The organism is Nonomuraea sp. LP-02 (assembly GCF_036289125.1).
GTDB lineage: Bacteria > Actinomycetota > Actinomycetes > Streptosporangiales > Streptosporangiaceae > Nonomuraea > Nonomuraea bangladeshensis.
This window is the reverse complement of record NZ_JAXCLK010000001.1, coordinates 3095479-3153149: the sequence shown is the minus strand read 5'-3', so window position 1 is coordinate 3153149 and position 57671 is coordinate 3095479. Positions and strand designations below refer to the sequence as shown.

At 72.6% G+C, this 57671-nt stretch carries 52 protein-coding genes, 1 pseudogene and 1 riboswitch (2 of these 54 only partly in view); of the genes and pseudogenes, 46 read left to right on the top strand and 7 right to left on the bottom strand.

Going from position 1 to position 57671, the window contains the following annotated elements; genetic code table 11:
- The 10 genes from SMD20_RS14650 to SMD20_RS14605 all read left to right on the top strand — a co-directional run.
- A protein-coding gene (locus tag SMD20_RS14650; protein WP_329580552.1) for a hypothetical protein crosses the window boundary here: on the top strand, positions 1 to 67 show its final stretch. The gene continues 1262 nt to the left of window position 1, outside the view; 67 of the gene's 1329 nt are visible here — the last part of the coding sequence; its start codon lies beyond the left edge, outside the window; its stop codon occupies positions 65 to 67.
- A gap of 28 nt (positions 68 to 95) precedes the next feature.
- Positions 96 to 644, top strand: a complete 549-nt coding sequence (gene def / locus SMD20_RS14645; RefSeq protein WP_329580550.1) for a peptide deformylase — start codon at positions 96 to 98, stop codon at positions 642 to 644.
- Positions 645 to 649: 5 nt separating this feature from the next.
- On the top strand, positions 650 to 1576 hold the full coding sequence (gene fmt / locus SMD20_RS14640) for a methionyl-tRNA formyltransferase (RefSeq protein ID WP_329580547.1): 927 nt from the start codon (positions 650 to 652) through the stop codon (positions 1574 to 1576).
- Positions 1573 to 3105, top strand: coding sequence for an RsmB/NOP family class I SAM-dependent RNA methyltransferase (locus SMD20_RS14635; protein WP_442942481.1), 1533 nt, complete (start codon positions 1573 to 1575; stop codon positions 3103 to 3105). Before fmt ends, SMD20_RS14635 begins: the two co-directional genes overlap by 4 nt.
- Before the next feature lie 45 nt (positions 3106 to 3150).
- Positions 3151 to 3813, top strand: coding sequence for a ribulose-phosphate 3-epimerase (gene rpe, locus SMD20_RS14630; RefSeq protein WP_329580545.1), 663 nt, complete (start codon positions 3151 to 3153; stop codon positions 3811 to 3813).
- Between the two features lie 118 nt (positions 3814 to 3931).
- The gene (locus SMD20_RS14625) at positions 3932 to 4741 is read left to right on the top strand and encodes an oxygenase MpaB family protein (protein WP_329580541.1); all 810 of its coding nucleotides are present in this window, start codon (positions 3932 to 3934) and stop codon (positions 4739 to 4741) included.
- Positions 4742 to 4806: 65 nt separating this feature from the next.
- Positions 4807 to 4937, top strand: a riboswitch (FMN riboswitch).
- 105 nt (positions 4938 to 5042) lie between these two features.
- Positions 5043 to 6146, top strand: a complete 1104-nt coding sequence (gene ribD / locus SMD20_RS14620; RefSeq protein ID WP_329580538.1) for a bifunctional diaminohydroxyphosphoribosylaminopyrimidine deaminase/5-amino-6-(5-phosphoribosylamino)uracil reductase RibD — start codon at positions 5043 to 5045, stop codon at positions 6144 to 6146.
- Between the two features lie 3 nt (positions 6147 to 6149).
- The gene (locus SMD20_RS14615; protein WP_329580536.1) at positions 6150 to 6740 is read left to right on the top strand and encodes a riboflavin synthase; all 591 of its coding nucleotides are present in this window, start codon (positions 6150 to 6152) and stop codon (positions 6738 to 6740) included.
- The gene (locus SMD20_RS14610) at positions 6737 to 7405 is read left to right on the top strand and encodes a nicotinamide mononucleotide transporter family protein (protein WP_329580534.1); all 669 of its coding nucleotides are present in this window, start codon (positions 6737 to 6739) and stop codon (positions 7403 to 7405) included. The genes SMD20_RS14615 and SMD20_RS14610 overlap by 4 nt, the downstream gene beginning before the upstream one ends.
- Positions 7402 to 8622: a bifunctional 3,4-dihydroxy-2-butanone-4-phosphate synthase/GTP cyclohydrolase II gene (locus tag SMD20_RS14605; RefSeq protein WP_329580531.1), complete on the top strand. Its 1221-nt coding sequence runs from the start codon at positions 7402 to 7404 to the stop codon at positions 8620 to 8622. The genes SMD20_RS14610 and SMD20_RS14605 overlap by 4 nt, the downstream gene beginning before the upstream one ends.
- A 34-nt stretch (positions 8623 to 8656) precedes the next feature.
- On the opposite strand, the pseudogene SMD20_RS14600 reads toward SMD20_RS14605, so the two are convergent.
- A pseudogene (locus tag SMD20_RS14600) lies at positions 8657 to 9853 on the bottom strand (RNA-guided endonuclease InsQ/TnpB family protein); the annotation flags it as partial.
- 152 nt (positions 9854 to 10005) lie between these two features.
- Here SMD20_RS14600 and ribH point away from each other — a divergent pair.
- The 6 genes from ribH to SMD20_RS14570 all read left to right on the top strand — a co-directional run bounded on the left by ribH (position 10006) and on the right by SMD20_RS14570 (position 14703).
- Positions 10006 to 10473, top strand: coding sequence for a 6,7-dimethyl-8-ribityllumazine synthase (ribH, locus tag SMD20_RS14595; RefSeq protein ID WP_329580527.1), 468 nt, complete (start codon positions 10006 to 10008; stop codon positions 10471 to 10473).
- A 97-nt stretch (positions 10474 to 10570) separates the two neighbouring features.
- Complete coding sequence (locus SMD20_RS14590; protein WP_329580526.1) at positions 10571 to 11029, top strand: PH domain-containing protein; 459 nt, start codon at positions 10571 to 10573, stop codon at positions 11027 to 11029.
- Between the two features lie 79 nt (positions 11030 to 11108).
- Positions 11109 to 11975 carry an AAA family ATPase gene (locus tag SMD20_RS14585; RefSeq protein WP_329592553.1) on the top strand — a complete coding sequence of 289 codons (867 nt, stop codon included), beginning with the start codon at positions 11109 to 11111 and terminating at the stop codon, positions 11973 to 11975.
- Positions 11968 to 13065, top strand: coding sequence for a vWA domain-containing protein (locus SMD20_RS14580; protein ID WP_329580523.1), 1098 nt, complete (start codon positions 11968 to 11970; stop codon positions 13063 to 13065). The genes SMD20_RS14585 and SMD20_RS14580 overlap by 8 nt, the downstream gene beginning before the upstream one ends.
- A complete protein-coding gene (locus SMD20_RS14575) occupies positions 13058 to 14149 on the top strand; it encodes an XdhC/CoxI family protein (RefSeq protein WP_329580521.1) in 1092 nt (363 codons plus the stop codon). Before SMD20_RS14580 ends, SMD20_RS14575 begins: the two co-directional genes overlap by 8 nt.
- Positions 14149 to 14703: a nucleotidyltransferase family protein gene (locus SMD20_RS14570; protein WP_329592551.1), complete on the top strand. Its 555-nt coding sequence runs from the start codon at positions 14149 to 14151 to the stop codon at positions 14701 to 14703. The genes SMD20_RS14575 and SMD20_RS14570 overlap by 1 nt, the downstream gene beginning before the upstream one ends.
- Here SMD20_RS14570 and SMD20_RS14565 read toward each other — a convergent pair.
- Positions 14700 to 15587: an endonuclease/exonuclease/phosphatase family protein gene (locus SMD20_RS14565; protein WP_329580517.1), complete on the bottom strand. Its 888-nt coding sequence runs from the start codon at positions 15585 to 15587 to the stop codon at positions 14700 to 14702. The two genes, SMD20_RS14570 and SMD20_RS14565, sit on opposite strands and share 4 nt — an antisense overlap.
- A 92-nt stretch (positions 15588 to 15679) precedes the next feature.
- Between SMD20_RS14565 and SMD20_RS14560 the strand changes: the two genes are divergently transcribed.
- The 9 genes from SMD20_RS14560 (at position 15680) to SMD20_RS14520 (ending at position 24971) form a co-directional block, all read left to right on the top strand.
- Complete coding sequence (locus SMD20_RS14560; RefSeq protein WP_329580514.1) at positions 15680 to 16720, top strand: LLM class F420-dependent oxidoreductase; 1041 nt, start codon at positions 15680 to 15682, stop codon at positions 16718 to 16720.
- Positions 16721 to 16926: 206 nt separating this feature from the next.
- A complete protein-coding gene (locus SMD20_RS14555) occupies positions 16927 to 18210 on the top strand; it encodes a dicarboxylate/amino acid:cation symporter (protein ID WP_329580511.1) in 1284 nt (427 codons plus the stop codon).
- Positions 18211 to 18317: 107 nt separating this feature from the next.
- Positions 18318 to 19907, top strand: coding sequence for a serine/threonine-protein kinase (locus tag SMD20_RS14550; RefSeq protein ID WP_329580508.1), 1590 nt, complete (start codon positions 18318 to 18320; stop codon positions 19905 to 19907).
- A 44-nt stretch (positions 19908 to 19951) separates the two neighbouring features.
- The gene (locus tag SMD20_RS14545; RefSeq protein WP_329580505.1) at positions 19952 to 20989 is read left to right on the top strand and encodes a M24 family metallopeptidase; all 1038 of its coding nucleotides are present in this window, start codon (positions 19952 to 19954) and stop codon (positions 20987 to 20989) included.
- A 26-nt stretch (positions 20990 to 21015) separates the two neighbouring features.
- On the top strand, positions 21016 to 21576 hold the full coding sequence (gene efp, locus SMD20_RS14540) for an elongation factor P (RefSeq protein WP_329580503.1): 561 nt from the start codon (positions 21016 to 21018) through the stop codon (positions 21574 to 21576).
- 1 nt (position 21577) lies between these two features.
- The gene (gene nusB / locus SMD20_RS14535; RefSeq protein WP_329580500.1) at positions 21578 to 21988 is read left to right on the top strand and encodes a transcription antitermination factor NusB; all 411 of its coding nucleotides are present in this window, start codon (positions 21578 to 21580) and stop codon (positions 21986 to 21988) included.
- A gap of 298 nt (positions 21989 to 22286) precedes the next feature.
- Entirely contained in the window at positions 22287 to 23039 is a 753-nt protein-coding gene (locus SMD20_RS14530; RefSeq protein WP_329580497.1) for a methyltransferase domain-containing protein, read from the top strand.
- 54 nt (positions 23040 to 23093) lie between these two features.
- Entirely contained in the window at positions 23094 to 24335 is a 1242-nt protein-coding gene (locus SMD20_RS14525; RefSeq protein WP_329580493.1) for a DNA polymerase IV, read from the top strand.
- Between the two features lie 228 nt (positions 24336 to 24563).
- Positions 24564 to 24971 (top strand): DUF3040 domain-containing protein, encoded by a 408-nt coding sequence (locus SMD20_RS14520; RefSeq protein ID WP_329580490.1) that lies wholly within the window; start codon positions 24564 to 24566, stop codon positions 24969 to 24971.
- An 80-nt stretch (positions 24972 to 25051) separates the two neighbouring features.
- Here the strand turns inward: SMD20_RS14520 and SMD20_RS14515 are convergent, their stop codons facing one another.
- The 3 genes from SMD20_RS14515 to SMD20_RS14505 are packed head-to-tail and all read right to left on the bottom strand — an operon-like array spanning position 25052 to position 29874.
- Complete coding sequence (locus tag SMD20_RS14515) at positions 25052 to 27511, bottom strand: transglutaminase family protein (RefSeq protein WP_329580488.1); 2460 nt, start codon at positions 27509 to 27511, stop codon at positions 25052 to 25054.
- Positions 27512 to 27521: 10 nt separating this feature from the next.
- Positions 27522 to 28784 carry a DUF58 domain-containing protein gene (locus tag SMD20_RS14510; RefSeq protein WP_329580486.1) on the bottom strand — a complete coding sequence of 421 codons (1263 nt, stop codon included), beginning with the start codon at positions 28782 to 28784 and terminating at the stop codon, positions 27522 to 27524.
- A 52-nt stretch (positions 28785 to 28836) separates the two neighbouring features.
- Positions 28837 to 29874, bottom strand: coding sequence for an AAA family ATPase (locus tag SMD20_RS14505; protein ID WP_442942480.1), 1038 nt, complete (start codon positions 29872 to 29874; stop codon positions 28837 to 28839).
- Between the two features lie 419 nt (positions 29875 to 30293).
- On the opposite strand from SMD20_RS14505, the gene mraZ reads away from it, so the two are divergent.
- The 18 genes from mraZ (at position 30294) to SMD20_RS14415 (ending at position 51985) form a co-directional block, all read left to right on the top strand.
- Positions 30294 to 30725, top strand: coding sequence for a division/cell wall cluster transcriptional repressor MraZ (mraZ, locus tag SMD20_RS14500; protein WP_329580481.1), 432 nt, complete (start codon positions 30294 to 30296; stop codon positions 30723 to 30725).
- A gap of 219 nt (positions 30726 to 30944) precedes the next feature.
- Positions 30945 to 31910: a 16S rRNA (cytosine(1402)-N(4))-methyltransferase RsmH gene (gene rsmH, locus SMD20_RS14495; RefSeq protein ID WP_329580478.1), complete on the top strand. Its 966-nt coding sequence runs from the start codon at positions 30945 to 30947 to the stop codon at positions 31908 to 31910.
- Positions 31900 to 32511, top strand: coding sequence for a hypothetical protein (locus SMD20_RS14490; RefSeq protein ID WP_329580475.1), 612 nt, complete (start codon positions 31900 to 31902; stop codon positions 32509 to 32511). Before rsmH ends, SMD20_RS14490 begins: the two co-directional genes overlap by 11 nt.
- Entirely contained in the window at positions 32508 to 35315 is a 2808-nt protein-coding gene (locus SMD20_RS14485; RefSeq protein ID WP_329580472.1) for a penicillin-binding transpeptidase domain-containing protein, read from the top strand. Before SMD20_RS14490 ends, SMD20_RS14485 begins: the two co-directional genes overlap by 4 nt.
- Positions 35316 to 35355: 40 nt before the next feature.
- Positions 35356 to 36894 (top strand): UDP-N-acetylmuramoyl-L-alanyl-D-glutamate--2,6-diaminopimelate ligase, encoded by a 1539-nt coding sequence (locus SMD20_RS14480; protein ID WP_329580469.1) that lies wholly within the window; start codon positions 35356 to 35358, stop codon positions 36892 to 36894.
- Entirely contained in the window at positions 36894 to 38318 is a 1425-nt protein-coding gene (locus SMD20_RS14475) for a UDP-N-acetylmuramoyl-tripeptide--D-alanyl-D-alanine ligase (protein WP_329580466.1), read from the top strand. The genes SMD20_RS14480 and SMD20_RS14475 overlap by 1 nt, the downstream gene beginning before the upstream one ends.
- Positions 38315 to 39373 (top strand): phospho-N-acetylmuramoyl-pentapeptide-transferase, encoded by a 1059-nt coding sequence (mraY, locus tag SMD20_RS14470; RefSeq protein ID WP_329580462.1) that lies wholly within the window; start codon positions 38315 to 38317, stop codon positions 39371 to 39373. Before SMD20_RS14475 ends, mraY begins: the two co-directional genes overlap by 4 nt.
- Entirely contained in the window at positions 39370 to 40746 is a 1377-nt protein-coding gene (murD, locus tag SMD20_RS14465) for a UDP-N-acetylmuramoyl-L-alanine--D-glutamate ligase (protein ID WP_329580459.1), read from the top strand. The genes mraY and murD overlap by 4 nt, the downstream gene beginning before the upstream one ends.
- Positions 40743 to 42044 carry a putative lipid II flippase FtsW gene (gene ftsW, locus SMD20_RS14460; protein ID WP_329580456.1) on the top strand — a complete coding sequence of 434 codons (1302 nt, stop codon included), beginning with the start codon at positions 40743 to 40745 and terminating at the stop codon, positions 42042 to 42044. The genes murD and ftsW overlap by 4 nt, the downstream gene beginning before the upstream one ends.
- Positions 42045 to 42056: 12 nt before the next feature.
- Positions 42057 to 43133, top strand: coding sequence for an undecaprenyldiphospho-muramoylpentapeptide beta-N-acetylglucosaminyltransferase (murG, locus tag SMD20_RS14455; protein WP_329580453.1), 1077 nt, complete (start codon positions 42057 to 42059; stop codon positions 43131 to 43133).
- Positions 43130 to 44530: a UDP-N-acetylmuramate--L-alanine ligase gene (gene murC, locus SMD20_RS14450; protein ID WP_329580450.1), complete on the top strand. Its 1401-nt coding sequence runs from the start codon at positions 43130 to 43132 to the stop codon at positions 44528 to 44530. The genes murG and murC overlap by 4 nt, the downstream gene beginning before the upstream one ends.
- An 80-nt stretch (positions 44531 to 44610) precedes the next feature.
- On the top strand, positions 44611 to 45276 hold the full coding sequence (locus SMD20_RS14445; protein WP_329580447.1) for a cell division protein FtsQ/DivIB: 666 nt from the start codon (positions 44611 to 44613) through the stop codon (positions 45274 to 45276).
- 334 nt (positions 45277 to 45610) lie between these two features.
- Positions 45611 to 47053, top strand: coding sequence for a cell division protein FtsZ (ftsZ, locus tag SMD20_RS14440; RefSeq protein WP_329580444.1), 1443 nt, complete (start codon positions 45611 to 45613; stop codon positions 47051 to 47053).
- A 144-nt stretch (positions 47054 to 47197) separates the two neighbouring features.
- Entirely contained in the window at positions 47198 to 47890 is a 693-nt protein-coding gene (locus SMD20_RS14435) for a YggS family pyridoxal phosphate-dependent enzyme (protein ID WP_329580441.1), read from the top strand.
- 141 nt (positions 47891 to 48031) lie between these two features.
- Complete coding sequence (locus tag SMD20_RS14430) at positions 48032 to 48532, top strand: cell division protein SepF (protein WP_091076051.1); 501 nt, start codon at positions 48032 to 48034, stop codon at positions 48530 to 48532.
- Positions 48533 to 48612: 80 nt separating this feature from the next.
- A complete protein-coding gene (locus SMD20_RS14425) occupies positions 48613 to 48900 on the top strand; it encodes a YggT family protein (RefSeq protein WP_020545512.1) in 288 nt (95 codons plus the stop codon).
- Positions 48901 to 49007: 107 nt separating this feature from the next.
- Positions 49008 to 49883: a DivIVA domain-containing protein gene (locus SMD20_RS14420; RefSeq protein ID WP_329580428.1), complete on the top strand. Its 876-nt coding sequence runs from the start codon at positions 49008 to 49010 to the stop codon at positions 49881 to 49883.
- Between the two features lie 41 nt (positions 49884 to 49924).
- Positions 49925 to 51985 carry a hypothetical protein gene (locus tag SMD20_RS14415; RefSeq protein ID WP_329580425.1) on the top strand — a complete coding sequence of 687 codons (2061 nt, stop codon included), beginning with the start codon at positions 49925 to 49927 and terminating at the stop codon, positions 51983 to 51985.
- 81 nt (positions 51986 to 52066) lie between these two features.
- Here the strand turns inward: SMD20_RS14415 and ileS are convergent, their stop codons facing one another.
- On the bottom strand, positions 52067 to 55213 hold the full coding sequence (gene ileS, locus SMD20_RS14410) for an isoleucine--tRNA ligase (RefSeq protein WP_329580422.1): 3147 nt from the start codon (positions 55211 to 55213) through the stop codon (positions 52067 to 52069).
- A gap of 462 nt (positions 55214 to 55675) precedes the next feature.
- Here ileS and SMD20_RS14405 point away from each other — a divergent pair, with 462 nt between their 5' ends.
- The 3 genes from SMD20_RS14405 to SMD20_RS14395 are packed head-to-tail and all read left to right on the top strand — an operon-like array spanning position 55676 to position 57571.
- Positions 55676 to 56065, top strand: coding sequence for a TraR/DksA family transcriptional regulator (locus SMD20_RS14405; protein ID WP_329580419.1), 390 nt, complete (start codon positions 55676 to 55678; stop codon positions 56063 to 56065).
- Positions 56038 to 56649: a signal peptidase II gene (gene lspA / locus SMD20_RS14400; RefSeq protein ID WP_329592549.1), complete on the top strand. Its 612-nt coding sequence runs from the start codon at positions 56038 to 56040 to the stop codon at positions 56647 to 56649. Before SMD20_RS14405 ends, lspA begins: the two co-directional genes overlap by 28 nt.
- Entirely contained in the window at positions 56642 to 57571 is a 930-nt protein-coding gene (locus SMD20_RS14395) for an RluA family pseudouridine synthase (RefSeq protein WP_329580416.1), read from the top strand. Before lspA ends, SMD20_RS14395 begins: the two co-directional genes overlap by 8 nt.
- Positions 57572 to 57581: 10 nt before the next feature.
- Here the strand turns inward: SMD20_RS14395 and SMD20_RS14390 are convergent, their stop codons facing one another.
- Positions 57582 to 57671: the 3' portion of a serine/threonine-protein kinase gene (locus tag SMD20_RS14390; protein ID WP_329580414.1), read on the bottom strand. The gene runs 1389 nt beyond the window's last position; the window shows 90 of its 1479 coding nt (coding positions 1390–1479); the start codon falls outside the window, past its right edge; it ends in the stop codon at positions 57582 to 57584.

Genomic DNA, 57671 nt, shown 5'->3' with positions numbered 1-57671 from the left:
GGTGGCCAAGGCCGCCCGTAAAGCCGCGATGAAGGCCCGCTCGCTCCAGCACACTAAACTGGGCTGATCCCTCGCGACGAAACGGAGTGACCCCTTTGGCGATCCAGTCGATCCGGCTGTTCGGAGACCCGGTGCTGCGCACCCCGGCGGCCCCGGTCGTCGATTTCGACAAGGAGCTCCGCAAGCTGGTCAAAGACCTCACCGACACGATGATGGACGCGCCGGGCGCGGGCCTCGCGGCCCCGCAGATCGGCGTCGGCCTGCGGGTGTTCACCTACTACGTCGACGACCAGCTCGGCCACCTGATCAACCCCGACCTCGACCTGTCGTCCGAGCTGGACGAGGAGGGCGAGGAGGGCTGCCTGTCCTTCCCCGGGCTGTCGTTCCCGACGCCGCGCGCCGTGCGCGCCGTGGCCAAGGGCTTCAACATGCACGGCGAGCCGGTCACGCTGGAGGGCACCGACCTCATGGCACGATGCTTCCAGCACGAGACCGACCACCTCGACGGCATCCTGTTCATCGACCGCATGGACCCCAAGCAGCGCAAGCTCGCCATGAAGGCGGTCCGCGAGGCCGAGTGGAGCGGGCTCTCCGCGCCCGTCGTCAAGTTCTCGCCGCACGCGACCGGCGGAAAGGCACTCTGACAAGCATGCGTCTGGTCTTCGCGGGCACGCCCGAGACGGCTCTGCCGTCGCTGCGCACCCTGATCGACTCGCCCCGGCACGAGGTGGTGGCCGTCGTCACCCGGCCCGACGCCCAGTCCGGGCGCGGGCGCAAGGTTCACCCCTCGCCGGTGGCCGAGCTCGCCGAGGAGGCGGGCATCGAGGTGCTGCGCCCGCAGAAGGCCGGCGATCCCGCGTTCCTCGACCGGCTGCGGGAGATCGGTCCCGACTGCTGCCCCGTGGTGGCCTACGGCGCGCTGCTGCCCCAGTCCGCGCTCGACGTGCCCCGCCACGGCTGGATCAACCTGCACTTCTCGATCCTGCCCGCCTGGCGCGGCGCCGCGCCCGTCCAGCACGCGGTCCTGCACGGCGACGAGATCACCGGCGCGACCACGTTCCAGATCGTCAAGGAGCTCGACGCGGGGCCCGTCTACGGCGTCGTCACCGAGGAGGTCCGCCGCGACGACACCAGCGGGGCGCTGCTGGAGCGGCTCGCGGTGTCCGGGGCGGGGCTGCTGGCCGCCACGCTCGACGGGGTCGAGGACGGCACGCTGGAGGCCCGGCCGCAGCCGGCCGACGGCGTCACCATCGCCCCCAAGCTCAACGTCGCCGACGCCCGGGTCGCCTGGGACAAGCCGGCCATGCACGTCGATCGCCTGATCCGGGCCTGCACGCCCGGCCCCGGCGCGTGGAGCGAGTTCAGGGGCGCGCGGATCAAGCTCGGCCCGGTGCGGCCGGTCCCCGGGGAGCGGCTGGCTCCCGGCGAGGTCGCCGCGGGCAAGTCCCGCGTGCTCGTCGGCACCGCCACCGACGCGGTCGAGCTGGGCGAGGTGCAGCCCCAGGGCAAGCGGGTCATGGGGGCCGTGGAGTGGGCTCGGGGAGTCCGCCCGGAGGGCAAAGAGATCTTCGCGTGACCGGCCAGCACAACGACGGGGGCCGCGACCGGCCCCGTGGCGGCGCGCAGAACCGCGCCGGCGGCAAGGCCCGCGACGGGCAGACCCGGGGTGGGCAGGGGCGTCCGCAGGGCGGGCGTGGGGGGCGGCGGGTGCCTCGGGATGAGGCCAGGATCGCCGCCTTCGACGTCATCAGGGCCGTGGACGAGCGCGACTCCTACGCCAACCTGCTCCTGCCGCGCATCCTGCGCGAGCGCGGCATCAGGGGCCGCGACGCCGCCCTCGCCACCGAGCTGGCCTACGGGACGCTGCGCGGGCTCGGCACGTACGACGCGATCATCGAGATGTGCAGCGACCGCGCGCCCGACCCCGACGTGCGCGACGCCCTGCGGCTCGGCGCCCATCAGCTCCTGCGCATGCGGGTCCCGCCGCACGCCGCCGTCGGCACCACGGTCGACCTCGTACGCCTGCGCGTCGGCCCCGGCGCCGCCAAGTTCGCCAACGCCGTGCTGCGCAAGATCGCGTCCAGGACGATCGAGGAATGGGTGCCCATCGTCGCGCCCGACGCCGGCACCGACCCGGTCGGCCACCTCGCCGTCGCCCACGCGCATCCGCGCTGGATCGTCTCCGCCTTCCGCGACGCGCTCGGCGGCGACGCCGAGCTGACCGACCTGCTCGCCGCCGACAACGCCCGTCCCCTGGTGACCCTGGTCGCCCGGCCGGGGCGCAGCTCGGTCAAGGAGCTGGAGGAGTCCGGGGCCATGCCGGGCCGCTACTCGCCGTACGCGGCCTATCTGCGCGAGGGCGATCCCGGGCAGATCGAGGCCGTGGCGGGCACCCGCGCGGCCGTCCAGGACGAGGCGAGCCAGCTCGTCGCGCTCGCCCTCACCCGGGTCCCGCTCGAAGACGGCGACCCGCAGGCGGGCGGTCCGGGCGGCGGCGGGGAGCGGTGGCTCGACATGTGCGCGGGGCCCGGAGGCAAGGCCGGGCTGCTCGACGCCATAGCCACCCATGGCGACACCGCCGCCGGCGACGGGCCGGCCGGGTTTCCCGGCGGGGCGCGGTTGCTGGCGGCCGACGTCCAGTTCCATCGCGCGCGGCTGGTGTGGCAGACCACCCGGCACGCGGACGTGGTCACCGCCGACGGCACCGAGCCCGCCTGGCGTCCCGAAGTGTTCGACCGGGTCATGCTGGACGCGCCCTGCACCGGGCTCGGCGCGCTGCGGCGGCGGCCGGAGGCGCGGTGGCGTCGCGACCCGTCGGCCATCGCCGAGCTGGGCCGGCTGCAGCGCCGCCTGCTCGGCACCGCGCTCGACGCGGTCCGGCCCGGCGGGGTCGTCGCGTACGTCACCTGCTCGCCGCACCTGGCCGAGACCAGGGTCGTGGTGGGCGACGTGCTCGCCCGCCGCGGCGACGCCGAGCAGCTCGACGCCCGCGCCTACCTGCCCGAGGTCGACGGCCTCGGCGACGGCCCGCACGCGCAGTTCTGGCCGCACCGCCACGGCACCGACGCCATGTTCCTGGCCCTCATCCGCAAGCGCCGTCCATGATGCGGCGCGGCACGTCTCCCGCCGTTCACTAGACTGGGCGAAATCATGGCCGTACAGATCTCGCCCAGCATCCTCGCCGCCGACTTCGCCAGGCTCGCCGACGAGGCCGCCGCCGTGCCCAACGCCGACTGGCTGCACGTCGACGTCATGGACTACCACTTCGTGCCCAACCTGACCCTCGGGCTGCCCGTCGTCGAGGCGCTGCGCAAGGCGACCGCGACGCCGCTCGACTGCCATCTCATGATCGCCGACCCCGACCGCTGGGCGCCCCAATACGCCGAGGCGGGCGCGGGCAGCGTCACCATCCACGCCGAGGCCGCCAAGGCGCCCGTCCGCACGCTGCGCGAGATCCGCGCGCAGGGGGCGCGGGCGGGGCTCGCGCTCAACCCGGCCACGGCGGTCGAGCCGTACGAAGACCTGCTGCCCGAGCTCGACATGCTGCTGCTGATGACCGTGGAGCCGGGCTTCGGCGGGCAGAAGTTCCTCGACATGGTGCTGCCGAAGGTCCGCCGGGCGCGTGAGCTGGTGCGGCGGCACGGCGGCCGGATCTGGGTGCAGGTCGACGGCGGCGTCGACGCCGAGACGATCGGGCGTTGCGCGGAGGCGGGGGCGGACGTGTTCGTGGCGGGCAGCGCCGTCTACGGCGCCTCCGACCCGGGCGCGGCCATCGACGGGCTGCGCGCGGCCGCCACCCGCGCCCAGGGCTGAGCACCCGCGCCCAAGGCTGAGCCGGCGCATTGCCGGTTTCCATGCCCGGCCGGGATTGACACCTGCCGGGGCCATCATCGACACATAGATGTCACCCAACCTGGGTAATTATCCACTTATGAGTGACCATGGCATCTTCGGCCCCGGCTCGGTCACCTGGCGGGTGATGGGCGAGCCCATCCTGCTCGTCGGCGGTTTCCGCGCCCTGCTCATGCAGGGCCTGCACCCGCGGGCGATGCGCGGCGTGCTGCAGAACTCCGCGCTCATGGACCCGGCCGAGTCCTGGGCGCGCTTCCAGCGGACGACGGAGTTCGTCCGGGTCCGCACGTACGGCACCACGGAGGAGGTCGAGCGGGCGGGCCGCCGGGTACGCAAGATCCACGCCAAGCTCACCGCCCACGACCCCGACACCGGAGAGACGTACCGCCTCGACGACCCGGACGCCCTGCGCTGGGTGCACGTCGGCGAGGTCGACTCCTACCTGTCGGTCGCCCGGCGGGCCGGCGTACGGCTGAGCGACGCCGAGGCCGACACGTTCGTGGCCGAGTGGCGGCGGGCCGCCGAGGTCGTCGGGCTCAAGGCCGAGGACGTGCCGGGCTCGGTCGCCGAGCTGGAGGACTACATCCGGGCCGAGCGGCCGGGGCTGCGTTTCGTCCCGGAGGCGGCCCATCCGCTGCGCCTGTCGCTCAACGCGCCGCTGCCGCTCCTGCTGACCCCGCTCAAGCCCGCCCTGCCGGCGCTCACGCTGCTGGCCTTCGCCACGCTGCCGCGCTGGGCCCGGCGGCTGTACGGCCTGCCCGCCACGCCCGTCGGCGACCTGTGGGCGACCGCGACCCTGCGTACCCTGCACACCGGGCTCGGGCTGGTGCCCCCGCAGGTCAGGTACGCGCCGGTGGCCCGCCGGGCGCGCCGGATGACGGCCGCCTGAATCCCCGCGCAGGGGGCGGTCGCGCTCGGCGTTTCGGACATGGCACACTGATGGGAGAACAGAGCTAGCGTGCTCCGGGGTCGGTGAAACTCCGAACCGGCGGTTACAGTCCGCGACCCGGCCGATGCCATCGGCCGGTTGACCCGGTGAAATTCCGGGACCGACGGTTAAAGTCCGGATGGGAGGCAGCGCGCGAGGTGTCCGGCATACCGCCGGGCGCCTGCTGTGGTGCATGTCGTGCACCATCGAGTCCCCCGGGGCCCGCCGTGGCTTGAAGCTACTGGCGAGTAGGAGACCCCGGGTGGAGCTACCCGAGCAGGACGCCGCCCACATGGCGCGCGCCGTCGCGCTGGCCGCGCGCGGTCACGGCACCACCAGCCCCAACCCGGTCGTGGGCTGCGTCGTGCTGGACGCGGGCGGCGCGGTCGCCGGAGAGGGCTTCCACGCGTACGCGGGCGGGCCGCACGCCGAGATCGGCGCGCTGGCCCAGGCGGGGGAGCGGGCACGGGGCGGCACGGCGTACGTGACGCTGGAGCCCTGCGACCACACCGGGCGGACGGGGCCGTGCAGCCGGGCGCTGCTCGACGCCGGGATCGCGCGGGTCGTGGTCGCGGTGGCCGACCCCAACCCCAAGGCGGCGGGCGGCGCGGCGCGGCTGCGGGCCGCCGGGGTCGAGGTGACCACGGGCGTGCTGGCGGCCGAGGCCGGGCGGGTCAACGAGGAGTGGCTCACCTACGCGCGGCTCGGCCGCTCCCACGTGACCTGGAAGTTCGCCGCCACGCTCGACGGCCGCTCGGCCGCCGAGGACGGCACCAGCCAGTGGATCACCTCACCGGAGGCGCGGGCCGACGTGCACCGGATGCGGGCCGCCGCCGACGCGATCGTCGCGGGCATCGGCACCGTGCTCGCCGACGACCCCCGCCTCACCGCTCGCCCCGACGGCCCGTCCGCCGGGCGCAGGCCGCCGCTCCGGGTCGTGGTCGACACCGATGCCCGTACGCCTCCCGGAGCGCGCGTGCTCGACGACCTGGCCCCCACCCTCCTCGCGGTGGCCGACGACGCCGACACCGGCCGCCTCAAGGCCGACATCCTGCGCCTGCCCCGCCACGGGAGCGGCCTCGACCTGCGCGCCCTGCTGGCCGAGCTGGCCGCCCGCGAGGTCGTCGGCGTCTTCCTGGAGGGCGGGCCCGCGCTCGCCGGATCGTTCCTGCGCGAGGGGCTGACCGACCGGGTGGTGGCGTACGTGGCCCCGGCGCTGCTCGGCTCCGGCCGCGCCGCGCTCGGCCCGGCCGGGGTGGGCACGATCGACGCCATCCACCGCCTGACTTTTGACGAGATTTCCCCCATCGGGCCAGATGTTCGCCTGATCGCCCGGCCCGTCGCGCAACCCAGCAGGGAGCAGTGATCGATGTTCACCGGAATCATTGAGGAAAAGGGCGAGGTCGTCGCCATCGAACACGCCGGCGGTGGCGCCCGGCTGTCCGTACGCGGCCCGCTGGTCACCTCCGACGCCCGCCACGGCGACTCCATCGCCGTCAACGGCGTGTGCCTGACGGTGGTCGAGGCCGCGGACGGCGTCTTCACCGTGGACGTGATGCGGGAGTCCCTCGACCGCACCTCCCTCGGCGCGCTGGCCGCCGGGTCCGCGGTCAACCTGGAGCGGGCCGTACGCGCCGACCAGCGCCTCGGCGGCCACATCGTGCAGGGCCACGTGGACGGCACCGCCGTGCTGCTGTCCCGCGCCCCCGGTGAGAGCTGGGACGACCTGCGCTTCTCCCTCCCGGAGCCGCTGAGCCGCTACGTCGCGGAGAAGGGCTCCATCGCGATCGACGGAATCAGCCTGACGGTCACCACGGTTGACGACGACGGCTTCGGCGTGAGCCTCATCCCGACCACGCTGCGGCTCACCACCATGGGCGAACGCCAGGTGGGAGATCTGGTGAACATCGAGGTCGACGTGATCGCGAAGTATGTGGAAAGGCTGGTGGTCAGGCAGTGAACTGGGCGGACGCCGGATTCACGGTATTCGGCACACACGTGCTCTGGACGGACCTGATCGGCAACATCGCCGCGCTGTCCACGGTGCTGCTGGCCATGCGCAAGTCGATGTGGACCTGGCCGGTGCAGTTCGCCGGCTCGGTGCTGCTGTTCATCGCCTCGATCAACGCGCACATCACCGGCAACGCGCTGAAGCAGGCCATGTTCGGGATCCTGGCGCTGTACGGCTGGTGGGCGTGGCGGCGCGGCACCCAGGGCGGCAAGCAGCTCCCGATCCGGCCGGCCGTCCTGTGGGAGCGGTTGCTGCTGGTCGGCGCGCTGCTGGCGGGGACCGCGCTGGTCGGGCTGCTGTTCTGGGTGACGAAGCTGTCGTGGGGCGCGCAGGTGCCGCTGCCGAAGGGCGCGTTCCTGGTGGCCGCCGACGCCTACATCTTCGTCGGCAGCGCGATCGCCACCTGGGCACAGGGGCGGGCGCTGGTCGACTTCTGGATCGTGTGGGTGGCCGTCGACCTCGTCGGGGTGCCGCTCGCCTTCAGCTCCGGGCTGGTCGTCTCCGGATGGGTGTACGGGGTGTTCTTCGTGCTGGTCGTCGTCGGGTTCGTCAAATGGCTGCGCGAGTACCGCGCGGGTACGGGCGCCGCGCCGCAGGTGGCGGTGGCCCAGTGAGCGAGAGGATCGAGCTCGACCTGATCGAACGCGCCATCGAGGACATCCGCAACGGCAAACCGGTCGTGGTCGTGGACGACGAGAACCGCGAGAACGAGGGCGACCTCATCTTCGCGGCGGCCAAGGCGACGCCCGAGCTGTGCACGTTCATGATCCGGCACACCAGCGGCATGATCTGCGTGGCCATGGAGGGCAGGGAGCTCGACCGGCTCGGGCTGCCGCTCATGGTGTTCCACAACAAGGAGCGCATGCGCACGGCGTACACGATCACCGTGGACGCCCGCGACGGCGTCACCACCGGCATCTCCGCGGCCGACCGGGCGCGGACCATCCGCACGCTCGCCGACTCCGCGACCGAGCCCAACGAGCTGGTCCGTCCCGGGCACGTCTTCCCGCTGCGCTACCACGAGGGCGGCGTGCTGGCCCGGCGCGGCCACACCGAGGCCGCGGTGGACCTGGCGAGGCTCGCCGGCCTGTCGGGGGCCGGGGCGCTGGCCGAGATCGTCAACGACGACGGCAGCATGGCCCGCCTGCCCGAGCTGCGGCGCTTCGCCGACCGGCACGGCCTCGCGCTGGTCTCCATCGAGCAGCTCGTGGACCACCGGCGGCGGGTCGAGAGCATGGTCACCCGGGTCGCCGAGACGCGCCTGCCGAACGTGTACGGCATGTGGCGCGGCTACGGCTACGCCAGCGCCCTCGACGGCGGCGAGCACATGGCGCTGGTCTACGGCGAGCTGGGCGACGGCGAGAACGTCCTGGTACGCGCCCACTCCGAGTGCCTGACCGGCGACGTGTTCGGCTCGCTGCGCTGCGACTGCGGCGTGCAGCTCGACAACGCGATGTCGGCCATCGCCCAGGAGGGCCGCGGCGTCGTCGTCTACCTGCGCGGGCACGAGGGCAGGGGGATCGGGCTGCTGGCCAAGCTCAAGGCGTACAGCCTGCAGGACAACGGCTCCGACACCGTGGACGCCAACCTGGAGCTCGGGCTGCCGGTGGACGCGCGGGAGTTCTCCAACGCCGGGCAGATCCTCGCCGACCTCGGCGTGAAGTCGGTGCGGCTGCTCACCAACAACCCGGCCAAGCTCAAGGGCATGGACGGCTACGGCATCAAGGTCCTCGGCCGCGAGCCCATGCCCGTGGCCGTGAACCCCTACAACGAGCGGTATCTGAAGGCCAAGCGCGATCGCCTCGGCCACGACATCTCGGAGGCTTCTTGACATTCTCCCCCTCGTTAACGAGGGGGATTCCGACCGTCGCCGGTCGGTCTTCCTGCTTCACCGCCGGTCGCCCACCCGAGAGGGACTCTCGTTGAGGTCTTACACCAGCTCCACAGGCGTTTCAGCTCTCCGCCGGCCCGGCGGCGAGCAGCATGTTCTGGGCCGCGTTCACCTCCCGATCATGGACCGCGCCGCACGCACACGCCCACACTCGGACGCTCAACGGCATTTCTTCCCGCAGCGTCCCGCAGACCGAGCACAACTTGGAGGAGGGAAAGAAGCGGTGCGCCACCGCCAACGTGCGGCGGTACCAGTCCGTCTTGTACTCCAGCATGCTGCGCAGCTCCCGCCAGCCGGCGTCGGAGATGGCGCGGGCCAGGGCATGGTTCTTCAGCAGGTTGCGGACGGCGAGGTCTTCCACGGCGATCACTTGATTTTCGCGTACCAGCCGTGTGGTGACCTTGTGCAGGTAGTCCCGGCGCCGGTCGGCGATCCGGGCATGTATTTTCGCCACCTTCAGCCGGGCCTTGGCCCGGTTGTTCGATCCCTTCTGTTTGCGGGCCAGCGCCCGCTGCGCTTTGGCCAGCCGGCGCCGCTCGCGACGCTCATGACGCGGGTTGGCGATCTGCTCGCCGCACGCCAGTGTGAGCAGCGCGGTGAGGCCCGCGTCCAGGCCCGTCGACTGCTCGACGGGCGGCAAGGGCGCGATCTTCTCCTCGACCAGGAGGGACACGAACCAGCGCCCGGCAGGGTCCCTGCTCACGGTGACCGTGGACGGCTCGGCCCCCTCGGGCAGCGGGCGCGACCACACGATGTCCAGCGGCGCGCCCATCTTGGCCAGGGTCAGCCGACCGTCGCGCCAGCGAAACGCCGAACGGGTGTACTCGGCCGACGCCCGCGACCGCTTACGGGACTTGAACGTCGGGTACTTGGCCCGTTTGGCGAAGAAGTTCGCGAACGCCGTCTGCAGATGCCGCAGCGTCTGCTGCAGCGGCACCGACGACACCTCGTTCAAAAACGCCAGCTCGGGTGTCTTCTTCCACGCCGTCAGCGTGGCCGACGACTCGGCGTAGGAGACGCCGCGGCCTTCCAGCTTGTAGGCGCGGGTCCGCTCTTCCAGTGCTTTGTTGTAGACCAGGCGCACGCAGCCGAACGTCCGGACAAGCTGTTCGGCCTGTTCGGGGGTCGGGTAGAAGCGGTACTTGTAGGCCCGCTTCACAAGCTGCGCCACCTTTCGATTGTATGTGCGAGATCACTCGCGCACCGGACGATTCCAAAAGACGACGGCGGTCCGCCTGGCGGCGTACCGCCTGCTCCTGCCCTGCTGCGCAGGAGTCCGATTCCTCCCCCGCCTGCAGGCGGGGGTCTCCTCGGAGGTAACTGATGAGTGGGGAAGGACGCCCCCAGGTCGCGGTGCCGGACGCGGCGGGGCTGACGGTGGGGGTGGTGGCCGCCACCTGGCACGCCAAGATCACCGACCAGCTCGTGGCGCGGGCCGTGGCGGCGTGCGACGACAGCGGCGCGCGGGCCACCGTGGTGCGGGTGCCGGGGTCCCTGGAGATCCCGGTGGTCGCCCAGGCGCTGGCCCGCCGCTGCGACGCCGTGGTGGCGCTCGGCGCGGTCATCCGCGGCGAGACCGCCCACTTCGACTATGTCTGCGACTCGGTGACCGCCGGTCTGACCCGGGTCTCGCTGGACGAGCGCACGCCGGTCGGCAACGGCGTGCTCACCTGCGAGACCCTTGACCAGGCGCTCGACCGGTCGGGGCTGCCGGGCAGCAAGGAGGACAAGGGGTACGAGTCGGCGGTCGCCGCCCTGGAGACCGCGCTCCTCCTGCGCGATCTCGCCTGAGCCGCGCTCCCGCAGGGGGAGAGGGCCGGTCCCGACATGGGGCCGAACCGGCCACTCCTCCTGCGGGACCTGCCCTGAGCTGCGGTAGGTTCTCCTCGTGTCCGAGCCCGCCGTGCCGCCGCCGTCCCTGCCCGTCACCTGGCGCCCGCGCGTCCCGCGCATGGTCGCCTACGGCTTCGCCGCGCTGGTCGTGGCGGGCGCGTTGATCATGGCGATCTTCATCTCCGAGCCGTTCAAGCTGCCCGACCGCATCGCGATCGTCGCGTTCGGCGGGGCGGTGGCGTACGTGCTGCACCTGCTGGGCCGGGTGCGGGTGGACGCCGACGACCAGGGCGTCACCCTCGTCAACGCCGTACGCACCCACCGCTACTCCTGGCCGGAGGTCCTGGAGGTGTCGATGGCGCCGGGCGAGCCGTGGCCGCGCGTCGACTTCTCCGACGGCAGCACGATCGGCGCGATGGGCATCCAGGGCTCGGAGAAGGACCGCGCCGCGCAGGCCGTCGCCGAGCTGACGGCGCTGATCCATGAGCGCGGTGAGGCGCCGGAGCGGCCCTGACCTCGTCTAGGCCGGCCTCTTATCGCCGGGCCGGGTGTCGACGTAGCCTGAAGGCGTGCTGCGCCGGACAATCAGGACGATGGACATCCAGTCGCCGGGAAAGCTCGTCGAGCTGCTCGACCGGCATGCCTACCTGGCCGACGAGGGGCTCGCGACGGCCGCCTTCCTCGCGCTGCGCATGGGACGGCCGCTGTTCCTGGAAGGGGAGGCGGGCGTCGGCAAGACCGAGCTGGCCAAGACCCTGGCCACGCTGCTCAGGGCGCCGCTCATCCGGCTCCAGTGCTACGAGGGCCTGGACGCCGCCCAGGCGCTCTACGACTGGGACTTCGCCCGGCAGCTCCTGCATCTCAAGGCCGCCGAGGCGGCCGGGGTCACCGACGTCGCCCGGCTGGAGGGCGAGATCTACGACCGGCGCTTCCTCATCGCCCGCCCGCTGCTGAAGGCCGTCGAGACGCAGCCCAGTGTGCTGCTGGTGGACGAGATCGACCGGGCCGACGACGAGTTCGAGGCGTTCCTGCTGGAGGTCCTGTCGGACTTCACGATCTCGATCCCCGAGCTGGGCACGATCAGGGCGGAGACGCCGCCGGTGGTCGTGGTGACCTCCAACCGCACCCGTGAGGTCCACGACGCGCTCAAGCGGCGCTGCCTCTACCACTGGCTGGAACACCCGTCCTACGACCGCGAGGTGGCCATCCTGCTGCGCCGGCTGCCGCAGTGCACCGAGACCCTGGCGCTGCAGGTGGCGCGGGCGGCCGAGCGGCTGCGCCAGGCCGACCTGGTCAAGCCGCCCGGCGTGGCCGAGACGCTGGACTGGACGGAGGCGCTGCTGACGCTGGGCGCGAAGGAGCTGGACCCGGATCTCGCCGCCGCCACGCTGGGAGCGGCGTTGAAGTACCGGGAGGACGTGGTGAGCGTCCTCGGCAACGGGCTGCTCTCCCATGACTGACCGGGACGCCGGCGGGCTGGTCGCCGTCATGACGGGCTTCGCCAGGACGCTGCGGGCCGCCGGAGTGGCCGCCGACCACGACCGCACCCAGAGCCTGCTGGCCGCGCTCGCCCACCTCGACGTGACCGACCGCGCCGCCGTCTACTGGGCCGGGCGGCTCACGCTGTGCGCGACCCCGGACGACCTGCCCCGCTACGACCGCTGCTTCGCCGCCTACTTCGCCGGGCGGCGCGCGACGCTCGCCCGTACGGCCGTCACGAGCGTCACCCGGCACCTGGCGGCGCGCGAGGATCCGGGCGGCGAGGAGGAGGGCGGCGGCGAGGCGACGGCGGCCCCCGCGACCGCGAGCCGCGCCGAGATCCTGCGCCACCGGGACGTGGCCAGGCTCACCGAGGCCGAGCGGGCCGAGGTGCACCGCCTGCTGGCCCTGCTGCGCGACCGGCGGGCCCGGCGGCGCTCGCGCCGCTTCGAACGCGCCCACCGCGGCGCGCTCGACCGGCGCAGGACGATCAGGGAGGCGCTGCGCAAGGGCGAGGTGGCCGAACTCCGCCACCGCGCGCACGCCACCCGCCCCCGTGCGGTGGTGCTGTTCGTGGACGTCAGCGGCTCCATGGCCCCCTACGCCGAGACCCTGCTGCGCTTCGCCCACGCCCTGGTCAGGAGCGAGCCGCGGGCCACCAGGGTCTACTCCGTCGGCACCCGGCTCACCCCGCTCACCGCCGAGCTGCGCCACCGCGACCCCGGCACCGCGCTGAACGAGGCGTCGAAGGCCATCCCCGACTGGAGCGGCGGCACCCGGCTGGGGGAGGAGCTGCGCGAGTACCTGACCCGGTTCAGCGCCCGGGGTGCGATCGTGGTGATCGCCTCCGACGGCTGGGAACGCGGCGACCCCGGCCTGCTCGCCACCCAGATGGCCAGGCTCTCGCGGCAGGCGTACCGCATCATCTGGGTCAACCCGCACAAGGGGTACGAGGACTACCAGCCGCTCACGGGCGGGATGCGGGCCGCACTGCCGTACATCGACGACCTGGTGGCCGGGCACAGCCTGGCCGCCTACGAGCAACTCAGCGAAAGGCTCGCCCATGCGTGACGTGCTGCCGGAGATCATGCGCTGGTACCGGTCGGGGCTCAAGTTCGGGCTGGCGACCGTGGTCAGCACGTTCAGCAGCGCGCCGCGACCGCCGGGCGCGGCGATGGCGGTGCGCGGCGACGAGGTCGTGGGCAGCGTGTCCGGCGGCTGCGTCGAGGGCGCGGTGTTCGAGCTGGCTGGCGAGATCGACACGCCGGTGCTCCAGCGCTACGGGGTCAGCGACGACGACGCCTTCGCCGTCGGGCTCACCTGCGGCGGCATCATCGACATCCTCGTCGAGCCCATCTCGATCGAGACCTTCCCCCAGCTCGGCGAGGTGGCCGCGTCGATCGAGGCGCACGAGCCGGTCGCCGTCGCCACCGTCGTCTCCGGCCCCGGACACATCGGGGCGCGCCGGATCATCTGGCCGGACCGCGCCTCGGGCACCCTCGGGGTGCGCCGGCTCGACGAGGCCGTGGACGACGACGCCCGCGGCATGCTCGCCCAGGGCGCGACCGGCATCCGCCGCTACGGCGGCGAGGGGGAGCGGCGGCTGGACGATCTCGCGGTGTTCGTGCACGCGTTCGCGCCGCCGCCGCGCATGCTGGTGTTCGGGGCGATCGACTTCGCGGCGGCGGTGGCGCGGGTCGGCAAGTTCCTCGGCTACCACGTCACGGTCTGCGACGCCCGGCCGGTCTTCGCCACGCCGAAGCGTTTCCCCGACGCCGACGAGGTCGTGGTCAAGTGGCCGCACGACTACCTCGCCACGGTGGAGGTGGACGAGCGCACGGTGATCTGCGTGCTCACCCACGACCCGAAGTTCGACGTTCCGCTGCTGGAGGTGGCGCTGCGCACCGCCGCCGGGTACGTCGGGGCGATGGGCTCGCGCCGTACCCACGAGGACCGCCTGGCCCGGCTGCGCGAGGCCGGGCTCACCGAGGAGGAGCTCTCCCGGCTGCGCTCGCCCATCGGCCTGGACCTCGGCGCGCGCACCCCCGAGGAGACCGCCGTGTCGATCGCCGCCGAGCTGATCCAGCTCCGCTGGGGCGGCACCGGCCGCCCCCTGTCCACCACCCGCGGCCGCATCCACCACGAGTCGCCGTGATCGCGGGACTGCTGCTCGCGGCCGGGCGCGGCGAGCGGCTCGGCACCCCGAAGGCGCTCGTCGAGTACGACGGCGAACGCCTGCTCGACCGGGGCGTACGGCTGCTGGCGGAGGGCGGCTGCCGCCCGGTCGTGGTGGTGCTGGGCGCGGCCGACGCCCAGGTGCGCGGGGCGGTCGCGGTGCGCAACCCCGGCTGGGCCTCCGGCATGGGCTCGTCGCTGCGGGCCGGCCTGGCCGCGCTGCCCGAGGAGGCGGAGGCCGTGGTGATCGCGCTGGTCGACCAGCCGCTGATCCGGCCGGGCGCGGTGCGCGCGCTGATCGAGGCGCGCGCCGGGCTGGCCGTCGCCACGTACGGGGGCCGGCGCAGGAACCCGGTGCTCATCGCCCGCGAGCACTTCGCCGAGGTGGCCGAGCGCGCGGTGGGGGACGTCGGGGCCCGCGCGTTCATCAAGGCCCATCCTGAGCTGGTCACCGAGGTGCCGTGCGACGACCACGGCGACCCCGCCGACATCGACACGCCGCAGGACCTCGCCGCCCTGCGGGGCCAGGGCTAGAAGCGGAACGAGGCGATCGCGGCGCGGTGGTCGCTGCCCGTTGCCGGGGCGACGCCCGCCTCGGTCGCCTCCATCCCCTTGAACAGGATGTGGTCGGGCCGGGTGACCGGGAACTCGGCCGGCCAGGTGAAGCCGAACCCGTCACCGGCGACGCTCTGCGCGTCGGTGAGCGGCGGGGTGAGGCCGCGCAGGTTGCGGTCGGTGGTGGCGGTGTTGAGGTCGCCGAGCAGCAGGATGCGCTTGCTCGGGTCGGCGTCGACCAGCGCGCGGGCGCGGGCCAGCGAGGCGTCGCGCGAGGCGGTGTGGCCGGGGCGGGCCGAGGCGAGGTGCATGACGTAGACGGTGACCTTGCCCTTGGGGGTCTCGGCGACGGCGCGCAGGGCGCGGGGCCAGCCCAGGCCGACGTCCAGCGGCTCGGTGCGGCTCAGCGGGTAGCGGCTCCACAGGCCGACCGTGCTGACCGGGTAGTGGTACTTGAACATCTTGTTGAGCTGCTTGGCGGCCGGGCCGCCGGGCGTCAGCTCCTGGGCGGCCAGCAGGTCGAGGTCCTTGGCGACGGCGCGTACGGCCTCGCCGGAGGCGTCGTTGCGCACCCCGACGTTGACCGTGCCCACGGACAGGTCGCTGGCCCCGCCGGGCGGCGTGCGAAGGAGCGTCGAGCCGAACATGGCCGCCCACACCAGCCCCGGCACCAGCGCGGCCGCGGCGGCCACGGTGGAACGCGCCAGCGCGGCGGCGAGCAGCAGCACCGGCACGGCCAGCCCGATCCAGGGCAGCAGGCTCTCCAGGACGGGGGTGAACCCGCCGAGCGAGGGGATCAGCCGATGACCCGCCAGAGCCGCGGCCACGACCGCCGACAGCACCACGACCACGCGACTCAGCACCCGTCCCAGGCTAGCGGCTCCCCGTCGGAGAGCCGACGCGATAGCCTGTTCGCGTCGAAACGGAACATCATTCGGTTCTAGGGGAGCCCGGCATGCGCATCGGTATGGCAATCAACTACTCGGGCGGCTTCAAGGAGACCGTCGCCGAGCTGGCGGACTACGAGAAGGCCGGCTTGGACATCGTGTTCGTGGCCGAGGCCTACAGCTTCGACGCGGTCAGCCAGATGGGCTACATCGCGGCGAAGACCGAGCGGCTGCAGATCGCCTCCGGCATCCTGCCGATCTACTCGCGCACGCCGACGCTCCTCGCCATGACCGCCGCCGGGCTCGACTTCGTCTCCGACGGGCGTTTCACGCTCGGCATCGGCGCGTCGGGGCCGCAGGTGATCGAGGGCTTCCACGGGGTGCCGTACACCGCGCCGCTGGCGCGTACGCGGGAGGTCATCGAGATCTGCCGCCAGGTGTGGCGGCGCGAGCGCGTGGAGCACCAGGGCCGCCACTACCAGGTGCCGCTCCCGCCCGGCCAGGGCACCGGCCTGGGCAAGGCCCTGAAGATCATCAACCACCCGGTGCGTCCCCGCATCCCCATCGTGGTCGCCGCCATCGGGCCGAAGAACGTCGAGCTGGCCGCCGAGCTGGCCGAGGGCTGGGAGCCGATCTTCTACGTGCCGGAGAAGGCCGGCGAGGTGTGGGGCGAGGCCCTGGCCGCCGGCAGGGCGAAGCGCGACCCCGAGCTGGGCGAGCTGGACGTGATCGCGCAGGCGTCCCTCGCGATCGGCGACGACGTGTCCGGGCTGCTGGAGTTCGGGCGGCCGATGGCGGCCCTCTACATCGGCGGCATGGGCGCCAAGGGCAAGAACTTCTACAACGACCTGGCCAGGCGCTACGGCTACGAGAAGGAGGCCGAGGAGATCCAGGACCTCTACCTCGCGGGCAAGAAGGAGGAGGCCGCCGCCAAGGTGCCCACCGAGCTGCTGGAGAAGCAGTCGCTGATCGGCAGCGAGGGCTTCGTGCGCGACCGGGTGCAGGCGCTGAAGGAGTCGGGGGTCACCACGCTGAACGTGGCGCCGCTCGGGCGTACGCACGAGGAGCGGGTGCGGCTCATCGAGCAGATCAAGGAGATCGCCGGCTGACCGGCCGAGTGAAGTGAATCACCCTTCCTGGGAGGAATGCTCCGGATCTCACCGGCGTTGACAGGCCCCGTGAGGTTCTCCCTGGTGCTCGTGCTGCTCGTCGAGCGGCTGCACGTCGACCTGTGCCGGTTGCACACGTCGTTGTGTCGCTGACCCGTACGACGCCGCGACCACCCATAACCTCATAAGTCCGGAGCTTTCCTCCCGTGAAGAGATTCTCTTTCTCGCTCCAGCTCCTCACCGGCCTCGCCGCCGGCGTCGCGCTGGGCTTCGCCGCCAGGATCTGGGACGTGACCTGGCTGGCCGAGACCCTGAACAGGGTCGGCCAGATCTTCGTCCAGCTGCTCAAGCTCGCCGTGCCGCCGCTGGTCTTCACCGCCGTGCTGGTCAGCGTCGCCAACCTGCGCAACGTCAACGGCGCGGCCAGGCTCGCCGCCAAGACCCTGATGTGGTTCCTGATCACCGCCGCGGTGTCGGTGGCGCTCGCCATCGGGCTCGGCCTGCTCATCGACCCCGGCCGCGGCGTCAGCCTCGACACCGGCGCCGCCAAGGCCCCCGAGCACGCCGGAACCTGGCTCGACTTCGTCACCGGCATCCTCCCCACCAACGTCGTCACCGCCTTCACCGAGGTCAACGTCCTGCAGATCGTCTTCCTGGGCGCGGTGCTGGGCGCGGCCGCCCTGGCGGCGGGGGAGAAGGCCGAACCGGCGCTCGCGCTCGCCCGGTCGGTGCTGGAGCTGGTCCAGAAGGCGCTGTGGTGGGTCATCAGGCTCGCGCCCATCGGCACGGCGGGCCTCATCGGCAAGGCCGTGTCCACGTACGGGTGGGACCTGCTCGCGCCGCTCGCCAAGTTCAGCGCCGGGGTCTACGCCGGCTGCCTCCTGGTGCTGCTGGCCGTCTACCCGACGCTGCTGGCGGTCTGGGGCAAGGTCAGCCCCGTGCGCTTCTTCCGCAACGCCTGGCCCGCGATCGAGCTGGCGTTCGTCTCGCGCTCGTCGGTCGGCACGCTGCCGCTGACGCAGCGGGTCACGGTCGAGCGCAACGGCGTGGACCCCGACTACGCCTCCTTCGCGGTGCCGTTCGGCGCCACCACCAAGATGGACGGCTGCGCCTCGGTCTACCCGGCGCTCGCCGCGATCTTCGTGGCTCAGGTCTTCGGCGTGCCGCTCGGTCTCGGCGACTACCTGCTGATCGCGTTCGTCTCGGTCGTCGGCTCGGCTGCCACCGCCGGGCTCACCGGCGCGACCGTCATGCTGACGCTCACGCTCAGCACCCTGGGACTGCCGCTGGAGGGCGTCGGCCTGCTGCTGGCCATCGACCCGATCCTCGACATGATGCGCACCGCCACCAACGTCGCCGGCCAGATGGTGGTGCCGGTGCTGGTGGCCCGCTCGGAGGGCCGCCTCGACACGGCGGTCTTCGACGCCCCGCCGCAGCCGCTCGACGACACCGCCGGGCGCGCCCGCGTCCCGCAGCCCGCCGCCGCCTGATCACGGGCCCTTCCGGCCGGTGCCCCGTACCGGGTTGTGGGGGCATGCGGGCCTGGAGGGCCCTAGGGTGGGTCGCAAATCATGATTTTCGAGTGTTTGGCGGGGATATGTCCGACGCGACGCCGGCATTGATAGCCGACCGGTACCGGCTGGAGGAGCGCATCGGCGCCGGACCGGTGGGCGAGGTGTGGCGAGGGTACGACACCCGCGCCGACTGGGTCGTGGCCGTGAAGCTGCTGCGGGGCGAGGGAACCCCCGAACTGCTCAGGCAGCACGCCCAGGCCGTGGCCAAGGTCATCCATCCGAACGTGGCCATGGTGCTGGACGTCGGCGAGCACGACGGGGCGCCGTTCCTGGTGATGGAGCACCTCACGGGGCTCAGCCTCGGCGAGGAGCGGCAGGCCGCGGGCGGCACCCTGGGCGTGGTGGAGACGTGCGACCTGGTGGCGCAGGCGGCCGCCGGGCTGGACGCCGCGCACCGCGCCGGGGTGGTGCACGGGGAGATCGACCCCGACAGCTTCCGGCGGGCCGGCAGCGGCGTGCTCAAGGTCGTCGGGTTCGGGCTCGGCGGCGCGGCCACGCCCGGCGGCGACCCCCGCTACCTGGCCCCCGAGCGGGCCGCGGGGGACGAGGCGCGGCCCGCCGGCGACGTGTACGCCCTCGGCTGCGTCTGCTACGAGCTGCTGAGCGGACGCCACCCCTTCGAAGCCGCCGGGACTGAAGCCGCCGGGACTGAAGCCGCCGGGACTGAAGCCGCCGGGACTGGGGACGCCTCCGCCACGGGCGGGGGGCCGGTGCCGCCCAGCGCCCTCAGGCCCGGGGTGCCCGCCGAGCTGGACCGCCTGGTGCTGGCCATGATCGCGGAAGATCCCGCGCGCCGCCCGGCCGGCGGCGAGACCATCCGCCGCGCGCTGGTGAGCATCGCCCACCCCCGCGCCAACCCCGACGCCCCGGCGGCCCCGTCCGGCATGCCCGTCACCGGCGCCATGCTGCGCGACAACGTTCCTGGCGCCTCACCGGTGGCCCGCGCCGGCGACACCGCCGTCTACCAGGCCGGCGACCTCGCGATGGAGGGCCCGCGGCAGCCGGCGCGCGGCGGGCGCAGGCTCGTCGTCCAGCTCGGCGTGGCCGTGGCCGCCATCGTCGTGGTGACCGTCGGCATGGTCCTCTGGGCGAACGCGGGCGGCGACGAGCCCGAGGGACGCGACCCGGTCGCGGTGGCCACCCCCAGCGACGTGCCCACCACGGCCGCCGTTCCTGGACAGACGCCCACCACGACGTCCGACTGGCCCACCGGCGAGCCCACCAGCCCGCCGGCCCAGCCGTCGCCGGGCAACGTGATCACCTTCGGGCCGGACAGCGAGCTGCCCAGCGCGCTGCGCGAGACGCCCCCCGTCCGCGGCACCCTCCGCCCCGGCCAGGAGCCGCCCGGCGGCTTCGACCGGTGGCTGGGCGCGTTCGACGAGGCCGTGAGGCACCAGGTCGGCACCAACGGCATCAACCCGCGCGTCGCCGCCAAGGCCCAGGACAAGCTGCGCAAGGCGGCGGGCAAGTACGCCGACGGCCGCAGCGAGGCCGCGCTCAAGGAGGTCGCCGGCGTCTACCGCGACCTCGAGCGCGCTCAGCGGAAGGGCGACATGGAGCCGACCGGCCCGCTCGCGGAGTTCATCCGCGAATGGGCCGTCCCGGAGCGCTGACCCGTCGCGCGCTGCGAGGACCCGAGGGGCCGTAGATTGACGGGATGACCTTCGACCACGCGGCGCGCCTGGCGCGGCTCGCCGCGCTGCTGCCCGCCCGCGAGGTCCCGGCGCTCCTCGTCACCTCCGCGGTCAACGTCCGCTACCTGACGGGCCTGGCCAGCTCGAACGCGGCCGTCCTGGTCCGGGCCGACGGCTCGGCGCTGCTCGCCACCGACAACCGCTACATCGGCAAGGCCCGCACCCTCGGAGTCCCGGTCGTCGAGGCGTCCGACGTGGCGGCCCGGCTGGCCGAGCCGGGCGCGGGCATCGAGGCGGCGAGCATGACCGTGGCCACCTACCGCCGCCTGGGCGAGGGGCTGGTGCCGCTCGGCCCGGTGGTCGAGGAGCTGCGCGCGGTCAAGGACGACGCCGAGCTGGAGCTGCTGCGCACCGCCTGCGCGATCACCGACCAGGCGTTCGCCGACGTGTCGGTCCGCATCGTCCCCGGCATGACCGAGCGCGAGCTCGCCCGGCTGCTGGAGAACCGCATGACCGAGCTGGGCGCCGACAAGCCCGCGTTCGACTCGATCGTGGCCGCGGGCGAGAACGGCGCGATCCCGCACCACGCCCCCACCGAAAGGGAGCTGCGCGCCGGCGACCTGGTGACGATGGACTTCGGCGCCCGCTACCAGGGCTATCACGCCGACATGACCCGTACGGTCAGCCTCGGACCGCCCGCAGGCTGGCAGCGCGAGCTCTACGACCTGGTGGCCGCCGCCCAGCGGGCGGGCCGGCACGCGCTCGCGCCCGGCGCGGCGGCCGGTGACGTGGACCGCGCGGCCCGCTCGATCGTGGCGGAGGCGGGCCACGGCGAGCACTTCAGGCACGGACTCGGGCACGGCGTCGGCCTGGAGATCCACGAGGAGCCGTTCCTGGGCCCCTCACGGACCGGTAGACTAGAGGATCGAGTTCCGATCACCGTCGAGCCCGGGGTCTACCTCCCCGGCCGAGGCGGCGTCCGGATCGAGGACACCCTCGTGACCCGTGCGGGCGGGCCGGAGCTTTTCACCAAGACGACCAAGGAGCTGCTCGTCCTTTAGAGCGGCCGCACGCGGGAGAAGAACGAGTGGCGACGACCAACGACCTCAAGAACGGCATCGTGCTGAAGCTCGAGGGCGGTGAGCTCTGGAGCGTTGTCGAGTTCCAGCACGTCAAGCCGGGCAAGGGCGGCGCGTTCGTGCGCACCAAGCTCAAGAACGTCCTCTCCGGCAAGGTCGTCGACAAGACCTTCAACGCCGGCGTGAAGGTCGACGTGGCCAACGTCGACAAGCGCGAGATGCAGTACTCCTACCGCGACGGCGACGACTTCGTCTTCATGGACACCGAGACCTACGACATGGTCAACGTCTCCGCCGCCACGGTCGGCAGCGCCGCCAACTACATGCTGGAGAACACCACGGCCACGGTCGCCTTCAACGAGGGCGCCGCCCTCTACGTCGACCTGCCCGCCGCGGCCGAGCTCACCATCGCCGAGACCGAGCCGGGCCTGCAGGGCGACCGCTCCACCGGCGGCACCAAGCCCGCCAAGCTGGAGACCGGCGCGGAGATCAAGGTCCCGCTGTTCATCACGACGGGCGAGAAGGTGAAGGTCGACACCCGCACCGGCGAGTACCTCGGCCGGGCCTGAGGTGTCGGCACGTGGCAAGGCGCGCAGGCGTGCGCTCGACATCCTCTTCGAGTCCGAACTGCGCGGCGAGGATCCGCTGAAGATCCTCGCCGAGCGCGTGGAGCGGCAGGAGCCCCCGGTCAACGAATACACCTCGGCCATCGTCGAGGGCGTGGCCCGGCACCGCCCGCGCATCGACGAGCTCATCACCACCTACGCCGAGGGCTGGACCCTCGACCGCATGCCCGCGGTCGACCGCAACCTGCTGCGCGGCGGCACCTACGAGCTGCTGTGGATGCCCGACGTCCCCGAGGGCGTCGTGATCAGCGAGTGGGTGCACCTGGCGGGCGAGCTGTCCACCGACGAGTCCCCTCAGTTCGTCAACGGGCTGCTGGCCAGATTCAAGCAACTCAAGCCAAGCCTCACCCTTTAGAGACCCGTCCAAACCGGTCGTTTCGGGGTAGCCTCCAAAGCACAGCGACCGCTCGACCGTGGGGGCGCGGGCGGCGTGATCGCGTACGGAGAAGTGGCGCGTCACCAGCCGCGACGCGCCCCTTCTGCGTTTTCCGCCCATCTCGGGCCCGTTCCCTGGTCTGTGCGCCGCGTCTGTGCGCCGCCTTCCCCGCACCGGGCAGCGGGCGATGCCCCGCACGGCGTAGGCTGGGGCGCGTCCGCGAAGGAGCCCGCCGCGAAGCAGCAGCTCGCGGGGCGAGAGGGAGGCGAGCCCAACGGTGCGTGCTGAAAGCGTCACGAGGACCCCGGCGGTGCGCACCGCCGTCGTCTGGGACGCGCTGCGGTCGGTCCTGGCCGAGCGGGCCGCGGCCACCGGCCGCGAGGCGCTCGACATCGTCGACGCGGGCGGGGGCACCGGCGGCTTCGCCGTGCCGCTCGCCGCGCTGGGCCACTCCGTCACCGTCGTCGACCCGAGCCCCGACTCGCTGGCCGCGCTGGAGCGCCGGGCCAAGGAGAAGGGCGTGGGCGTGCGTTCGCTGCAGGGCGACGCCGACGCCCTGGGCGAGCTGCTCCAGCGCGACAGCGCCGATCTGGTGCTCTGCCACAGCGTCCTGGAGTACGTCGAGGACCCCGTCAGCGCGCTGGCCGCCGTCGCGGGCGTGCTGCGCCCGGGCGGCGCCGTCAGCGTGCTGGCCGCCAACCCGGTCGCCACCGCGATCCACCGCGCTCTCGCCGGGCAGTTCGACGAGGCGCGGACGGTGCTCGGCGACCCCAGGGGCACCTGGGGCGAGCGCGACCCCACGCCCCGCCGCTTCACCGCGGAGGCGCTGGCCGGGCTGCTGGACGCCGCCGGGTTCTCGGCCGGGCCGATCCACGGCGTGCGCGTCTTCGCCGACCTGGTGCCGAGCCGGCTGGTCGACGGCGAGCCCGGCGCGGCCGAGTCGCTGGCGGCGCTGGAGCAGGCCGCCGCCGCGCATCCCGTGCTGCGTGACATCGCGACCCAGCTGCACGTGCTGGGCCACCGCGCCTGAACGCCCCTCGGGGCGTCCTCCGTATCGAATTCGTGTTCGGATAGAATCGACGGCGTGTCCCGTAAGCAGATCACCGGCATCGGCCCCGCTCCGCGCACCGGGGCCGATGACAGCGGCTGCCCGATCCTCCACGTCGACATGGACGCCTTCTTCGCCAGCGTCGAGCTGCTCGAACGCCCCGAGCTGCGCGGCCGCCCGGTCATCGTGGGCTCGCCCGCCGGGCGCGGCGTCGTGCTGAGCGCCACCTACGAGGCCCGCGCCCACGGCGTGCACTCCGCGATGCCGATGAGCCGGGCCCGCAGGCTCTGCCCGCAGGCTGTGATCATCCCGCCCAGCCACGGGAAATACTCCGAGGTCTCCAAGGGCGTCATGGAGATCTTCCACGCGATCACCCCGCTGGTCGAGCCGATCGCCTCCGACGAGGCGTTCCTCGACGTCGGCGGCGCCCGGCGGCGGCTCGGCCCGCCCGCCGCCATCGCCGCGATGATCAAGGAACAGGTCCTGGAGCGCTACGGCATCACGTGCTCGGTGGGCGTGGCCGCCAGCAAATTCGTGGCCAAGCTGGCCTCCAAGCAGTGCAAGCCGGACGGCCTGCTGGTGGTCCCGGCCGACGAGGTGGTGGCCTTCCTGCACCCGCTGCCCGTGTCGGCCCTCTGGGGCGTCGGTGAGCGCACCGAGCAGTCCCTGGTCCGCCTCGGCATCCGCACCGTCGGAGACCTCGCCAGGGTGCCGCCGGGCACGCTCCAGCGCGAGCTGGGGCAGGCGGTGGGCGGCCACCTGGCGGCGCTGGCCTGGGGGCGCGACGAGCGTCCGGTGACCGCGCACGTGCCCGACAAGAGCATCGGCAACGAGGAGACCTTCGCCGCCGACGTCGACGACCCCGACGTCATCAGGCGTGAGCTGCTGCGGTTGTCGGAGCGGGTCGCCGCGAGGATGCGTAAGGGCGGCCACGTGGGAAGAACTGTAAGTGTGAAGCTTCGCCGAGCCGATTTCACGACGATCACGCGCTCGCGCACGTTGCGCGAGCCGACCGACGTGGCCCAGGTGATTTACGCCACTGCCTGCGAGCTCTACCAGGCCGCGGGCCTGGAGCGGGTGCGGCTGCGGCTCGTGGGGGTCCGGATGGAGAACCTGCGCCCGGCGGAGGAGGCCACCAGGCAGCTCAGCCTCGGCGAGCGGGAGACCGGGTGGCGGGAGGCCGAGCAGGCGATGGACAAGGCGATTCGAAGATTCGGTCCCGATGCGGTGGTCCCAGCATCGCTCGTACGTGGCAAGCTTGATGAAATAGAGACATGACGCCGATGTCCCTGCTTCGTGGTGCGCCGGAGTCACTATTTTGGGGAGAGGGGGGCGAGATGGGCCACAATGGAGCCATGACGTCACCTCCGGTTTGGTCTGCGTTGGACGTTTGCTTTCGCCTACGTCTACAGCCTCGTATTCTGGGGATAACCGACCGCGAGGTTCGGACACCCCGTGTCGTCCGTTGCCGTCTTCCCCGTCCTGGGGCTGTCCTTGGGAGGCGCCGTGCCGCTCTCTGAGCACGAGCAGCGCTTGCTCGACCAGATCGAGCAGGCCCTCTACGCCGAGGACCCGAAGTGGGCCAACACCGTAAGGATCAGTGACCCGCGCCGTCACTACAAACGTCGCCTCATCAAGGCCACCATCGGCTTTGCCGTCGGCGTCGTCGTCATGATGGTCGGCGTCGTCGTGAGCGGCAATGCTCTGATCCCCCTCGGCGTCGGCGGTTTCGTGGTCATGCTCGCCGCGTGTCTGTGGGGCCTGTCGAGCTGGAAACGCATGAACGGGTTCGGCGACGTCCCGCCGGCCGCCCCCGGGCAGGCCGCGCCGGGCAAGCCCGTCCGCCGGAGCAACCGGGGCACCTTCATGGAGCGCATGGAGGAGCGCTGGCGCCGCCGGCACGACGAACGCTGACGTAAGCCAGAAGAGCGTGCGGCCCCTCCCCGATGTGGGGAGGGGCCGCACGCTCTCTCATGTACCGCCCGCGCGGCCGGTCAGGAGCCCTTCTCCGCCGCCGTACGGCGCAGCCTGATGGTCTCCAGCAGGTCGAACCCGTCCAGCAGCCGCTCGCCGAGGCCGCGCAGCCGCCGCAGCGTGGACGGCGGCAGCAGCACCGCCCGGATCCGCCGCCGCCGCGACACCGTGGCCGCGATGGCCTGGCGCACCGTGCGCAGCTCCTTGCGCAGCGGCCCGGTGCTGCCCGGGTCACGGGCGAACAGCGCCCGCTCGACGGCCGAGGCGATGGCCGAGAGGGCCGCCGCCGCGTCCGCGCCGAACTCGTACTGCTGGACCAGCCGCCGCGCCAGCGCCCGTGGGGTCTCGCTGGTCTGGCGGGCCAGGCCGTAGTCGTACAGGACGTCGTCCAGCTCGGCCCAGGCCGCCGTGACCGAGGGGACGCGGCCGGTGGCGGCCCTGGCCGTCACCTCGTCCCGCGGCCCTGCCGGCTGCCGGTCCAGCGCGCGTACCCGCCGGTTCCTGGTGACCACCCGCGCGGCGGCGGGGATCAGCAGGACGAGCAGCAGCCCGGCGACCCCGAGGACGACCTTGCCGAGCACCGGCGAGGACTCCTCCGGCGCCGGCAGGCCGCCCGCCAGGAGCTGGCTCTCCCGGTCCACCGCGCGCGGGTTCTGCTGCTGGCCGGGGGCGATCTCGTCGGTGCCCGCCGAGCTCGTCGCGCCCGGCGTCGGCGTCGAGGAGTCGCCGGTGGACTCCGGCGCGGGCACCGAGTACGCCGGAGCCCGCGCGCTGCCCTGCCCCAGCGAGCCCGAGGGCGTCGGCTCGAACGGCAGCCAGCCCACGCCCTCGAAGTACAGCTCGGGCCACGAGTGGGAGTCGTTGGTCCCCACCTGCCACTGGCCGCCGACGGCGCTCCCGCCGGTGTAGCCGATCGCCACCCGCGACGGGATGCCCATCAGCCGGGCCAGCACCGCCATCGACGCGGCGAACTGCTCGCAGTAGCCCGTCCGGCTGTGCAGCAGGAAGTCGGCGAGCGCCGAGTTGCCGTGCCCCTGCGTCCGCAGGTTGTAGGTGAAACCGCCGTCCTCGGTGAACCACTTCTGCAGCTTCACCGCCGCCTCGTACGGCGAGGAGACCTCCCCGACGATGCGCCGCGGCAGCGCCCGGATCTCGGCCGGCAGGTCATCGGGCAGCGCGAGGAAGCGCGGGTCCACCGCGTCCCGGTCGAACGGCAGCGACTCCAGCAGCTCGCGCGTCGGCGCCGGCTCCGACGTCAGCACCCGGTAGTCCAGTCCCGCCGCCTCGTCGCGGGTGGAGAAGACCATCAGCGTGTCCACGTCGGCCCGCCAGTCGCCGTCCACCTGGATCTCCCTCGGCGGGTACGGCAGCGGCAGGAACATCAGCTCCGTGACCTGGTCGCTGATCTCGATGTCGGTGGTCACGTTCGTGACGTCGGTCCTCCCGGTCAGCCCGGGCGGCTCGGGCAGCGGGCCGTTGTCCGTGCGGTTGGCGACGGCGCCCTTCGGCTTGGTCATGCCGAACTGCTGGCCGTCGAACGTGTCGAGCGCGTAGATCCGCAGGTAGCGAGGCTGGCTGTCGTTGCTGGCGTAGGTGAGGACGATGCGCCGCTCGGGCAGTTCGAGCTGGCCCCGCAGGCCGGCGATCGGGTTGGGGATGCTGATGGAGTTGCCGCGCCCGCCCGTCCCGCTGCCGCCCACGCCGAACTGGAAGAACGACACCGGCTCCATCGCCGGCAGCAGCGCGGGCACCAGCACGGCCAGCGCGATCGCGGCGAACCCGATCCGCTTGCCCGACAGCCGCAGCCCGCTCGTGTCGGCCGCCGCCGCCTGCCGCGCCGGAGCAGCGGTCCGTCCCGCGACTCCCTGCGACGGCGTCGCCGCCATGCGGGTCCTGCGTACCAGCACCGCCCGGCCCCAGTGGCCGATCCGCTCCCGCCCGTCCGCGACGAGCAGCCCGACGAAGCCGAACGCGGCGATGATGAACGCCGGCCAGCTGATCGGATCAGGCAGGATCGTCGCCGGGACCGTCGCGAGCGCCAGCAGCGGCAGCCCAGCCAGGGCGGCCCGGCGCAGCCGCGCCGCGAACAGGTCCACGAGGATCGCGATGAGCGAGACCCCGCCGGTGGTCAGCAGCACGATGCCCTCGGTGTCGGGCACCGGGGCGGCGAAGCGCTGGATGTCGTCCCAGCCGACCCCGAGCAGCCGGCCGAGCTCCAGCACCGACGCCTTCGTCGGCACCACCAGCCCCCACGCCTCCTCGGCGGCGAAGGACATCGTCAGATAGACCCCCGTGACGGCCAGGGCCAGGGCCGGCGCCGCCCACGCGGGCAGCGACAGGCGGCTGCTCACCATGCCGGCCGCCATCACGGCCAGCACGGCGCCGAGCGACGACCAGAACCACGTCCCGCCGTCGAACAGGGGGTAGAGCAGGATGGCCGCGGTGAACGTGGCCGCTCCCGAGGCGATGGTCAGTCTCATTTCCTCCCCCTCACGCCGGGCCTCCCGCGGCATTGAGCACGTACCGGCCGCGGTTGGCGGCGTGCTGCCACACCGACGCGATCGAGGCGCCCGCGGGCAGGTTGACGATGCGCCAGCCGTACCCGGCGAGCACGGCCTGCACGGCCTGGTGGTCGTCGGCCGAGCCCGGCGCGCCGCCGTCCCAGGTGCCGACGTCGAGCAGCACCGCCACGCCGGTGATGCTGCTGTGCCGCAGCCGGGCCAGCTCCCTCGCCTCCTCCGGCTCCAGCGCGCCGAGCACGGCCACGATCAGCCCGTCGCCGCCGCCCTGGCGCAGCGCGGAGACGCCCATCTCCAGCGAGCGGGCCGGGCTGTGCCTGATCACGGCGAGGGTGTCGAGCAGCGAGTAGCTGAGCCCGCTGTCGGTCAGGTGCTCGGGCCCCTGGTCGGTGACCAGCCGCAGGCCCAGGCCCTCGTGGGCGAGGTGCACGCCGATGGAGGCCGCGGCCGAGACCGCCACCTCGAACGACGAGCGCGGCCCCTCGCCGCGGTGCGCGTGCCGGCGGGTGTCGAGCAGGAGCGCGCCGCGGCTCTGCCACTGCTGCTCCTCCCGCCGTACCATCAGCTCGCCGCGCCTGGCGGTCGAACGCCAGTGCACCCGGCGCAGGTCGTCGCCCTGGCGGTACTCGCGCGGCGCCACGTCGTCGTCGCCGGCCGCCGCGACGCTCCGGGTGCGGCTCTCGCCGCCGCCCGACCACTCGCCCGACAGCCGTACGTGCGGCAGCGCCGCAACGTGCGGGGTCACCACGAGCGTGTCGCTGATGGTGAACGAGCGGGTCAGCTCCACCAGCCCGAACGGGTCGGCGATCCGGATGGACAGGGGCCCGATCGTGTAGCGGCCCCGCAGGTCGGAGCGCACCCGGTAGTCGATCTCCCGCACGCCGCGCGGCTCGACCCGGTCCAGCACGAACCGGGGCCGCACGCCCAGCGCGTACGGGACCGTGTCCTCGATGAGCAGCAGCCCGGTGGGCAGCCGGGTGACGTTCTCCAGCCGCAGGGTCACCGTGGCCTCGCCGCCCACCTCGGCCCTCGGCGGGTCCAGCCGCCGGGCGCAGCTCAGCCGGTAGCGGGTCCGCGCCACCACCATGGCGGCCAGCAGCGGCAGCGCCGTGATCAGCACCCCGATCCTGAACAGGTCGCTCTCGCCGAGGAAGAACGCCATCAGCAGGGCCGCGATCCCCGAGGCGAGGAACGAGCGGCCCCTGCTGGTCAGCGCCCGCAGCCCGGCCCTCATGACGTGCCGCCCGTGCCGTGCCGCCCGGAGGCGTGCGCGCGCCGCCGGTCCATCAACGGCCCCGCGTCTCCGGCACCGGCACGCGCCTGACCAGGTCGGCCACCACCTGCTCGGGCAGCCGGCGCTGGCCCTGGGCCTCGACGCTGGGCAGCAGCCGGTGCGCCAGCACGGGGATCGCGAGGTCCTGCAGGTCGTCGGGGATGACGTAGTCGCGGCCGGCCAGTGCGGCGTGCGCCCGCGCGGCCCGTACGAGCTGCAGCGTGGACCGGGGCGAGGCGCCCAGCCGCAGGTCGGGGGAGTGGCGGGTGGCCACGACCAGGTCGATGGCGTATTTCTTGACCGGCTGGGAGACGTACACGCCGCGCACGGCCTCGATGAGCGAGCGCACCTCCGCCGTGGTGGCCACCGGCTCCAGCTTGTCCAGCGGCGAGGTGCCGCCGTGCACGTCGAGCATCTCCAGCTCGGCCGTGGGCTCGGGGTAGCCCATGGCGACCCGGGCGGTGAAGCGGTCGCGCTGCGCCTCGGGGAGGGGATAGGTGCCCTCCATCTCGATCGGGTTCTGGGTGGCGATCACCATGAAGGGCGCGTCGAGCTGGTACGTCACGCCGTCCACGGTCACCTGGTGTTCCTCCATGCATTCGAGGAGCGCCGACTGCGTCTTGGGGGAGGCGCGGTTGATCTCGTCGCCCACCACGATGTTGGCGAAGACCGGGCCCGGCTTGAACTCGAACTCCCGGGTCTGCTGGTTGTAGGCGCTCACCCCGGTGATGTCGCTGGGCAACAGGTCGGGGGTGAACTGCACGCGGCGTACGGGACAGTCGATGGAACGCGCCAGCGCCTTGGCCAGCATGGTCTTGCCGACGCCGGGGACGTCCTCGATGAGCAGGTGGCCCTCGGAGAGCAGGACGGTGAGGGTGAGGCGGACGGCGTCGCCCTTGCCCTCGATCACCGACTCGATCGCCTCGCGGATCCGGTGGGCCACGGTGACCAGCTCGTCGAGCTGGGGAGAGACGTCATGGGTTACTGCCACCAGGCCTCCATGAGAAGTGCGACGGCTGTCCCGGCATTGCCTTTGCGGGAGCCATGCCATTCCTTTTCCATTGTGTGTACGACCCTACGACGCTGTGGGTTGTCGAGCGACATTTGTGGATATTCCAGGGAACCTGGGCGATGTTCCCGATTCGGTGCCGCCGGGGTCCGCGTCCTGTGACACACTGGCCCGCTCGCCACTCCACTTTCCTCCACGCGACCGTTCCCCGGCCCTTCCCGAGCCGCCGGAGCCCGCGTTCTCCGGCTCCGCCGAAGTCTCGACACGCCCATGAGAGTCGATCGCGCCCCCACCCCCCACCGCTCGGACCCCCCTCTCTGACCTGCGGTAACGCAAGGGAAACCGATGATGAAGACGGTTCGAATCAGTTGACGGTGGGGAGAAGTGGAGTATGGTGGTGCGCAGTGGAGGGCCCGGTGCACCAGCGCTGAGCGCTTCACTAGGCACGGGAGGTGGCGCCGATGTTCCTCGGCACCCATCACCCGCGCCTCGACGACAAGGGACGGCTGTTCCTGCCGGCTAAGTACCGTGAGGAGCTGGCGGAGGGTCTTGTGATCACCAAAGGCCAGGAGCGATGCCTCTACGTCTTTCCCGTGGAGGAGTTCCAGCGCATTACCGAGGCTCTCCGGACCGCCCCGGTCACCGCCAAGGCGGTGCGTGACTACAGCCGCGTCTTCTTCGCCAGCGCGTCCGACGAGACGCCGGACAAACAAGGACGCATCACGATCCCGCAGGGCCTGCGCCACTACGCCGGCTTGGAGCGTGACTGCGTCGTCATCGGAGCCAACACCCGGCTGGAGATCTGGGACTCCCAGGCCTGGGACACCTATCTCAGCGCACAGGAGCAGGCGTTCGCCGATCTGTCGGAGGAGGTGCTGCCAGGGATCTTGTGATGTGACCACGGTCGATCCGTCGGAGCTGTCGTTCGGCGAGGTCTCCACCCGCAACCACTGCCGGTCAACTGATGCACCTTCCCCGGTGTCAGTGGACGGGCGTCCACGAAGAGGGTGCGGATGGGGACCTGGCCGGGCGGCGCCGGGTGGGGACCCAGAAAGAACCGGATCGATCGACACGCGTCATCCGCGAGCAAGGACGCGAAAGGGGGGTTGGAGATGCAGGACGACGTCGGCACGGGTGGTCACGTTCCGGTGATGCTCGGCCGCGTACTGGAACTGCTGGGCCCCGCGCTCACCGGCCCCGACCCCGTCGTGGTCGACGCCAATCTCGGCCTCGGCGGCCATTCGGAGGCCCTGCTCGCGGCCCACCCGTCGCTTCACCTGATCGGGATCGACCGCGACCCGTTCGCGATCGAGCACTCCACACGCAGGCTGAGCCCTTATGCGGACCGCATCACGCTGGTCCACGCCTCGTCCGGCGACCTGCGGGAGGTGCTCGCGCAGGCTGGGCGTCCCGTCGTCAACGGGGTGCTGTTCGACCTCGGGGTGTCCTCGCCGCAGCTCGACGAGGCCGGGCGGGGGTTCGCCTACTCCTACGACGCGCCGCTCGACATGCGCATGGACACCGAGCAGGAGCTGACGGCCGAGACGGTGGTCAACACCTACTCGGCCGCCGAGCTGACCCGCATTCTGCGCGTCTACGGCGAGGAGAGATTCGCTCCGCGTGTCGCGGGCCTGATCATCAAAGAACGCGCCAAAGAGGCAATAACCTCAACCAAGCGGCTCGCGGACATCGTGCGCGACGCGATCCCCGCCGCTACCCGGCGCACCGGGGGAAACCCCGCCAAGAGGACTTTTCAGGCGCTGCGCATCGAGGTGAACGCGGAACTGTCCGCCCTGGAGGCGGCGCTGCCCGCGGCACTCGACGCGCTCGCCCTGGGTGGTCGAGTCGTCGTGCTCTCATACCACTCACTTGAGGACCGGCTCACCAAGCAGGCCCTCACGGCGCGAACCAGGGACACCAGCCCCCCCGGGCTGCCCGTCCCCCTGGAGGCTCACCAGCCCAGGTTCCGCCTGCTGACGAGGGGAGCGGAGCTCCCGAGCGAAGAAGAAGTCGCCCGCAACCCGCGGGCGACCTCGGCCCGGCTACGGGCGGCAGAGAGGATCCGTGTTGACGACTGAGCAGGAGACCGGCCGGGTCGCGGCCGTGCGCCGCGCGGCGCCCGCCGCAGCGTCCAAGGTGGGTTCCAAGGCAGGTTCGAAGACGGGGGCCAAGACGGTCCCCCGCACCGGCGTGCGCCGGTCCCCGGCCCCGCTCCAGTCCAAGCCGCACCCCGCCGAGCCGCAGCAGCCGAAGGGGCGCACCCGCACCGACGCCCGTCCGGGCACCCGCACCGACGCGCGTCCCGGGACCCGTGGCGGCGCTCGTCCCGAGGCGGCGAGCAGACCCGCGCGCGCCCAGGCCCGGCCCGCGGCGCGGCGGCCCGCGCGGCGCCAGCGCACGCCGTTCGTGCTGCTCGTCGTCGGGCTGATGTCCGGCGGCCTGGTCAGCCTGCTGCTGCTCAACACCATGCTCGCGCAGGACGCCATCACCGACGCGAAGCTCCGCGAGCAGATCGCGGTCGCGCGGCAGGAGAAGGAGAAGATCGAGCAGGACTACCAGCGCAAGAACCAGCCCGGCGTCCTCGCCGAGCTCGCCGAGCAGCAGGGGCAGCACCCCGACTGGGACGACGTCAACGTCTGGAACGGCGACCAGGCACACCAGGCGGACACGCAGCGGTGAGGGAATCAGGCGGCAGGGGGCAGGGACCCGGCCGCGGCGCTGGCGGCGCCGGCTCTCAAGGAGGGCCCGGCGCCGCTCGTCGTACGCCGGGCGGACCGGGACGGGCGGGGCGTCAGGGCGGCTCCGCCCGTTCGGAGGGTGCGGGCCGCCCGGCGTCGCCGGACAACCCGCCCCGGCAGCCGCGCAAGCGGCCCGACCCGCTGGACCTGCCGTTCGGGCCCGACGACGACCCGCGGGTCCGCCCCTCCCGCGACGACGACCCCCCACCCCCCGACGACGCCGCCCCCGGCGAGCGCCGCTCCACGGGCGGCCGCGCCGGTGGGCGTGGACGGGCCGACGGGGGGCGCGCGCGTCGTGAGGACGGCCGGGACGGCGCCGAGGACGGCCGCGGCCGCCCGCGCGGCGCCGCCGGCGAGTCTGGCACTCGCCGGCGCCCGTCCGGCGAGGACGACCGCCCCCGTGGCCGCGCCGCCGCCCAGAGCCGCGACAGCGGCCCGCGCACCCGCACCCCGGGAAGCCGGGACGACGACGACCGCCCCCGCCGCACGGCCGCCGAGCGCGACGACAACGGCCGCCCCCGCCGTACCTCCGCCGAGCGTGACGACAACGACCGTTCCCGCCGCATCCCGGCCGAGCGTGACGACAACGACCGTCCCCGCCGCACAGCCGCTGAGCGCGACGACAGCGGCCCTTCCCGCCGTACCTCCGCCGAGCGCGATGACGCGGGGCGGTCGCGGCGCGTCGCCGGCGAGCGGGACGACGACCGCATGCGGGGAAAGGTCCAGGACCGGGACGACCGGCGGACGCTCAGGGAGGGGCGCCCGGGTGAGGCGCGCAGCCGAGGGCGCCAGGACGACGACGGGCGGGCGCGCGGCGGCCGGGAGGACGACGGGCGGGCGCGCGGACGTCAGGACGACGCGCCGCGCCGCCCCCGGCCGGGCGACCGCGACCGCGTCCCGCCGCGCCGACCCTCGGACGGCCCCCGGGGCCCGCGCGGCGGGGACGTCCCGCCGCCGAGGGGCCCCGGCCGCCGCCCGCCGGCCCCGCCACGCCCGCCGAAGCCGCCGCTGGTGCTGCGGCTCGGCAGCCCGCGCCGGCGCATCAACATCGGCCTGATCGGCATGACGTTCGTGCTGTCGATCTTCGCCGGCCGCCTCATCCAGATGCAGGGCCTCGACGCCAAGGTGTACGAGGCCGCGGCCGATCGCCAGCGCCAGCACGTCGAGACGATCCCCGCCAAGCGCGGCTCGATCACCGACGCCAACGGCCACGACCTGGCGGTGACGGTCGAGGCCCGCGAGCTGTCCATCGACCCGTCCAAGATCACCGATGCCGGGGTGCGCGCGAAGGTCGCCAAGGTCCTCGCCCAGCAGCTCGGCAAGAGCGAGCAGGACATGGCCGCCAAGCTGGCCCGTACCGACACCCGCTACCAGCGCCTGGCGAGCGACGTCGACCCGCTCGTGGCGAGCAGGCTGCTGCAGGCGTCCATCCCGGCGCTGAACGCGAAGAAGACCTACCGCCGCCTCTATCCGGGTGGCGACCTCGCGGGCAGCCTCATCGGCTTCGTCGGCGACGAGGGCAAGGGCCTGATCGGCATCGAGCGCACCAGCAACAAGCTGCTCGCCGGCCGCGACGGCCGGCAGCGCGTGGAGACCGGCCGCGACGGCCAGCAGATCCCGATGACCAGCAGCCAGCGCACGGCCCCGGTCAACGGCCAGGACGTCCGGCTGACCATCGACCGCGACGTCCAGTGGGCCGCCCAGAAGTCGGTCGCCGACCAGGTCAAGAAGTCGGGCGCGGACAGCGGCACCGTCATCGTCATGGACGTGCGCACCGCGCAGATCGTCGCCATGGCCAACGCCCCCGAGCTCGATCTCGGCAACTGGCGCTCGGCCCCGGCGTCCAGCCAGATCAACAAGGCCGCCGCCGACGTCTTCGAGCCGGGCAGCACCAACAAGGTCATCACGGCCGCCGCCGCGCTGGAGGCCGGGATGGTCACCCCGGACACCGTGTTCGAGGTGCCCGACCGGATCAAGTGCTACGACCAGGTGCTGCGCGACGCGCACGCGCACGCGGCCGAGTCGATGACGTTCCGCCAGGCGATGGCCGAGTCCAGCAACGTGGCCACGATCATGGCCGCGCGCAAGGTCGGCAGCGCCCGCCTGTACGCGATGCTGAAGGCGTTCGGCTTCGGCAGCACGCCGGGCGGCGGGGTGCCGGGCGCCGAGGCGGGCCTGCTGCCCGACTACCGGAAGTGGTCCGGCAGCCAGAGCTGCACCGTAGCCTATGGACAGGGCGTGTCGGTGACCGCGCTGCAGATGGCGAGCGTCTACCAGACCATCGCCAACGGCGGCGTCAAGATCGAGCCGCAGATCGTGGCGGGCACCACGGACGCCTCCGGCCACTTCGTCCCGGCCGCGCCCGGAAAACAGACCAGGGTGGTGAGCGAGACCACCGCCAAGGAGATCACGACCATGCTGGAGAGCGCCGTCGGCGAGGAGGGCACCGGCCATCTGGCCGCCATCCCCGGCTACCGGGTGGCGGGCAAGACCGGCACCGCCAACCGCTACGACGCCGGCCTCGGCCGCTACGACGGCTACACTGCCTCGTTCGTCGGGTTCGCGCCGGCCGACGACCCGCGCCTGGTGGTGCTGTCGGTGCTGCAGAACCCGAAGAACGGGCACTTCGGCGGGCAGCTCGCGGCCCCCGTGTTCAAGGATGTGATGACGTTCGCCATCAAGAGCAAGAAGATTCCTCCCACAGGCTCCTCCGCGCCGCCGGTGCGTACGCGCGCCGGAGAGTGACCAGGGAAGGTACGCTCTCGCCGTGCGTCCCCCGTCGTCTATGCGTCCCACGACCAATCCGCCCCGCCCGCTGACCGGGCTCGCGACCATGCTCGACGCCGGCTCCGGCACGTCGAGGTCGCCCCATGCCGCCCTGACCGGCGTCACCATCGACTCCCGCGACGTCCGGCGAGGTGATCTCTACGTCGCCCTGCCCGGCAGCCAGGCGCACGGCGCCACGTACGCCGCGCAGGCGATGGCCGGTGGCGCGGTGGCGATCCTGACCGACCCCGCCGGGCGCGAGGCCGCCGCGGCCACCGGGCTGCCGGTGCTGATCGTGCCGGAGCCGCGCGCGCTGCTCGGGCAGATCTCCTCCTGGGTCTACGGCCAGCCGGCCCACGACATCCAGGTCCTCGGCGTGACCGGCACCAGCGGCAAGTCCACCACCACGTTCATGCTGGAGGCGGGCCTGCGGGCGGCCGGGCACACGACGGGCCTGGTGGGCGGCGTCGAGATCCGCGCGGGCGAGCTGCGCTTCCAGCCGACGCTGACCACGCCGGAGGCCACGACGCTGCACGGCCTGTTCGCCCTCATGCGCGAGCGGTCCGTCACCGCGGCCGCCATGGAGGTCTCCAGCCACGCGCTCGCCCTCGGCCGGATCGACGGCATCTACTACGACGTGGCGCTGTTCACCAACCTCTCCCAGGACCATCTCGACTTCCACAAGGACTTCGAGGACTACTTCGCCGCCAAGACGCGGCTGTTCCAGCCGGAGCTGAGCCGCGCCGGGGTCACCAACCTCGACGACCGCCACGGCCGCGAGCTGCTGCACCGGGCCAAGGTGCCGATGACCACGTTCTCGGCGGAGGGCGACCCGGAGGCCGACTGGCGGGCGCTGGACGTCCGCCTGGGCGCCGACGGCAGCGCCTTCCGGGTGACCGGTCCCGGCGGCGTGGAGGCCGACGCGCGGATCGCCCTGCCGGGGCCGTTCAACGTCGCCAACGCGCTCGGCGCCATCGTCACCCTCGTCGAGGCCGGGGTGCCGCTGCAGACCGCGGTGCACGGCGTCGGCACGCTCGCCGGCGTTCCTGGGCGCATGCAGCGCGTCACGACCGCCGAGGACGACTTCCAGGCGATCGTCGACTACTCGCACAAGCCGGGCGCGGTGGAGTCGGTGCTGCGCTCGCTGCGTACGGTCACCGCCGGCCGGCTGGTCATCGTCCTCGGCTGCGGCGGCGACCGCGACAAGGGCAAAAGGCCCATCATGGGCGAGATCTCCGCCGAGCTGGCCGATGTGGCCATTTTCACCAGCGACAATCCTCGTACGGAGGATCCGCTCACCATTCTCTCGGCGATGATGGAAGGAGCGCTCCGCGTTCCGCAGCACGGCCGCGCTCATGTGATCATTGAGCCCGACCGCGCCGCCGCCATCGGCCTGGCGATCGCCAGGGCCGGGCGCGGCGACGTGATCGTCGTGGCAGGCAAGGGTCACGAGCAGGGCCAGTACGTCTCAGGCGAAGTGATCCCCTTCGACGACCGCGAGGCCGTCGCCGAGGCGATCCACGCACGCAAGGAAAGCACGGAAAGCAGGAAGCACTGATGATCCCGTTGCCGCTGGCCAGGATCGCCGAGATCACCTCCGGCACCCTGTCGGGCATGGCCGATCCCCGCGCCGTGGTGCGCGGGCCCGTCGTGATCGACTCGCGGGCCGTCGAACTGGGATCGTTGTTCGTCGCGTTCGCGGGCGCGCGCGTGGACGGCCACGACTTCGCCGCCCAGGCCGTCCGGTCCGGGGCCGTCGCCGTGCTGGCCACCAGGCCGGTCGAGGCGCCCGCGGTGATCGTCGATGACGCCGCCGCGGCCCTCGCCGTGCTGGCCTCCGCGCAGGTGGCCGCGCTGCCCAGCACCACCGTGATCGGCGTGACCGGCTCGGCCGGCAAGACCACCACCAAGGACCTCCTGGCCCGGCTCACGGCCAGGATGGGCCCGACCATCGCCCCCGTCGGCAGCTTCAACAACGAGCTCGGCCACCCGCTGACCGTGCTGCGCGCCGACCAGGACACCCGGTTCATGGTGCTGGAGCTGGCCGCACGCAACATCGGCCACATCAAGGAGCTGACCCGCATCGCGCCGCCGCGCATCGGCGTCGTGCTCAACGTCGGCACCGCCCACCTCGGCGTGTTCGGCGGCAAGGAGGCCATCGCCAAGGCCAAGGGCGAGCTGGTCGAGGCGCTGTCCGGGGAGGGCGTGGCGGTGCTCAACGCCGACGACCCCCTCGTCCGCGAGATGGCTTCGCGCACCGAGGCCAGGGTCACCTTCTACGGCCGGGGCGAGGACGCCGCGATCCGCGCCGCCGACGTCACCATGGACGAGCGCGGCCGGGCCTCCTTCACCCTGTGCGCCCCGTCCGGCGCCGCGCCCGTCACGCTCCAGCTCTACGGCGGCCACGCGGTCGACAACGCGCTCGCCGCGGCCGCGGCGGCGTACGAGCTGGGGCTGCCCGTCGCCACCATCGCCGAGGAGCTGTCGCAGGCCACGCCGGCCAGCCGGTGGCGGATGGAGGTCAGCGAGCGGGCCGACGGCGTCACCGTGATCAACGACGCCTACAACGCCAACCCCGACTCGATGCGGGCCGCGTTCGAGACGTTCGCCGTGCTCGGCCAGGGGCGGCGGCGCTTCGCCGTCATCGCGGCCCTGCGCGAGCTGGGCGAGGAGGCCCCCGCGCTCAACCGCGAGCTGGGCGTCCTGGCCGGCGGCGCGGGCCTGACGGGCCTCGTCGTGGCCGGGCCCGACGCCGAGCCCGTCCTGGAGGGCGCCCACGAGGCCGCGAGGGCCGCGCAGGCGCCGCCGGGCGGCCCGCCGGGGGAGACCGGGCCGCGCATCGTGCACGTCCCCGACGCCGCCGCGGCCGCCGCCGAGCTCGGCGGGTGGCTGCGGCCCGGTGACGCGGTGCTCATCAAGGGCCCGCGCGCCATGGGCCTGGAGCGTACGGCCGAACTGGTCCTCGGAGGTGCCCCCCAGTGACCAACATCATCATCGCCGGCGCGGTGGGCCTCATCCTCTCGATGCTGGGCACCCCGCTGGCGATCAGGCTGTTGACGCGGCGTGGCATCGGCCAGCAGGTCCGGGAGGAGGGCGTGCAGGCCCACCTCGGCAAGCGGGGCACGCCCACCATGGGCGGCATCGTGTTCGTCCTGGCCGCCCTGTTCGCCTACGGGGCCTCCCATCTGGCCACCCTCACGCCGCCGACCGTCTCGGGCACGCTGGTGCTGTTCCTGATGACGGGGCTCGGCGCGGTCGGGTTCCTCGACGACTTCATCAAGATCTACAAGCAGCGCAGCCTCGGCCTGCGCAGCGGCGCCAAGGCGCTCGGCCAGCTCGTCGTCGGCGCGGTCTTCGCCGTCCTCGTCGTCCGCCAGCCCAACGTCTACGGCATCACCCCCGCCGAGACCCGGGTGTCGTTCCTGCGCGACATCGGCCCCTCGATCGGCATCGTCGGGTTCACCATCTGGGTGCTCATCATGATCGTCGGGTTCTCCAACGCGGTGAACCTCACCGACGGGCTCGACGGCCTGGCGAGCGGCGCCGCCGGCGTGGTGCTGGCGGCGTACGTGCTGATCGGCAACTGGCAGCTCCGCAACAACTGCATCGACCAGCTCGGCCCCAACTGCTACTGGGTACGCGACCCCCTCGACCTCGCCGTGGTCGCCGCGGCCGTGCTCGGCGCGCTCATCGGCTTCCTGTGGTGGAACGCCCCGCCGGCGCGCATCTTCATGGGCGACACCGGCTCGCTCGCCCTCGGCGGCGTGCTGGCCGGCCTGGCCATCGCCACCCGCACCCAGCTCCTCCTCATCATCCTCGCCGGCCTGTGCGTGATCATCACCCTGTCGGTGATCATCCAGGTCGGGTCCTTCAAGATGACCGGCAAACGCGTCTTCCGCATGGCCCCGCTCCAGCACCACTTCGAGCTCAAGGGCTGGGCGGAGACCACGATCGTGGTCCGCTTCTGGCTCATCGCCATGCTCTGCGCCGCGCTCGGGCTCGGGCTGTTCTACGTCGAGTGGATGCCCAAGCCATGACCGTCACCTGCGTCGCCGGGCTCGGCGTCTCCGGCACCGCCGTGGCGCGGTCCCTCGCCGAGCGCGGCGAGCGCGTCGTCGTCGTGGAGGCCGTCGAGGGGGAGCGCCAGCTCGCCGCCGCGGCGGAGCTGGCCGGGCTCGGCGTCGAGACCCGTTTCGGCGAGATGGTCCTGCCCGACGGCGCCACGCGGCTCGTCACCACCGGCTGGGCGCCGCACCACCCGCTCGTCGCCGCCGCACTGGAGGCGGGCGTGGAGGTCGTGGGGGAGGTCGAGCTGGCCTGGCGGCTGCGCCCGGCCCACGCCGCCCCGTGGCTCGCCCTGACCGGCACCAACGGCAAGACCACCGCCGTGCGCATGCTCACCTCGATCCTGCTCGCCGCCGGGCACAAGGCCCTGGCAGTGGGCAACGTGGGCCTGCCCGTGGTGCGGGCGGTCGCGGAGCCGTACGACGTGCTGGCCGTCGAGCTGTCCAGCTTCCAGCTCCACTGGTCGGCGACGCTGGCCCCGCACGCCGCGGCCGTGCTCAACGTCGCCCCCGACCACCTCGACTGGCACGGCTCCATGGAGGCGTACGCCGCCGCCAAGGGCCGCGTCTTCGAGCGCGCCGGCACCGTGATCTACAACGCCGACGACCCCGAGGCGACCCGGCTGGCCGCGCCCTACCCGGGGGCCGTCGGGTTCACGCTGCGGGCGCCGAGGCGCGGGCAGCTCGGCGTCGTGGAGGACCTGCTGGTCGACCGGGCGTTCGTGGCCGACCCGGTGGAGGCGGCCGAGGAGCTCGCCACGCTGGGCGACATCCGGCCCCTCGCCCCGCACAACGTGGCGAACGCCCTGGCCGCGGCGGCGCTGGCCCGCGCGTTCGGCGTGCCGGGCGAGGCGGTCGCGCGGGGCCTTCGGGACTTCGTGCCCGACCCGCACCGGCTGGCGCTGGTCGAGCAGGTCGGCGGCGTCGACTACGTGGACGACTCCAAGGCCACCAACCCGCACGCCGCCGCCGCGGCGCTGGCCTCCTACCCGTCGGTCGTGTGGGTGGCGGGCGGCCAGCTCAAGGGCGCCGACGTGGACGACCTCGTCCGCCGGGCCGCTCCCCGGCTGCGCGGCGCCGTGCTGCTCGGCGCCGATCGCGCCGAGATCGCCGAAGCCCTCGCGCGACACGCCCCGAATGTCCCCGTCGTGGACATCGCCGATCGGGACACTGGTGCGATGGAGAAAGTCGTCATCGCAGCCGCCCGCCTGGCCTCGCCGGGCGACACCGTGCTGCTCTCCCCGTCGGCGGCCTCACTCGACATGTACCCCGGCTATCCAGCGCGGGGCGAGGCGTTCGCGCGCGCCGTGCGCGGGCTGAAGGAGCGGGCCGAGGGAGCGGTGTGAGCGCGACCGCCGAGAAGCACGCGCACCCCGCCCCCGCCCCCGCCTCTGCCTCCGCCGAGGGGCCGCAGGGCTGGGCCCGCGAGCAGCTCGCCGCGCTGCGCGAGCTGCTCGGCAAACCGCTCACCACCTACTACCTGATCATCATGTGCGGCGCCCTGCTGCTCGCGCTGGGCCTCATGATGGTGCTGTCGGCCTCCAGCGTCGAGGCGCTGCGCAAGACCGGCAGCCCCTTCTCGTGGTTCATCAAGCAGTCGCTGTCGGCCCTCGTCGCCGTGCCCGTCATGTACGCCTGCTCGCGCCTGCCGGTCAGGTTCTTCCGCTGGGCCGGCTACCCGCTGATGGCGCTGGCGATCATCTCGCTGGTGATGGTGCTGTTCATCGGCTCCGCGGAGCTGGGCGCGCAGCGCTGGATCTACATCGGCTCGCTGACCATCCAGCCGTCGGAGCCCGCCAAGCTCGCGCTCGTGCTGTGGGGCGCCGACCTGCTGGCGCGGCGGGCGCGGCAGGGCCGCATCGAATGGCGGCAACTGCTGATCCCGCTGATGCCGGGCACCGCCATCCTGGTCGTGCTGGTCCTGCTGGGCAGCGACCTCGGCACCACGCTGGTGCTCTTCATGATCTTCCTGTCCCTGCTGTGGGTGGTGGGCGCGCCGATCAAGCTGTTCGGCGGCATCATGTCGCTGGCCGTGCTGGCCGCGCTCATCATGATCAAGGTGGAGCCCTACCGGATGCGGCGCATCGGCGCCTTCCTCAACCCCTGGGCCGACGCGCAGGGCGACGGCTACCAGGCCGTGCAGGGGCAGATCGCGATGGGCTCCGGCGGCTGGTTCGGGGTCGGGCTCGGCCAGAGCCGGCAGAAGTGGAGCTGGCTGCCGCACGGCGAGAGCGACTTCATCTTCGCCATCGTCGGCGAGGAGCTGGGGCTCATGGGCACGCTCCTGGTCGTCGCGCTGTTCGGGCTGCTCGGCTACGCGGGGCTGCGCGTCGCCGTACGGGTCAACGACCCCTTCATCCGGCTGACCGCGGCCGCCATGGTCGCCTGGATCGTCGGGCAGGCCATCGTCAACATGGGCGCCGTCCTCGGCGTCCTGCCCATCACCGGCATCCCCCTTCCGCTGGTCTCGTACGGCGGCTCGTCGCTGGTGCCCACGCTCGCCGCGCTCGGCATGCTGCTGTCGTTCGCCAAACACGAGCCGGGCGCGCGTGAGGCTCTGGCCGCTCGTGGCCCCGGACCCGGCGCGCGGGCCCTAAGCTGGCTTGGCCTGGGGGGTACGTCCAGAGGCCGAGCGACACGTTAGGGAGTGACCTTGATGAGGGTGGTCCTCGCCGGTGGGGGGACGGCCGGGCACATCGAGCCCGCGCTAGCCCTTGCGGACGCGCTGCGCCATCTCGATCCCGGCATCGGCATCACCTGCGTGGGCACCGAGCGCGGCCTGGAGACCCGGCTGGTGCCCGCCAGGGGCTACGAGCTGGAGCTGGTGCCCGCGGTCCCGCTGCCGCGCGCGATCACCCCGAGCCTGCTGACCGTCCCCGGCCGGCTGGCCGGGGCGATCAACGCGGTCGCGAACGTGCTCGAACGCGTCCAGGCCGACGTGCTGGTCGGCTTCGGCGGCTACGTCGCCACGCCCGCCTACCTGGCGGCCAAGCGGCGCGGCCTGCCGATCGTCGTCCACGAGGCCAACCCGCGCCCTGGGCTGGCCAACCGGCTCGGCGCGCGGCTCACCGAGCACGTCTTCACCGGTCATCCCGAGGCCGCGCTGCCGAAGGCCGACTACATCGGCACGCCGCTGCGCAGGGAGATCGTCTCGCTCGACCGGCTGTCCATGGGCGACAAGGCGCGCTCGTGGTTCGGGCTGGAGACCGACCGGCCCACGCTGCTGGTCTTCGGCGGCTCGCAGGGGGCCCGCTCGATCAACGAGGCCGCGCTGGCCGCCGCGCCCGCGCTGCGCCGGGCCGGGGTGCAGGTGCTGCACGTGATCGGGCCGAAGAACCTCGTCGAGCGCGAGCCGCCGCCCGGCGACCCGCAATACGTCCTGCTGCCCTACGTCGACCGCATGGACCTCGCCTACGCCGCGGCCGACGTGGCCCTGTGCCGCAGCGGCGCGCTCACCTGCGCCGAGCTGACCGCGGTGGGGCTGCCGGCCGCGTACGTGCCGCTGCCGCACGGCAACGGCGAGCAGGCGCTCAACGCCGAGCGCATCGTCCGCGGCGGGGGCGGGCTCATGGCCGACGACGCCGAGCTGTCGCCCGACTGGATCATCAGGAACGTGCTGCCGATGCTGCACGACCCCGAGCGCGTCGCCGCCATGTCGGAGGCCGCCTCCCGGCTCGGCCGTAAGGACGCAGATATCATGCTTGCCAGGAAAGTGTTGGAGATAGCCCGATGAGTCTCGTGAAGCTGGTCGATCCCGTCCGCGTCGAAGAACTGGGGCGGGTGCACTTCATCGGCATCGGCGGAGCGGGCATGTCCGGCATCGCGCGCATCCTGCTCAAGCGCGGCGTGCGCGTGTCGGGCAGTGACGCCCGCAGCTCCGAGCTGGTCGCCGAGCTGCGCGAGCTCGGCGCGTCCGTGCACATCGGCCACGCTGCCTCGCACATCAAGGACGTCGACACCGTCGTCGTCTCGACCGCCATCCGCGACTCCAACCCGGAGCTGGGCGAGGCGCTCAAGCAGGGGCTGCGGATCATCCCGCGGGCGGCCGCCCTGGCCTCCGTGATGGCCGGGCGCACCGCCGTGGCCATCGCCGGCACCCACGGCAAGACCACCACGACCTCGATGCTGACGGTGGCGCTGCAGAAATGCGGCGCCGATCCGTCCTACTGCGTGGGCGGCCAGCTCGTCACCACCGGGCTGGGCGCCGACGAGGGCGCCGGCACGGTGTTCGTGGCCGAGGCCGACGAGAGCGACGGCTCGTTCCTCATGCTGGCCCCCGACATCGCCGTGGTCACCAACGTCGAGGCCGACCATCTCGACAACTACGGCGACCCGCGGGCCGTGCACGACAGCTTCGCCCGCTTCGCCGACCGGGTCGGCTCGCTGCTGGTGATCTGCGCCGACGACCCGGGCTCGGCCGAGCTGGCCGGGCGGGCGCGCTCGCGCGGGCTGCGGGTGCGCACCTACGGCGCCGCCGAGAGCGCCGACTACCGCCTCACCGGGGTCCGGCCCGACGGGTTCGGCACGGTCTTCGAGATCGAGGGGCGCGGAGACGTACGCCTGGCCGTTCCCGGGGCGCACAACGCGCTCAACGCCACCGCGGCGATCGCCGTGGCCGACGAGCTGGGGCTGTCCTTCGAGGAGATCAGAGGGGGCCTGGGGGCCTTCACGGGAGCCAAGCGGCGCTTCGAGGCCAAGGGGGAGGCCGGGGGCGTCGCCGTGTTCGACAGCTACGCCCACCATCCGACCGAGCTGGCCGCCGACCTGCGGGCCGCCCGCGACGTCGTCGCCTCCTACTCGGGCGACGGGCGGGTCGTCGCGATCTTCCAGCCGCACCTCTACTCGCGCACCCGCTTCTTCGCCGACGAGTTCGGCGCGGCGCTGGGGCTCGCCGACGAGGTCATCGTGCTCGACGTCTACGGGGCCCGTGAGGACCCGGAGCCGGGCGTGTCGGGGGCGATGGTGGCCTCACGGGTGCCGCTGCCCGCGGAGCGGGTCTCGTACGCGCCGGACCGGGCCGCCGTGCCCGCGCTGGTGGCCGAGCGGGCGCGGCCGGGCGACATCGTCCTCACGATGGGCGCCGGCGACGTCACCGAGCTGGGTCCCCAGATCGTCGCCCGGCTCTCCTGACCGCGCTCCGGGCGTGGCTCCGGGCTCCGGGCGCCGCGCGGGCGTAGGTTCGGTGCCGATATGCGTGATCTGGGAGGGCGATGAAGGCGCGGACGGCGTTCCTGGTCCTGCTCACCGCGGGGGTGGTGGGCACGGCCGCGTGGCTGGTGTTCTTCTCACCCGTGCTGGGCGTGCGTTCGGTGGAGATCGTGGGAAATATCACAGTTCCCAGCGAGCACATCGAGCAGCAGGCCGCGGTGGCCGATCTGCACCCCCTGGCCACCGTCGACCTGGCGGGCGTCCAGTCGCGGGTGCTCGGCATCAGACAGCTCGCCAGCGCCAAGGTGGACCGGATCTGGCCGGGCACGCTGCGGATCGAGGTCGTCGAGCGGGAGGCCGTGGCGGCCGTCCCCGCCGGCGACAAGGTCGCGATCGTGGACGGCCAGGGCGTCGTGATCGAGATCAGGCAGGAGGCGCCGCCCCTGCTGCCGGTGCTCCGGGTGGACAACCCCTCGGCCTCCGATCCGGCGACGGTCGCCGCCCTCCAGGTCATCAAGGCCGTTCCCGGCGCGATCGCGCCGAAGGTCAGGCAGGTGCGCGCCGGCACGGCCGAGGGCGTCACGCTGGTGCTGTCCGACGGCCGTACGGTCGTGTGGGGCGGCACCGACCGCCCCAAGGAGAAGGGCCGCATCCTGGCCTCGCTGCTCAAGCGCGAGAAGGCGAACGTCTACGACGTGAGTTCGCCCGACGTGGTCACCCTGAAGTGATCAAGACCGTCAGGGTCTGGCAACCCAGCGGCAACGGCATCGCCGAGCCTGTGCGAGGCAGGGGTCGCGGCGTGAGAGCCTAAAGTCGTGATCGGCCACGGGAGTGCCCGGACCAGGCACGACTTCGGAGCGAACCGGACAGCCCGCGACACGCCGGACGTGCTTGCGGCGCGGTTAGTTGACCCGCCCGGAGCGTAACTCCTACTGTCCGTATCAATCCTCAGGTTGACATAAATCTAAATCTCAACCTGAGGTTGAGAGTTACCCGAACTGACAAAAAGCGGAGACAATCCGCACCGAAATGGCAAGTCAACGAGCGGAAAGGCCCCTCGTCGTGGCAGCACCGCAGAACTACCTCGCGGTCATCAAGGTCGTCGGCATCGGCGGCGGCGGAGTCAACGCCGTCAACCGGATGATCGAGGAGGGACTCAAGGGCGTCGAGTTCATCGCCATCAACACCGACGCCCAGGCGCTGCTGATGAGTGACGCCGACGTGAAACTCGACGTGGGCCGCGAGCTCACGCGCGGACTCGGCGCGGGTGCCAACCCCGACGTCGGGCGCAAGGCCGCCGAGGACCACCGGGAGGAGATCGAGGAGGTCCTCAAGGGGGCCGACATGGTCTTCGTCACGGCGGGCGAGGGCGGCGGCACCGGCACCGGCGGCGCCCCCGTGGTGGCCAACATCGCCAGGTCTCTCGGCGCGCTCACCATCGGCGTCGTCACCAGGCCGTTCAGCTTCGAGGGGCGCCGCAGGGCCATGCAGGCCGAGGCGGGCATCGAAACGCTGCGCGACGAGGTCGACACCCTGATCGTCATCCCCAACGACCGGCTGCTGTCGATCTCCGACCGGCAGGTCAGCGTGCTGGACGCGTTCAAGGCGGCCGACCAGGTGCTGCTGTCCGGTGTCCAGGGCATCACCGACCTCATCACCACACCCGGTCTGATCAATCTGGACTTCGCCGACGTCAAGTCGGTCATGTCCGGCGCCGGCTCGGCCCTCATGGGCATCGGCCACGCCCGCGGCGACGACCGCTCGGTGGCGGCCGCCGAGATGGCGGTCTCCAGCCCGCTGCTGGAGGCCAGCATCGACGGCGCCCACGGCGTGCTGCTGTCCATCGCGGGCGGCTCCGACCTCGGCCTGTTCGAGATCAACGAGGCCGCCCAGCTCGTGTCGATGGCCGCGGCGCCCGACGCCAACATCATCTTCGGCACGGTCATCGACGACGCCCTCGGCGACGAGGTGCGCGTGACGGTGATCGCGGCCGGCTTCGACGACGTGCCGGGACCGGCGGTCAAGGAGGTGCCGCGGCCCGTCGGCCGCGCCGCCGCCGCCACGCCGCCGCCCGCGCCCCCGGTGTCCTCGCCGGTGCGGCCGAGCGTGTCGTCGCCCAGCGTCAAGTCCGAGCCGCCCGCGCTGCGCCCCGAGCCCCGCCCGGAGCCCCGCCCCGAGCCGCGCGCGGACTTCCGTACGGAGACCCGCCCCGAGCCGCGTCCCGAGCCCCGCATCGAGCCGCGTCCCGAGCCGCGGCAGGAGTTCAGGCCGGAGCCGCGTCCCGAGCCGGTGCGCCCGGTGGAGCCGGTGCAGGCCGTCGCCGAGCCGGCCGGGGAGCCGCCCGCCGACGAGCCGTCCGGGCCCGTCTCCATCCCGCGGCCCACTCCCGAGCCCGCCAACCCGCCCACGCCCATCACCTCCCGCATGCAGGAGCCGGCCAAACGTCCCCGGGTGATCTTCGAGGAGCAGGAAGAGGAACTCGACGTTCCCGACTTCCTCAAGTAGCACGGACGTCCCACGCCGCTCCCCGGGGACACGGGAGCGGCGCCGTCATGTGCGCGACAGGTCCGGGCGCGACTCCGTACGAAGAGTCCGGTACGACGACTCCGGTACGAAGAGCCCGGCACGAAGACACGCAGGGAGACTCAGGTGAGAAGGGACGAGATCGCGGCCGGCCTCGCCCAGGTCGACGAGAGCATCGCGGCGGCCTGCCGCGCGGTGGGCCGCGACCGGGGCGAGGTCACGCTGATCGCCGTCACCAAGACCCGCCCGGCCGAGGACGTCAGGATCCTCGCCGAGCTGGGCGTGCGCGACGTCGGCGAGAACCGCGACCAGGAGGCCGCGCCCAAGGCGGCCGAGCTGGCCGGGCTCCCGCTGACCTGGCACTTCGTGGGGCAGTTGCAGACCAACAAGGTCCGCTCCGTCGTCGCCTACGCCGACGTGATCCACTCCGTGGACCGCGTACGGCTGGTGGAGGCGATCAGCCGCGAGGCGGTCCGCCAGGGACGCAACGTCGGCTGCCTCATCCAGGTCGCCCTCGACGACGACCCGGACAGGGGCGGAGCCCGCCCCGCCGACGTGCCGGAGCTCGCCGACGAGGTGGCCCTCGCCGAGGGCGTGTGGCTCGGCGGCGTCATGGCGGTCGCGCCGCTGGGGGAGGAGCCCGCCAAGGCGTTCGCCCGGCTGCGTGAGGTGGCCACGCGGGTGCAGGAGCAGCATCCCCGCGCCACGATGGTCTCCGCCGGGATGAGCGGCGACCTCGCCGAGGCCATCGCTCACGGCGCGACACACGTGCGCGTCGGTACGGCGTTGCTCGGTCGTCGCAAGCCCTTCGTCAGGTAATGTCCCCTCAAGTGGGTCTTCAGGCCCATGATCAGGTAGAGGTCGAGCCGGTGGAGGGTCTGAGCGGGTCACGGATACCGCCTCGGCGCCGGAACACCGGGCCCGAGCGAGGGCGACCATGAGCAGGAGGACGACGTAGCGATGGCCGGCGCGATGCGCAAGATGGCGGTCTACCTCGGTCTCGTGGAGGACGACCGCTACGAGAGGTATGAGACCTACCAGGACGATTACGCCTACGAGGACGAGGCACAGCGGACCGGCGAGGAGCGGCCCGTGGCGGTCCAGGACCGCGACGACGAGCCAGACGCCCCGGTGCCCGCGCCCAGGCCCTCCACGGCGATCCTGGAGCGCCGCACGACCGATCTGGCCCGCATCACCACGCTCCACCCGCGCACGTACAACGAGGCGCGCACCATCGGCGAGCACTTCCGTGACGGCACCCCGGTCATCATGAACCTGACCGAAATGGTTGACAGTGATGCCAAACGGCTGGTCGATTTCGCGGCAGGTCTGGTCTTTGGCCTACACGGAAGCATTGAACGTGTTACCAACAAGGTGTTCCTGTTGTCCCCTGCCAATGTCGAGGTGACCGCCGAGGACAAGGCTCGAATCGCGGAACGCGGGTTCTTCAATCAGAGTTAGAGTCTCTGTATGTCCAACCCACCCCACCCGGTCTCGGCGAGACGGGGAGGGCTCATCAGAAGTGGAGGCTCGGCCGGGCCGTGGCGATCGTAGGTCAGATCTTGGTCGTAGTCCTGTCTCTCTACTTGGTGCTGCTCATCGGCAGAATGATCTTCGAGACCGTGCAGGCCTTCGCCAGACACTGGCGGCCGACCGGGCTCGTGCTGGTGCTGGCAGAGGCCACGTACACCGCGACGGATCCACCTCTGAAGTTCCTCCGCCGTTTCATTCCCCCGCTCCGGTTGGGTACGGTGGCCTTTGACCTAAGCTTCACCGTCCTCTTCATCGTGGTCCTGATCCTGATCCAGCTCGCGGGGCTGCTGCGGTGAACGGGACCGGTGCCGCGCAGGTCGTGTTCCAACTCGTGTCCGCGCTGAAGTGATTCGGGTTACCGTCCCTCCGGACAGACTCCAAGCGCGCCAAGGAGACCAAAAAGATGCCGCTGACGCCCGCTGATGTGCGGAACAAGCAGTTCAGTACCACCCGGTTGCGGCCGGGCTACGACGAGGAAGAGGTCGACGCCTTCCTCGACGAGGTGGAGGCTGAGCTTGACCGCCTGATCCAAGAGAACGAGGAGCTCCGCGCCAAGCTGGCCGAGTGCCTGCGTGGGAAGGTGCCGGGCGGCATGAGCATGCCCATGGCCTCCGCCCCGGTCCAGGAGCAGCCCAAGCCCGAGATGATGGCGCCGCCGCAGCCGGAGCCCATGCGGGCCCCCGAGCCGCCGCCGGTGCAGCAGCAGCAGCCGATGCCCGTGGCCATGAACATGCCTCCCGCCGAGGACAACATGGACACCGCGGCCCGCGTGCTCGCGCTCGCCCAGCAGACCGCCGACCAGGCGATCGCCGACGCCCGCCGCGAGGCGGACGAGACCGTCACCCGCGCCCGCCGCGAGGCCGACGAGATCCTCACCAAGGCCCGCCGCCAGGCCGAGCAGGTCATCGGCGACGCCCGCGCCCGCGCCGAGACCCTGGAGCGCGACGCGCAGGAGCGCCACCGCCAGGCCATGGGCTCGCTGGTGCAGACCCGCGACGAGCTGGAGCGCAAGGTCGAGGAGCTGCGCAGCTTCGAGCGCGAATACCGCAGCAGGCTCAAGCTCTACCTGGAGAACCAGCTCGCCGAGCTCAACGTCTCGGCCGAGGGCAGCGGAGGGTTCCCGGTCATGTCCGGTGGTCCCGGCGGTCAGGCTCCGGCCATGCACGCCGTGCCGCAGGGCGGCCAGCCGCCGCTTCCCGGCAGCCCCAACCCCTTCGGCGGAGAGGCTCCTCAGGGTGCTTTTCCCGGCGGTGACGGTCCCCACAACGACCGCCGGTAAAGTAACGGGTCACTAGGACCTGTCACTCGAAAGAGCCCTCTGTGATCCTTATCAGTGCTGGTTTGGTGCTCGCGGCGGTCGTGTTGCTGATCGCGGGCTTCGTACTGGCGAAGCCGTTCCTGATCATGTGGTCCATCGTGGTCAGCGTGCTGTCCGCGCTGTTCCTGGTGATCGGGGCGTTCCTGCGGAGACACGAGCTGTTCCCCGGTGGTGGGCGGGCCGCCGCACCGGCCACCCCCCCTCCTACGGGGCTCATGCCGCCGCCTCCCGGCTCGCCGTACAACCAGACCGGTCCTGTGGCTCACCAGCCGCCGCCCCAGACGCGCCCGCAGCCGCAGCCGCAGCCGCCGCAGCGGACGGTGACCCTTCCGGCCACCGGCCCGCGCCGCCCCCCGGCCGGCGGTGTCGCACCGGACGCGATCGTGCTGGTGATCCCCGGCCGCAAGCGCTACCACGTGGCCGGCTGTCGGCAGCTCGCCGGCCGGGAGCACGAAGAGCTCACCTACGAGGAGGCACGCGAGGAGGGCTTCACGCCCTGCACGGCGTGCCTGCCCGACGCAGCGCTCGGCGGACGGCAGCTGCCGCCTGCCGCCGACCCCGACGCCGCTGCCGCCCCCGGCTCCGCGCTCGCCGCGGAGAGCCGGGCGGAGCCGCCCGCGGAACCCCGCACCCCGTCCACCTCGCGCCCAGGCCCGCAACCGGCCAGCGGCCCGCAGCCATCCAATGGCCCGCAGGCGTCCACTGGCCCGCAGTCGGTTACAGGCCCGCGCTCGGCCGGCGACGTACAGTCGGCCACCGGCCCGCGGTCGCCCAGCGGCTCGCAGCCGTCTACTGGCCCGCAGGCGGTCGCCCGTTCGCAGTCGCCTAGCGGTCCGCACGCGGCTACCGGTCCGAGGCCCGCCGAAGGCGTCCGGCCCGGTGACGCGTCGCAGTCCGGCACACGACCGGCCGCCCGCCAGGAGCCCGCCGGAGCTGAGCCCGAGGGGTCGAAGTCCGGCGACAGGCCGGAGCCGGCCGCCGCCCGTGAGGAAGGCGCCGCCGGATGGTTCGGCAGGCCGGCCGCCGCTTCGGCAGGCCAGGCCGCGGCCAAGGGCCCGTCCGCTCCCGGCGCGGGATCCGAGGACGAGCAGGGGGAGACGCAGACCTCCATCTTCCGGCCGCCGCCGTACGCGAGTCGGCCCCAGCCCACGCCGCCCGGCAAGGGCTCCCGTTCCGGGGACGAGCCCGGCCCGCGCCCCGAGGGCAAGAAGCCAGGCACCCCGTCGGCGGAAACCACCGCTTCGGGTACGGGAGCGGCATCCGAGGCCGCCGGCAAGTCCGGCAAGTCCGGCGCGACGCCTGGCAAGCCCGCCGCGACGTCCGGGGAGCCGGTCGACGCCTCCGGCAAGCCTGCCGAGAGGTCTGGTAAGCCTGCCGCGACCTCCGGTAAGTCCGCCCCGACGTCCGGGGAGCCTGCCGGCGCGTCCGGTAAGCCTGCTGCGGCGTCTGGGAAGCCTGTCGACGCGTCCGCTAAGCCCGCCGCCACGCCTGGTAAGTCCGTCGCCGGCAAGTCCGCCACCACCTCCGGTAAGTCCGCCACGTCCGGCGGTGCTTCTGGTTCCGAAGCCAAGGGCGGGGCGCCGGCCGAGGCGGACGCCGAACGTACCGATCCCTCGTTGCGGCGGCCTGGCAAGGGTGACGCCGCCACGCCGGGCCGGCCTGAGGGTGCGGGGCGGGCCGGGCAGCAGTCCGCCGGGGACGAGGATGACGATGCGGGGCCGTCCACGGCGCCGCAGCCGCGGATCACGGTCGCCCCGAAGGAGCGGACCGAGCGGGCGCAGGAGTCTTCCGCCGCCTCCCGGACCACGGTGTTCCCCGTCGCGGGGCAGGAGAAGTCCGAGGGCGGGAAGAAGGCCCAGGGCGAGAGCGGCGAGGAGCCGCCGGAACAGGGCGCGAGCACGGTGAAGGTCATCGCCGGCACGCGCCGCTACCACGGCGCCGACTGCCCGTTGATCAAGGGTGCGGGGGACAGCAGCGTCGAGACCATGACGGTCGCCGCGGCGAAGGCCGCCGGGCTGACGATCTGCCCGATCTGCCGGCACGACCGCGAAACGGTCTCCTGACCCCCGAGCACAACACAGGCAGAGACAGCCGAACGCCCCCGGTCAGCAGATGACCGGGGGCGTTCGCCGTACCGATGGGGGTCAGGCGCGGCGGAGCTGGAAGGTCAGGGACAGGTCGTCGTCCGTGTGGACCGGCAGGTCGTCGGCGGCGCCCTCCGTCATCGACGTGGCCAGCACCTCCTCCGCCACCACGCGCGGCTCGTCGCGCAATGCGGCGGCGAGCTCCGGCGACGTGGCCGACCACCACAGCTCGATGCGGTCGGTGATCGACAGCCCGGTGGCCTTACGGGCCTCCTGGACCAGGCGGATCACCTCGCGCAGCAGTCCGGCGCGGCGCAGCTCGTCCGTGAGCTCCAGGTCCAGGGCGATGGTCTCGCCCGCGCCCGCGCCGATGGCGCCGGTCTCCACGGCCCAGCCGGACTTGGGCTGCTCGTTGACGATCACGTCGTCGGGGCCGAGCATGATCTCGCCGAGCTCGTCCGCCTCGACCATGACCGTGCCGCCGGCGCGGATGGCGCGGGCCACGCGGGCCGGGTCGGCGGCGGTGACGGCGGCGGCCACCAGCTTGGTACGGGGCCCGAACCGCTTGCCCAGCGTCCGGAAGTTGGGCTTGACCGTGTAGGACACGAGGTCGGCGCTGAAGCCCGACATGTCCTCCAGGGTCTGGACGTTGAGCTCCTCGGCCACCAGCCCCCGCAGCTCGCCGGGCAGCGTCTGCCAGCCGTGCGCGCCCACCAGCGCCCGCCGCAGCGGCTGCCGGGTCTTGACGCCGGAGGCGGCGCGGGCCGAGCGGCCCAGCTCCACCAGCCGCCGCACCAGCGCCATCCGGTCGGACAGCATCGGGTCGATGAGGTCGTGGCGCGCCTCCGGCCAGGACGCCAGGTGCACGGAGGCGGGGGCGCCGGCCGGGCGGAGGACGTCCCAGAGGTGGTCGGTGACGAACGGCGTGATGGGCGCCATCAGCCGCAGCACCGTCTCCAGGCACTCGTACAGGGTCGCGAAGGCGTCCTCGGAGCCCTGCCAGAAGCGGCGGCGCGAGCGGCGGACGTACCAGTTGGACAGGTCGTCGAGGAATTCGGCGAGGCGGCGGCCGGCCCGCTGGGTGTCGTACTCGTCGAACGCGGCCGTGACCTCGGCGACCGTGCGGTGCAGCTCGGCGAGGGCCCAGCGGTCGAGCAGCGGGCGCTCGGCGGCCGGGGTGGCCTCGGCCAGCCGGGCAGGGGTCCAGGACTCGGCGTTGGCGTAGAGGGTGAAGAACGACGAGGTGTTCCACAACGTCAGGAGGACCTTGCGGACGATCTCCTCCAGGACGTTGTGTCCCACGCGCCGGGCCGACCACGGCGAGCCGGAGCAGGCCATGAACCAGCGCAGCGCGTCGGCGCCGTGCTCGTCCATGAGCGGGATCGGCTCCAGGATGTTGCCGAGGTGCTTGCTCATCTTGCGGCCGTCCTCGGCGAGGATCAGGCCGAGGCAGAGCACGTTCTCGTAGGAGGACTGGCCGAAGACCAGCGTGCCGACGGCCATGAGCGAGTAGAACCAGCCGCGGGTCTGGTCGGTGGCCTCGCAGATGAACTGCGCCGGGTAGACGCCCTCGGGCTTGCCGCGCTCGCCCCACTGGGCGAACGGCATCGAGCCGGAGTCGTACCAGGCGTCGATGACGTCCGGGACGCGGCGGGCCTCGGCGCCGCAGCTCGGGCAGGGGAAGGAGATGTCGTCCACGAAGGGGCGGTGCGGGTCGAGCGCGGAGACGTCCCGCCCGGCCAGCGTGCCCAGCTCCTCCAGCGACCCGACGCACGTGACGTGGCCGTCGTCCTCGCCGCACACCCACAGCGGCAGCGGCGTGCCCCAGTAGCGCGAGCGCGACAGCGACCAGTCGACGTTGTTGCGCAGCCACTCGCCGAACCGGCCCCACTTGATCGTCTCGGGGAACCAGTTGGTGTCGGCGTTCTCGGCCAGCATCTGGTCCTTGACCGCGGTGGTGCGGATGTACCAGGACGGGAGCGCGTAGTAGAGCAGCGCCGTGTGGCAGCGCCAGCAGTGCGGGTAGCTGTGGTCGAAGTGGCCGCCGCGGTAGAGCAGGCCGCGGGCGCGCAGGTCCTCGGTCAGCTGCTCGTCGGCGTCCTTGAAGAACGTGCCGCCGACCATGGGCACGTCGTCGAGGAAGCGGCCGTCGGGGCCGATCGGGTTGACGACGGGCATCTCGTAGCGCTTGATGACCGCCATGTCGTCGGCGCCGAACGCGGGGGCCTGGTGGACCAGGCCGGTGCCGTCCTCGACGGTGACGTAGTCGCCGAGCACGACGTAGTGGGCGCCGGGGATGTCGACCAGCTCGAACGGCCGCGCGTACGGGGTGCGCTCCAGCTCGCGGCCGGTGTAGCGGGCCACCTCGGTGGCGCCCTCGCCGAGGACCGACAGCAGCGGCTCGGCCACGACCAGGACCTCGCCGTCGGCGGTGCGCGCGGCGACGTAGGTGACGTCGGGGTGCACGGCGACGGCGGTGTTGGAGACCAGCGTCCACGGCGTGGTGGTCCAGATCAGCAGCGAGGCGTTCAGCTCGGCCAGCGGGCCGGACAGCACCGGCATGCGGACGTAGACGGACGGGCTGGAGACGGTCTCGTACGCGCCGGGCTGGCCCATCTCGTGGTCGGACAGGCCGGTGCCGCAGCGCGGGCAGTAGGGCGTGATCCGGAAGTCGCGGAACAGCAGCCCCTTGTCGAAGATGACCTTCAGCGACCACCACACGGACTCGACGTAGGACGGGTCCATGGTGCGGTAGGCCTGCGACAGGTCGATCCAGTAGCCCATCCGCTCGGTGAGCTGCTCGAAGGCGTCGACGTTCCGCAGCACCGACTCGCGGCACTTGGCGTTGAACTCGGCGATGCCGTACGTCTCGATGTCCCGCTTGCCGGACAGGCCCAGCTCGCGCTCGACGCCCACCTCGACGGGCAGGCCGTGGCAGTCCCAGCCGGCCTTGCGCGGGACGCTGAAGCCGCGCATCGACTTGTAGCGGGGGAAGAGGTCCTTGAAGACGCGCGCCTCGACGTGGTGCACTCCGGGCAGGCCGTTGGCGGTGGGCGGGCCCTCGTAGAAGACCCACGTCGGGTTGCCCGCGTTCTGCTCCACGGAGCGCTCGAAGATCTTCCCGTCCCGCCAGCGGTCGAGGACCTCGCGCTCGAGCGCGGGCAGGTCGACCTGCGCGGGGAGAGGGCGGAAGGTTGGGGAAGACATCTCGGGCGTGACCTCCACGCTTGATCGGCCGATAGGGCGAGCGTGAAGGGACGAAGCCGTGCGGCTCCGCGGTACCACCCTTCTTGACCCCGCCCTCGGGCGGAGCCCTCTTCTTTGGGTCTGCTGCCGGGTCTAATGAGCTCGCAGGCGAGCCGTTCTTCCGGCGGCTCCGGGGTGATATCCCTCACAGTCGGGGCCCCATCGACGCCTTGCAGGTCTTCAACAATAACGCAGAGCCGGGGCCGGAGCTTTCACGTTTCCGGGGGCGTCCGCGAAGGCCGGCGGGTACGCAACCCGTAAACACCGACAAAGTTGTGGGAATGGACGCCGCCGCGGAGGAGTTGAACGCGCGAGCCGGGATAGTACGGGGGAGGTAAACCGTGCGGCGGGTCGTTTGTCGTTCCGTTATCAGGATCCTAAGCTGCCCGCACCTTATGGCCTTGATCAGCAATGGAGGCAAGCATGGCGGCAGTCACGCAGACCGCTACACCGTCGATGTGGTCGAACAAGGAGCTGGCCGAGGTACGCGACAGCCTCCAGCAGGAGATCGACGAGCTCGAGGCGGACATCCTCCGGCACGAGAACGAGATAGCCTCTGGGGAGATCACTCAGGGAGCCGGCGACGACCAGGCGGACGCCGGCGCCAAGACGTACGAGCGCGAACGTGAGATCGCCCTTACCCTGAATGCGCGCGATCTGGTCGCGCAGAACGAACGTGCGATCGCCAGGATCGACGCAGGGACCTATGGAGTGTGCGAATCGTGCCACAAGCCGATCGGCAAGGAGCGCCTGCAGGCGTTCCCGAGGGCGACGCTGTGCGTGGCCTGCAAGCAGAAGGAGGAGCGCCGCTAGGCCGACCTCGGCGTCGCCGACTGTTCGCGCTCCTCGTCGTCCTGTCGGCCGTGATCTACACGGCCGACCTCATCACCAAGACGGTGGTGCTGCGAACGCTTGAGGGCCAGGCGCCGCTGGTCGTCATCCAGGACGTCCTGCAGTTCCGGGTGATCTTCAACTCCGGCGCCGCGTTCAGCATCGGCACCGGGATGACCTTCGTCTTCACGCTGATCGCCGCCGGTGTGGTCGTGGCGATCATCCGCACCGCGCGCAAGCTGGGCAGCCGGGCGTGGGCCGTCACCCTCGGCCTGCTGCTCGGCGGCGCCCTCGGCAACCTCACCGACCGGCTGCTGCGCTACCCGTCAGGGATCGGGCGGCCGACGCAGCTCCAGGGGCACGTGGTCGACTTCATCGAGGTGCTGCCCGGCCACTTCCCCGTCATCGACTACTTCCCTGTCTTCAACATCGCCGACTCCGCGATCGTCTGCGGCGGCATCCTGGCGGTGCTGCTGGCCTGGCGGAACGTACAGATCGACGGGACCAGGGAGAGCGACGGCGAGGCGAAGGCCGACGGCGGCAAGGAGGCGGGCGCGAGTGAGTGAGCAGCGCAGCCTGCCGGTGCCCGACGGCCTGGAGGGCGAGCGGCTCGACGCCGCGCTCTCGCGGCTGTTCGGCTTCTCCCGCACCCGGGCCGCCGACCTGATCGCGGGCGGCGACGTGCTGGTGGACGGCCGGCAGCCGGCCAAGTCGGACCGCGTGCAGGCGGGCTCGTGGCTGGAGGTCACGCTGCCGCCGCCGGTCACCACGCCCATGCCCGTGGCCGAGCCGGTGCCCGGCATGACCATCGTGTACGAGGACGACGACATCATCGTGGTCAACAAGCCCATCGGCGTGGCCGCCCACCCGACCGTCGGCTGGACCGGCCCCACGGTCATCGGCGGGCTGCTCGGCGCCGGGCACACCATCGCCACCAGCGGCGCCGCCGAGCGCCAGGGCATCGTGCACCGCCTCGACGCCAACACCACCGGGGCCATGGTCGTGGCCAAGAGCGAGCACGCCTACTCCCACCTCAAGCGCGCCTTCAAGGAGCGCACGGTCGACAAGCGCTACCACGCGCTGGTCCAGGGGCATCCCGACCCGTTCCGCGGCACGGTGGACGCGCCGATCGACCGCCACCCGTCGGGCGACGGCCGCTTCGCGGTGGTGGCCGGCGGCAAGCCGTCCGTCACCCACTACGACACGATCGAGGCGTTCCGGGCGGCTTCGCTGCTGGACATCAAGCTGGAGACCGGGCGCACCCACCAGATCCGGGTGCACATGTCCGCCCTGCGGCACCCGTGCGTCGGCGACCTGCTCTACGGCGCCGACCCCACGCTCGCCGCCCGCCTCGGGGTCACCCGGCAGTGGCTGCACGCGGTGGCGCTCGGGTTCGAGCACCCGTCCACGGGCGACTGGATGTCGTTCAGCACCGACTATCCGGCCGATCTGCAGAAGGCGCTCGACATCGTGCGCGAGGAGTCCTGAGGGCGCGCGGTCACTGCGAGCCCTCGATCACGCCGGACCTGTCCGTGTCGGACGGCTGGTCGTCCCCTCCGCCGGTGTCCCGCTTCTCGCCGCCCTTGTC

Coding starts and splice junctions, on each gene's coding strand:
- fmt (WP_329580547.1), top strand. CDS start 650: ATGCGTCTGGTCTTCGCGGGCACGCCCGAGACGGCTCTGCCGTCGCTG.
- rpe (WP_329580545.1), top strand. CDS start 3,151: ATGGCCGTACAGATCTCGCCCAGCATCCTCGCCGCCGACTTCGCCAGG.
- SMD20_RS14625 (WP_329580541.1), top strand. CDS start 3,932: ATGAGTGACCATGGCATCTTCGGCCCCGGCTCGGTCACCTGGCGGGTG.
- SMD20_RS14615 (WP_329580536.1), top strand. CDS start 6,150: ATGTTCACCGGAATCATTGAGGAAAAGGGCGAGGTCGTCGCCATCGAA.
- ribH (WP_329580527.1), top strand. CDS start 10,006: ATGAGTGGGGAAGGACGCCCCCAGGTCGCGGTGCCGGACGCGGCGGGG.
- SMD20_RS14585 (WP_329592553.1), top strand. CDS start 11,109: ATGGACATCCAGTCGCCGGGAAAGCTCGTCGAGCTGCTCGACCGGCAT.
- SMD20_RS14580 (WP_329580523.1), top strand. CDS start 11,968: ATGACTGACCGGGACGCCGGCGGGCTGGTCGCCGTCATGACGGGCTTC.
- SMD20_RS14575 (WP_329580521.1), top strand. CDS start 13,058: ATGCGTGACGTGCTGCCGGAGATCATGCGCTGGTACCGGTCGGGGCTC.
- SMD20_RS14560 (WP_329580514.1), top strand. CDS start 15,680: ATGCGCATCGGTATGGCAATCAACTACTCGGGCGGCTTCAAGGAGACC.
- SMD20_RS14550 (WP_329580508.1), top strand. CDS start 18,318: ATGTCCGACGCGACGCCGGCATTGATAGCCGACCGGTACCGGCTGGAG.
- SMD20_RS14545 (WP_329580505.1), top strand. CDS start 19,952: ATGACCTTCGACCACGCGGCGCGCCTGGCGCGGCTCGCCGCGCTGCTG.
- SMD20_RS14515 (WP_329580488.1), bottom strand. CDS start 27,511: ATGAGACTGACCATCGCCTCGGGAGCGGCCACGTTCACCGCGGCCATC.
- SMD20_RS14510 (WP_329580486.1), bottom strand. CDS start 28,784: ATGAGGGCCGGGCTGCGGGCGCTGACCAGCAGGGGCCGCTCGTTCCTC.
- SMD20_RS14505 (WP_442942480.1), bottom strand. CDS start 29,874: ATGGCATGGCTCCCGCAAAGGCAATGCCGGGACAGCCGTCGCACTTCT.
- mraZ (WP_329580481.1), top strand. CDS start 30,294: ATGTTCCTCGGCACCCATCACCCGCGCCTCGACGACAAGGGACGGCTG.
- rsmH (WP_329580478.1), top strand. CDS start 30,945: ATGCAGGACGACGTCGGCACGGGTGGTCACGTTCCGGTGATGCTCGGC.
- SMD20_RS14480 (WP_329580469.1), top strand. CDS start 35,356: ATGCGTCCCACGACCAATCCGCCCCGCCCGCTGACCGGGCTCGCGACC.
- SMD20_RS14475 (WP_329580466.1), top strand. CDS start 36,894: ATGATCCCGTTGCCGCTGGCCAGGATCGCCGAGATCACCTCCGGCACC.
- murD (WP_329580459.1), top strand. CDS start 39,370: ATGACCGTCACCTGCGTCGCCGGGCTCGGCGTCTCCGGCACCGCCGTG.
- murG (WP_329580453.1), top strand. CDS start 42,057: ATGAGGGTGGTCCTCGCCGGTGGGGGGACGGCCGGGCACATCGAGCCC.
- murC (WP_329580450.1), top strand. CDS start 43,130: ATGAGTCTCGTGAAGCTGGTCGATCCCGTCCGCGTCGAAGAACTGGGG.
- SMD20_RS14445 (WP_329580447.1), top strand. CDS start 44,611: ATGAAGGCGCGGACGGCGTTCCTGGTCCTGCTCACCGCGGGGGTGGTG.
- SMD20_RS14430 (WP_091076051.1), top strand. CDS start 48,032: ATGGCCGGCGCGATGCGCAAGATGGCGGTCTACCTCGGTCTCGTGGAG.
- SMD20_RS14420 (WP_329580428.1), top strand. CDS start 49,008: ATGCCGCTGACGCCCGCTGATGTGCGGAACAAGCAGTTCAGTACCACC.
- ileS (WP_329580422.1), bottom strand. CDS start 55,213: ATGTCTTCCCCAACCTTCCGCCCTCTCCCCGCGCAGGTCGACCTGCCC.
- SMD20_RS14405 (WP_329580419.1), top strand. CDS start 55,676: ATGGCGGCAGTCACGCAGACCGCTACACCGTCGATGTGGTCGAACAAG.